Annotated in this window: 47 protein-coding genes and 3 pseudogenes; 17 read left to right on the forward strand and 33 right to left on the reverse strand. The window is 70.0% G+C overall.

What is annotated here, in order from left to right; all coding sequences use genetic code 11:
• Window positions 1-3: 3 nt before the first annotated feature.
• From AB0I59_RS22665 to AB0I59_RS22685, 5 genes are all read right to left on the reverse strand, one after another.
• Complete coding sequence (locus tag AB0I59_RS22665) at window positions 4-246, reverse strand: hypothetical protein (RefSeq protein WP_061253792.1); 243 nt, start codon at window positions 244-246, stop codon at window positions 4-6.
• A gap of 14 nt (window positions 247-260) precedes the next feature.
• Window positions 261-500, reverse strand: a complete 240-nt coding sequence (locus tag AB0I59_RS22670; RefSeq protein WP_358135735.1) for a hypothetical protein — start codon at window positions 498-500, stop codon at window positions 261-263.
• Window positions 501-509: 9 nt separating this feature from the next.
• Window positions 510-671: a hypothetical protein gene (locus AB0I59_RS22675; protein WP_358135738.1), complete on the reverse strand. Its 162-nt coding sequence runs from the start codon at window positions 669-671 to the stop codon at window positions 510-512.
• Window positions 668-2,137, reverse strand: coding sequence for a sensor histidine kinase (locus AB0I59_RS22680; RefSeq protein ID WP_358135741.1), 1,470 nt, complete (start codon window positions 2,135-2,137; stop codon window positions 668-670). Before AB0I59_RS22680 ends, AB0I59_RS22675 begins: the two co-directional genes overlap by 4 nt.
• 61 nt (window positions 2,138-2,198) lie before the next feature.
• The gene (locus AB0I59_RS22685) at window positions 2,199-2,852 is read right to left on the reverse strand and encodes a response regulator (protein ID WP_061253794.1); all 654 of its coding nucleotides are present in this window, start codon (window positions 2,850-2,852) and stop codon (window positions 2,199-2,201) included.
• Window positions 2,853-2,994: 142 nt separating this feature from the next.
• Here AB0I59_RS22685 and AB0I59_RS22690 point away from each other — a divergent pair, with 142 nt between their 5' ends.
• Complete coding sequence (locus AB0I59_RS22690; RefSeq protein WP_358135746.1) at window positions 2,995-3,210, forward strand: hypothetical protein; 216 nt, start codon at window positions 2,995-2,997, stop codon at window positions 3,208-3,210.
• Window positions 3,211-3,284: 74 nt separating this feature from the next.
• Here the strand turns inward: AB0I59_RS22690 and AB0I59_RS22695 are convergent, their stop codons facing one another.
• The gene (locus AB0I59_RS22695) at window positions 3,285-3,959 is read right to left on the reverse strand and encodes an NAD(P)-dependent oxidoreductase (RefSeq protein WP_358135749.1); all 675 of its coding nucleotides are present in this window, start codon (window positions 3,957-3,959) and stop codon (window positions 3,285-3,287) included.
• 104 nt (window positions 3,960-4,063) lie between these two features.
• On the opposite strand from AB0I59_RS22695, the gene AB0I59_RS22700 reads away from it, so the two are divergent.
• From AB0I59_RS22700 to AB0I59_RS22710, 3 genes are all read left to right on the forward strand, one after another.
• On the forward strand, window positions 4,064-4,432 hold the full coding sequence (locus AB0I59_RS22700; RefSeq protein WP_061253797.1) for a winged helix-turn-helix transcriptional regulator: 369 nt from the start codon (window positions 4,064-4,066) through the stop codon (window positions 4,430-4,432).
• A gap of 151 nt (window positions 4,433-4,583) precedes the next feature.
• Window positions 4,584-5,111 (forward strand): DUF6609 family protein, encoded by a 528-nt coding sequence (locus AB0I59_RS22705; RefSeq protein ID WP_061253798.1) that lies wholly within the window; start codon window positions 4,584-4,586, stop codon window positions 5,109-5,111.
• 244 nt (window positions 5,112-5,355) lie between these two features.
• A complete protein-coding gene (locus AB0I59_RS22710) occupies window positions 5,356-6,300 on the forward strand; it encodes a GNAT family N-acetyltransferase (protein WP_358135752.1) in 945 nt (314 codons plus the stop codon).
• A 135-nt stretch (window positions 6,301-6,435) separates the two neighbouring features.
• Here the strand turns inward: AB0I59_RS22710 and AB0I59_RS22715 are convergent, their stop codons facing one another.
• The gene (locus AB0I59_RS22715; RefSeq protein ID WP_358135754.1) at window positions 6,436-7,005 is read right to left on the reverse strand and encodes a PadR family transcriptional regulator; all 570 of its coding nucleotides are present in this window, start codon (window positions 7,003-7,005) and stop codon (window positions 6,436-6,438) included.
• A 54-nt stretch (window positions 7,006-7,059) separates the two neighbouring features.
• On the opposite strand from AB0I59_RS22715, the gene AB0I59_RS22720 reads away from it, so the two are divergent.
• Complete coding sequence (locus AB0I59_RS22720; RefSeq protein ID WP_358135756.1) at window positions 7,060-8,238, forward strand: FAD-dependent oxidoreductase; 1,179 nt, start codon at window positions 7,060-7,062, stop codon at window positions 8,236-8,238.
• A gap of 123 nt (window positions 8,239-8,361) precedes the next feature.
• Entirely contained in the window at window positions 8,362-8,892 is a 531-nt protein-coding gene (locus AB0I59_RS22725; RefSeq protein ID WP_358135759.1) for an SRPBCC family protein, read from the forward strand.
• A gap of 178 nt (window positions 8,893-9,070) precedes the next feature.
• Here the strand turns inward: AB0I59_RS22725 and AB0I59_RS22730 are convergent, their stop codons facing one another.
• From AB0I59_RS22730 to AB0I59_RS22745, 4 genes are all read right to left on the reverse strand, one after another.
• Window positions 9,071-10,363 (reverse strand): RNA polymerase sigma factor, encoded by a 1,293-nt coding sequence (locus AB0I59_RS22730; protein WP_061253801.1) that lies wholly within the window; start codon window positions 10,361-10,363, stop codon window positions 9,071-9,073.
• A gap of 303 nt (window positions 10,364-10,666) precedes the next feature.
• Window positions 10,667-11,041, reverse strand: a complete 375-nt coding sequence (locus AB0I59_RS22735) for a YciI family protein (protein WP_061253802.1) — start codon at window positions 11,039-11,041, stop codon at window positions 10,667-10,669.
• Between the two features lie 62 nt (window positions 11,042-11,103).
• Window positions 11,104-11,796: a DUF998 domain-containing protein gene (locus AB0I59_RS22740; RefSeq protein WP_061253803.1), complete on the reverse strand. Its 693-nt coding sequence runs from the start codon at window positions 11,794-11,796 to the stop codon at window positions 11,104-11,106.
• Between the two features lie 409 nt (window positions 11,797-12,205).
• Window positions 12,206-12,709: a MarR family winged helix-turn-helix transcriptional regulator gene (locus AB0I59_RS22745; protein WP_063818661.1), complete on the reverse strand. Its 504-nt coding sequence runs from the start codon at window positions 12,707-12,709 to the stop codon at window positions 12,206-12,208.
• Between the two features lie 66 nt (window positions 12,710-12,775).
• Here AB0I59_RS22745 and AB0I59_RS22750 point away from each other — a divergent pair, with 66 nt between their 5' ends.
• On the forward strand, window positions 12,776-14,005 hold the full coding sequence (locus AB0I59_RS22750) for an MFS transporter (protein ID WP_061253805.1): 1,230 nt from the start codon (window positions 12,776-12,778) through the stop codon (window positions 14,003-14,005).
• Here the strand turns inward: AB0I59_RS22750 and AB0I59_RS22755 are convergent.
• Window positions 13,965-15,389, reverse strand: a complete 1,425-nt coding sequence (locus tag AB0I59_RS22755; protein WP_358135763.1) for an alpha/beta hydrolase family protein — start codon at window positions 15,387-15,389, stop codon at window positions 13,965-13,967. The two genes, AB0I59_RS22750 and AB0I59_RS22755, sit on opposite strands and share 41 nt — an antisense overlap.
• A 79-nt stretch (window positions 15,390-15,468) precedes the next feature.
• Between AB0I59_RS22755 and AB0I59_RS22760 the strand changes: the two genes are divergently transcribed.
• Window positions 15,469-16,032: an ArsR/SmtB family transcription factor gene (locus AB0I59_RS22760; protein ID WP_061253807.1), complete on the forward strand. Its 564-nt coding sequence runs from the start codon at window positions 15,469-15,471 to the stop codon at window positions 16,030-16,032.
• A 13-nt stretch (window positions 16,033-16,045) separates the two neighbouring features.
• Window positions 16,046-16,318 carry an ATP-binding protein gene (locus AB0I59_RS22765; protein ID WP_435831041.1) on the forward strand — a complete coding sequence of 91 codons (273 nt, stop codon included), beginning with the start codon at window positions 16,046-16,048 and terminating at the stop codon, window positions 16,316-16,318.
• Between the two features lie 109 nt (window positions 16,319-16,427).
• Here the strand turns inward: AB0I59_RS22765 and AB0I59_RS22770 are convergent, their stop codons facing one another.
• From AB0I59_RS22770 to AB0I59_RS22785, 4 genes are all read right to left on the reverse strand, one after another.
• Window positions 16,428-17,585 (reverse strand): FAD-dependent monooxygenase, encoded by a 1,158-nt coding sequence (locus AB0I59_RS22770; RefSeq protein WP_358135767.1) that lies wholly within the window; start codon window positions 17,583-17,585, stop codon window positions 16,428-16,430.
• Window positions 17,586-17,637: 52 nt separating this feature from the next.
• Window positions 17,638-20,703, reverse strand: a complete 3,066-nt coding sequence (locus tag AB0I59_RS22775) for an AfsR/SARP family transcriptional regulator (protein ID WP_358135770.1) — start codon at window positions 20,701-20,703, stop codon at window positions 17,638-17,640.
• A gap of 85 nt (window positions 20,704-20,788) precedes the next feature.
• On the reverse strand, window positions 20,789-22,861 hold the full coding sequence (locus tag AB0I59_RS22780) for a WD40 repeat domain-containing protein (protein ID WP_358135773.1): 2,073 nt from the start codon (window positions 22,859-22,861) through the stop codon (window positions 20,789-20,791).
• A gap of 136 nt (window positions 22,862-22,997) precedes the next feature.
• Window positions 22,998-23,666, reverse strand: a complete 669-nt coding sequence (locus AB0I59_RS22785; RefSeq protein ID WP_358135776.1) for a CGNR zinc finger domain-containing protein — start codon at window positions 23,664-23,666, stop codon at window positions 22,998-23,000.
• Between the two features lie 38 nt (window positions 23,667-23,704).
• Here AB0I59_RS22785 and AB0I59_RS22790 point away from each other — a divergent pair, with 38 nt between their 5' ends.
• Window positions 23,705-24,583 carry an SCO6745 family protein gene (locus AB0I59_RS22790; protein ID WP_358135777.1) on the forward strand — a complete coding sequence of 293 codons (879 nt, stop codon included), beginning with the start codon at window positions 23,705-23,707 and terminating at the stop codon, window positions 24,581-24,583.
• Between the two features lie 79 nt (window positions 24,584-24,662).
• Here the strand turns inward: AB0I59_RS22790 and AB0I59_RS22795 are convergent, their stop codons facing one another.
• The 3 genes from AB0I59_RS22795 to AB0I59_RS22805 form a co-directional block, all read right to left on the reverse strand.
• Window positions 24,663-25,865 carry an MFS transporter gene (locus AB0I59_RS22795; protein ID WP_061253813.1) on the reverse strand — a complete coding sequence of 401 codons (1,203 nt, stop codon included), beginning with the start codon at window positions 25,863-25,865 and terminating at the stop codon, window positions 24,663-24,665.
• Between the two features lie 10 nt (window positions 25,866-25,875).
• Window positions 25,876-26,241 (reverse strand): hypothetical protein, encoded by a 366-nt coding sequence (locus AB0I59_RS22800; RefSeq protein WP_358135780.1) that lies wholly within the window; start codon window positions 26,239-26,241, stop codon window positions 25,876-25,878.
• A 262-nt stretch (window positions 26,242-26,503) separates the two neighbouring features.
• Complete coding sequence (locus AB0I59_RS22805; RefSeq protein ID WP_061253814.1) at window positions 26,504-27,478, reverse strand: helix-turn-helix transcriptional regulator; 975 nt, start codon at window positions 27,476-27,478, stop codon at window positions 26,504-26,506.
• 43 nt (window positions 27,479-27,521) lie between these two features.
• Between AB0I59_RS22805 and AB0I59_RS22810 the strand changes: the two genes are divergently transcribed.
• Window positions 27,522-27,995, forward strand: a complete 474-nt coding sequence (locus AB0I59_RS22810) for a hypothetical protein (RefSeq protein WP_061254132.1) — start codon at window positions 27,522-27,524, stop codon at window positions 27,993-27,995.
• Window positions 27,992-28,444, forward strand: coding sequence for a hypothetical protein (locus AB0I59_RS22815; RefSeq protein WP_358135784.1), 453 nt, complete (start codon window positions 27,992-27,994; stop codon window positions 28,442-28,444). Before AB0I59_RS22810 ends, AB0I59_RS22815 begins: the two co-directional genes overlap by 4 nt.
• Before the next feature lie 91 nt (window positions 28,445-28,535).
• Here AB0I59_RS22815 and AB0I59_RS22820 read toward each other — a convergent pair whose 3' ends face one another.
• The 7 genes from AB0I59_RS22820 to AB0I59_RS22850 form a co-directional block, all read right to left on the reverse strand.
• On the reverse strand, window positions 28,536-29,525 hold the full coding sequence (locus AB0I59_RS22820) for an endonuclease/exonuclease/phosphatase family protein (protein WP_358135787.1): 990 nt from the start codon (window positions 29,523-29,525) through the stop codon (window positions 28,536-28,538).
• 114 nt (window positions 29,526-29,639) lie between these two features.
• Entirely contained in the window at window positions 29,640-30,803 is a 1,164-nt protein-coding gene (gene hutI, locus AB0I59_RS22825; protein ID WP_358135791.1) for an imidazolonepropionase, read from the reverse strand.
• Entirely contained in the window at window positions 30,803-32,122 is a 1,320-nt protein-coding gene (locus tag AB0I59_RS22830) for a formimidoylglutamate deiminase (RefSeq protein ID WP_358135793.1), read from the reverse strand. The genes hutI and AB0I59_RS22830 overlap by 1 nt, the downstream gene beginning before the upstream one ends.
• A complete protein-coding gene (locus AB0I59_RS22835) occupies window positions 32,119-33,279 on the reverse strand; it encodes an allantoate amidohydrolase (protein WP_358135830.1) in 1,161 nt (386 codons plus the stop codon). Before AB0I59_RS22835 ends, AB0I59_RS22830 begins: the two co-directional genes overlap by 4 nt.
• A 35-nt stretch (window positions 33,280-33,314) precedes the next feature.
• A complete protein-coding gene (gene hutU, locus AB0I59_RS22840; RefSeq protein WP_358135795.1) occupies window positions 33,315-34,985 on the reverse strand; it encodes a urocanate hydratase in 1,671 nt (556 codons plus the stop codon).
• A 110-nt stretch (window positions 34,986-35,095) separates the two neighbouring features.
• A complete protein-coding gene (locus AB0I59_RS22845) occupies window positions 35,096-35,956 on the reverse strand; it encodes a MurR/RpiR family transcriptional regulator (protein ID WP_061253821.1) in 861 nt (286 codons plus the stop codon).
• A 19-nt stretch (window positions 35,957-35,975) separates the two neighbouring features.
• A complete protein-coding gene (locus AB0I59_RS22850; protein WP_358135833.1) occupies window positions 35,976-36,608 on the reverse strand; it encodes a winged helix-turn-helix transcriptional regulator in 633 nt (210 codons plus the stop codon).
• A 50-nt stretch (window positions 36,609-36,658) separates the two neighbouring features.
• Between AB0I59_RS22850 and AB0I59_RS22855 the strand changes: the two genes are divergently transcribed.
• Together AB0I59_RS22855 and AB0I59_RS22860 are read left to right on the forward strand one after the other, a co-directional pair.
• On the forward strand, window positions 36,659-37,192 hold the full coding sequence (locus tag AB0I59_RS22855) for an NUDIX hydrolase (RefSeq protein WP_358135798.1): 534 nt from the start codon (window positions 36,659-36,661) through the stop codon (window positions 37,190-37,192).
• Window positions 37,193-37,444: 252 nt separating this feature from the next.
• Window positions 37,445-38,215, forward strand: a complete 771-nt coding sequence (locus AB0I59_RS22860) for a hypothetical protein (protein ID WP_358135800.1) — start codon at window positions 37,445-37,447, stop codon at window positions 38,213-38,215.
• Window positions 38,216-38,236: 21 nt separating this feature from the next.
• Here the strand turns inward: AB0I59_RS22860 and AB0I59_RS22865 are convergent, their stop codons facing one another.
• Window positions 38,237-38,680, reverse strand: coding sequence for a winged helix-turn-helix transcriptional regulator (locus tag AB0I59_RS22865; RefSeq protein ID WP_358135803.1), 444 nt, complete (start codon window positions 38,678-38,680; stop codon window positions 38,237-38,239).
• A gap of 120 nt (window positions 38,681-38,800) precedes the next feature.
• Here AB0I59_RS22865 and AB0I59_RS22870 point away from each other — a divergent pair, with 120 nt between their 5' ends.
• Entirely contained in the window at window positions 38,801-39,718 is a 918-nt protein-coding gene (locus AB0I59_RS22870) for an NADP-dependent oxidoreductase (protein ID WP_358135806.1), read from the forward strand.
• Between the two features lie 117 nt (window positions 39,719-39,835).
• Entirely contained in the window at window positions 39,836-40,939 is a 1,104-nt protein-coding gene (locus tag AB0I59_RS22875) for a GDSL-type esterase/lipase family protein (RefSeq protein WP_358135808.1), read from the forward strand.
• Between the two features lie 78 nt (window positions 40,940-41,017).
• Here AB0I59_RS22875 and AB0I59_RS22880 read toward each other — a convergent pair.
• The 3 genes and pseudogenes from AB0I59_RS22880 to AB0I59_RS22890 all read right to left on the reverse strand — a co-directional run bounded on the left by AB0I59_RS22880 (window position 41,018) and on the right by AB0I59_RS22890 (window position 43,497).
• A pseudogene (locus AB0I59_RS22880) lies at window positions 41,018-41,934 on the reverse strand (IS3 family transposase).
• A gap of 497 nt (window positions 41,935-42,431) precedes the next feature.
• Window positions 42,432-42,758: pseudogene (locus AB0I59_RS22885) on the reverse strand (transposase); the annotation flags it as partial.
• 337 nt (window positions 42,759-43,095) lie between these two features.
• Entirely contained in the window at window positions 43,096-43,497 is a 402-nt protein-coding gene (locus AB0I59_RS22890; protein WP_358135811.1) for a DUF3592 domain-containing protein, read from the reverse strand.
• Window positions 43,498-44,068: 571 nt separating this feature from the next.
• Between AB0I59_RS22890 and lgt the strand changes: the two genes are divergently transcribed.
• Complete coding sequence (gene lgt / locus AB0I59_RS22895) at window positions 44,069-44,884, forward strand: prolipoprotein diacylglyceryl transferase (protein ID WP_435831040.1); 816 nt, start codon at window positions 44,069-44,071, stop codon at window positions 44,882-44,884.
• A 671-nt stretch (window positions 44,885-45,555) separates the two neighbouring features.
• Here the strand turns inward: lgt and AB0I59_RS22900 are convergent.
• The 3 genes and pseudogenes from AB0I59_RS22900 to AB0I59_RS22910 all read right to left on the reverse strand — a co-directional run.
• On the reverse strand, window positions 45,556-46,218 hold the full coding sequence (locus AB0I59_RS22900; protein ID WP_358135817.1) for a tetratricopeptide repeat protein: 663 nt from the start codon (window positions 46,216-46,218) through the stop codon (window positions 45,556-45,558).
• Between the two features lie 376 nt (window positions 46,219-46,594).
• Window positions 46,595-46,921: a hypothetical protein gene (locus AB0I59_RS22905; protein ID WP_061253832.1), complete on the reverse strand. Its 327-nt coding sequence runs from the start codon at window positions 46,919-46,921 to the stop codon at window positions 46,595-46,597.
• Window positions 46,918-47,016, reverse strand: a pseudogene (locus tag AB0I59_RS22910) (peptide-methionine (S)-S-oxide reductase MsrA); the annotation flags it as partial. The pseudogene AB0I59_RS22910 and the gene AB0I59_RS22905, both read right to left, overlap by 4 nt.
• Window positions 47,017-47,346 lie beyond the last annotated feature (330 nt).

Consider the following 47,346-nt stretch of genomic DNA (forward strand, 5'->3'; position numbering starts at 1 on the left):
CGGTCAGGTGCCGTCGAGGTGCGGGTCGGGATCCAGCCTGTTCAGGAGGCGGCGGAGTTCTGCAGGCTCGCCACGCGGCCAGCGTTCGGCCGACTCCCGCAACCGCCGGAGCTCGGGCAGTGCCACCTCCAGCCCATCCCATCCGATGACGGCCTCCAGCAGCCGCTCCACCTCCTGCGTCTGCGGCTCGGCGGCCAGGCGCGCGCGTACGGCGGGGTTCAGCTCGTCGGCGAACCGGTCGGCCATGGAAAGCAGCGACGTCAGAAGCGTCGTGTACGTGTGCGGATTGCGCGGCCCGTCCATCCTGTGCGCGAGGGACTCCCGGCGATCAGGAGGGTGAGCGTCGTGGGCATGTCCGGCTCGACCTCGACGCGGGCACGAAGCTCGGCGGGCAGCTCAGGATCGGAGCAGTAGGTCAGCACGAACGCGGACGCGCGCCGGATCGCCGTGCTGGGATGGTCCAGCCGGGCCGGCAGCGCCGGTGTCCCGGCCCCACCCACGGTCTGCAGTCAGTCCGCCCAGTCCTCGGACATGTGCCGTGGCACGTTCTGGGGCACGAACCGCAGGCCGAGCTCCTCGGTGAGTGCCCCGATCCCCGCGCCGGCCTTCGGCCCCGCCTCGGCCCGCATGGAGCCGAAACCCAGGATGACGTCGAACCAGGCGAAGCTCACCGGACTCCTCCTGCCGTGTGATCGCGATCGTCCAAACGCGCGTAAGGGCTCAGGCGGGTGCTGGGGTCTTCCGCGTGCGAAGGAGAGCCGGGGTGGTCAGCGGCCCCGGGAGGCCGGGCGACGATCATTGCCGTCGGGGCGTTCGGCACCGGTAGGACGGCTCCGACCCGCCACCCCTTCCCGTGGCGGCCGGCGGTGAGCGTGCCCCCCAGCGCCTCGACCCGCTCCGCCAGACCGATCAGGCCGGTGCCCCCGCCATGCCGGTCATTCCCCGTCAACGCCTTCGGGCGGGCGCGCCGATCGCCATCCGCCTCTCCCCTCCAGGCCATGAGGACGCCCGTACCGGCCGCGCCGCCGTCGTCGACGACGGACACCTCCAGCGCGGGACCGGCGGCACGGACGGTCGAGACGAGCACCCGTGTCGCCGAGGGCGCGTGCCTCCGTACGTTGGTCAGCGCCTCCAGCACCACGGCGTAGGCGGTGCTTTCGATCTCTCGCGGCAGCGTTCCTGCCGTCTCGCCGGCCGGGTCCTCCGGCCGCCCGCCGTTCGGACCGCTCCTCGGATCGCTCCTCGGATCACTCTTGGGATCACGGTCCGGCTCATCGCTCCGATCACCGGTCAGTTCTTCGGCCAGAAGGAGCTCGGCCGGGATCCCTCCCGTGGCGGAGAACCGGCCGACCAGGTCGGGCAGGTCGGCCAGGCCGTACATCCTGGTCGGGGGCGGCTCCGCCGCGGCCCGATCGTCCGGGTCGCGCAGCGCGCTCACCATGTGGTCCATCGACGCGAGCGCCCGCAGCCCGGCCTCCTCGATGCGTGCGGCGAGGGCCCGCGCCTGCTCCGGATCCTGGTCGGCGAGTTGTGCCGCCTGGGCCTCCAGCACGATGCCGGTGACCTCATGGGCGACGAAGTCGTGCAGGTCCCGGGCCACGTCGAGCCGCTGGGACCGGCGTGCCTGTGCGACCGCGCGTACCCGCCGGTCGTCCAGGGATCTGAGGTACAGCGCGACACCGGCCACGACCGCCACGGGGAAGAAGGACATGAGGCAGGCGAGGATCGACGTCTCCGCCGTCGGGTTGGGCATGCGCAGCGTGAGGCGCAGGGGCAGCTCGAACGTGACCGCGACGCCCAGCGATGCCCCGATCACCGCGGCCTGCCATCCCGGCGTCCGCCGCACCACCCTGCCGAGGAGGAGCAGCAGCGCGCCCATCTCGACGGGAAGCCAGAGCCCGACGAACTGGTGCCGTCCCTGGTAGACGAGTGCGACGGCGAAGGAGACCACCGTGACCGCGCTCGCCGCCCTGGCGAGCGTGATCCCCCGGTACGGCCAGCGCGTCAGTGCGGCGGCCATGGCCAGCGTGGCCGAGGAGGCGACGACGAGCGCGCTCGGAGGCGCGAGCACGGCCGGGACCGGCACCATCACGACGACCATGGCGCACAGGAAGGCGCGGATCCGGCTTCGGGTCATGAACGTGAGCGTACGCAGCGCCACGGACCAGCGTCGTCGTGACAGATCCGGATATTCACCGTCATCGGGCGCGGGCGTAGCCCATCTCCCAGGCGCGTACGGCGATGCCGACCCGGTTCCGCACGCCGAGTTTGCGCTGGATGCTCGCCACATGGGTCTTGACGGTGCCCGGCGAGATGAACAGCTCGGCGGCGATGTCGGCGTTGGTCTTGCCCTCGGCCACCTGGCCGGCGATCTCGATCTCTCGCTCGGTCAGCGGCTCGGGCAGCGGATCCTGCCGCGGTCCTGCTCCGGTGACGTGCTTCAGCAGTCGCACCGTCACGGACGGGCTAATCAGGCTGTCTCCGGCCACGGCGGCCCGGACCGCCTCGATCAGGAGGGCGGGACCCGACCGTTTGAGCAGGAACCCGGACGCGCCGTGGCGCAGCGCCGGATAGACGTACTCGTCGAGGTCGAAGGTCGTCACGACGACGACACGGACCGGGGCGGCCACGTCGGGACCGGCGAGCAGCCTGGTCACCTCCAGCCCGTCCATCCTGGGCATGCGGATGTCGACCAGCGCCACGTCCGGCCGGAACCTCCGGGCCATCTCGACCGCGCTCACGCCGTCGGCGGCCTCGCAGACGACCTCCATGTCCGGCTGGCTCTCCAGGATGCGGCGCAGGCCGCGCCGCACCATCTCCTGGTCGTCGGCGATCAGGACACGTATGGTCATCCGCCCATTCTCCCCGTCCGCCGCCCCCCGCAGCGCCGCCGTACGTGTTCTCCTCCTACCGGCATTCGGCGCCGGCCGGGGCGGGAGAGCCCTCCGAGATCTAGCATCGGGACATGGCGGACGATGTGCTCTCCTGCCCCCGGTGCACGCGCTCGATGGATCCCGGATTCGTCGTGGGACGCTCCCCCGGATCAAGTTCAAGAGCAGCCAGGACATGGTCGGCGATCTCGGCGGAATCCTCCTGACCAGCGGCTTCTTCAACCACAGCGCGGACGCGTTCCGGTGCTCCGAGTGCGGCACGGTCGTCATTCCCGGCACCGTTCCCGGCAGCCTGGACGCAGCCGGGGACACGCCGTGAACGGGCGTCACCCCGTACGTTTCCCGACGATCACGACGGGGATCTCCCGGTCCGCCATGTCCCCATAATCCCGATTAATCCTGATTAGTCGGGATAGCCTCGATACCCAGGTGCGTGCGGTGATGCTTCGGGGTGTCGATCTCGTCGAGCATCGCGACCGCGAAGTCGGCGTGGGAGATGCGGCTGTCCGCGTCGGCCGGGGCCGTGCGGTACTGCCCGGTGCGCCCGCCCTCGTAGTCGAAGTCACCGGCCGGACCGAGAGCCAGCCAGTCCAGGGAGGTGGTGGCGGCGCGCAGCACGTCCGTCCCCGCACCGTGTCCCATGAAGAAGGCGCGGTACTCCTGCGGGTATCCCGGCGTGTCCATGAGCGGCACGCCGGACGCGGTCTCCAGGACCGAGGCGAGCCCGACCGTCACCAGCCGCTTCACACCGGCCCGCGTCAGGCCGTCCAGCAGGCCACGCGCCGCGGCAGGGAAGAAGACGTCGGCCGGCGTGCTGAGATCGGCTGCGGTGTTGATCGCGGCGTCGTGTCCGGCGGCGAGCCTGGCGACGGCGTCCGCGTCGGTGACGTCACCGATGGCGAGGAGCACGCCGCCGCCGGCCGCCAGTTCGCCGTACTCGGCGGCGGCGGCGCTGTACTCGGCCGCGTCGAGCACGACGGCGGTGACCCGGTGACCGCGTCGGCGGGCCTCCTTGGCGGCCGCCCGCCCCACTCTTCCAGCCGCACCGAAAACAATGATGTCGCTCATCGCAACCGCCTCATCCACATGAGGCCGGACCTGATCGCCGGCCACTGCGCGGGACGCTATCCGGAGGGGTGGTTACCACCGGGATACCGGTTAGCGTGGCTGCTGTGAGAGAGCCCCTCGATCCGGACATGTTCGATCCGGTCTGCCCCTCCGATCTCGCGCCGATCCGCTTCGGCGACAAGTGGTCCGGCCTGATCATCCGCTGCCTCGAACACGGGCCGCGACGCTTCTCCGAGCTGCGGGTCCCCCTGCGCGGCATCTCCGCGAAGGTGCTCACGGGGTCACTCCGTACGCTCGAACGGGACGGCCTGGTCTCGCGCACGGCCCATCCCGGGCCGCTCCAGCGGGTGGAGTACGCGCTGACCCCGCTCGGGCGCAGCCTCCTCGGACCGATGGCCACCGCGTGCGCCTGGGCCGAGGAGCACTGGGATGAACTCCTCGACGCGCGTGAGGCCGCCGCCGGGCTGACCTGACCCATCGGGCAGACCGGCCGTTCCGTCGCACGGCCGACGGATTTCGCACATGAACGTCAGGCTCGGGAGCGCGCCCGGTCGACGGTCCAGCTCTTGATCACCATTCTGCAATAATGTCGGATCTTTACCTTTGGGGAAGGTTAGAGACGACATGCCGTCAATCGCCGTAGCCGTCGCAGATCATCCTTATCCGCTGATCCGCGGAGGTGGCCTGTTCCTCCTCTTCGTCGGCCTGGGCTTCCTGGGGAGCTGGGCGTTCAACAAGTACTGGATCCAGTTCCTCATCGGCGGGTTCATCACGGGATTCACGGCGAGCGGCCTCAGCGCGCTGCTCCCGAGCCTCGGCAGCCCGTCGTTCGCGCACATCGCCGGGCTCGTCGGCTCCTTCGTCATCGAGGCGGGCCTGATCTATCTGGTCCTCACGAAGAACAAGGACGCGGACGAGCGGACGCTGATCCTCAGCATCTTCTTCGTCGTCGGCCTGCACTTCCTGCCGATGGGTCTCGCCCACGGCCCGCTGATCACGATCCTGGGCGTCCTGACGGCGATCAACGCTCTCGTCGGGCTGCGCCTGGCGCGCACGGTGCCCACCCCCGTGTTCGGGGTCGTCGACGCGGTGCTCAAGCTCGGCTTCGGCGCCGTGATGCTCTTCGCCTACCCGGCCCTGACCTTCAGCTGACGTCGCCTGCGGGTAGGGGGATCCCGGCCGTGACGCCGAGCGCGTCCGGAAAAAAGTTTGCCCGGGCGATGGCGAGTGGGATAGAACTTGCTGCGATCTCCCGGCCGGCGACGGCCGGCCCCGCTTCAACGAGAGGAGGGATAAGCCGATGCGTGCCATGACCATCGTGCCGGTTCCTTCCCGGGGCACCGCCGAGCGCTGACCCCCGGAGCGACCAGGCACACCTTTGCCGAAGGAAAGTGCCTTGCCTCAGAACGACCTGATCATGCGTCCGATCACCGGGCGCGAGGAGCTCACCCTCTTCAACCGCCTGCCGTACGTGCTCAACGACGAGCTCGCGGAGGATTTCGACCTGGGACGGCGGCGTCCCGAGTGGATGTGGGTGGCCCTGCGCGGTGACCGCCTCGTCGCCAGGCTCGCCTGGTGGACGCGGCGTGCGGACGAACCGCCGTTCATGCTGGACATGTTCGACCTCGACGACGACCTGCCCGGCTCCGAACGCCGTGACCTCGGTGCCCGGCTGCTGGGGACCGCGATGGCCGCCGTCGTGCCCGAGGGCGCCCGGCCCGCCGAGTACAGCCGGTTCATCCCGCCCACATGGCGCGACGACGACGCGACCCGGCGGGCCGTCGAGGACCGCATGGCCGTACTCGAAGGGTTCGGCGCCCGGCTGCTCGTCGAACGGCTGCGCCTGGAGTGGCGCCCCGGGACACCGATCCCCGAGCCGAGCGGGCGGCTGCGGTTCCGGCCGGTCGCCGATCGCGAGGAGCTCGTCGAGCTGATGACCCTCGTCCTGGACGGCACCCTGGACGCACACAGCCACGCCGATCTCGCCCAGATGACCCCCGCCCAGGCGGCGCGGGCGCAGTACGACGACGAGTTGGCGCGCTACAAGAGCCCACGGGAGTGGTGGCGGATCGCGACGACGCACGACGGCGATCCCGTGGGGTTCGTCATCCCGGCCCGCAACAGCTATAACCCGATCATCGCGTACATCGGCGTCCTGCCCGCGTACCGGGGAAACGGCCACATCGGCGACCTGCTCGCCGAGGGCACGCGGATCCTCGCCGCGCAGGACGTCCCCCGGATCCGGGCGTCCACGGACGTCGGCAACGTCCCGATGGCGCGGGCGTTCCAGCGCGCCGGATACGTCAACTTCCAGCGTGAGATCAACATGACCTGGAGCTGACGCGCGTACGGGCCGGGCGGGACATCATCGTCCCGCCCGGCCCGGATGCCGGATCCCGGATCCCGGATCCCGGATCCCGCCGGAGGGCGCTGCCCGAATGCGGGCGGCGCTCCAGTCTTCAGGCCGGGGAGCAGGTCACAGGCGGTAGTCCCAGTCGAGCCGGCCCGCCCGCAGATCGTCGGCGAGGCCCCGGACATAGTTCAGCTCGGCCATGACCACGGCCCGCTCGTATTCGGACTCCACGAGGAAGATCCGGGGCAGGAACTTCGCGCTCTCGACCAGATCGGTGTCGAGTTCCGAGAGTCGTGCCTCCAGGGAGGCGACGCGTTCCTCCAGCGCGGCCGTGACCTCGCCGGGCGTCAGCACGACCAAAAAGGCGAGCGCGGCGGGGAACTCGGGGAACTCGCGAGCGGGCGTGCTCAGCATCGTCCGCATCCACTGCCGCAGCGTCTCCCTGCCCGCCTCGGTCGGCTCGTAGACCGTGCGCTCCGGGCGGTTCTCCTCGCGCGAGGTCTCGCGGACCGCGATCAGCTCGGCGCGGAGCAGCCGGTCGATCGTCTGGTAGACGCTGTTCCGCTGCGCGACGTTGACCACGTCGTCCTTGTGCCGCTCCTTGATCAGCTGCTGCATGCGGTACGCGTGCATGGGCTCCTCGCAGACAAGGGACAGCAATGCCATGGCCAGGGGAGACCGCCTCGTCGACATATCGGACATCATAGGGGCTTGCCCATCTTTAGTTATGTTATGTATATTCATTTTATGACTAGAGCACTGATCATCGGCGGCGGCATCGCGGGCCCGGTCACCGCCATGGCGCTGCAGCGGGCCGGCATCGACAGCGACGTCTTCGAGGCGTACGACCGGGGTTCCGAAGGCGTGGGCGCCTTCCTCACGCTCGCGATCAACGGGCTGGAGGCCCTGCGCATCCTCGACCTGCACGACCTCGTCTGCGATCTGGGCATGGACTCGCCACGGATGCGGATGAGCAACGGGCGCGGCAAGCAACTGGGCGACGTCCGGCAGCCCAGCCGCACATTGCGGCGCGCCGACCTCTACCAGGCGCTGCGCGACGAGGCCGTACGGCGGGGCGTGCGGATCCACTACGGCAAGCGGCTCGACGACGCGTCGATCACCCGGAAGGGCGTGCGGGCGGTCTTCGCCGACGGCGGCACGGCGGAGGGTGATCTGCTGATCGGCGCGGACGGGCTGCGCTCGCGCACCCGGACGATCATCGACCCCGGCGCACCGCGCGCCCGGCACGTCGGGCTGCTCAACACGGGCGGTTTCGCGCGGGGCGTCACAGTGCCGGGCGAGCCGGGAACGAGTTACTTCATCTTCGGGAAGAAGTGCTTCTTCGGATACCTGATCCACCCGAACGGCGAGGTGTGGTGGTTCGCCAACCCGCCGAGCCCCAAGGAGCCCACCCGGGAGGAGCTCTCGGCGATCACACCGGCGCAGTGGCGCGCCCGGCTGGTCGCGCTGTTCAAGGACGACGTCGGTCCGATGCTCGACATCATCGGCGCGACCGACGACATCATCACGGGGTGGAACACCTACGACTTCCCGACCGTGCCGAAATGGTGGAACGAGCGCATGGTGATCCTGGGCGACGCCGCGCACGCGACCTCGCCGTCGTCGGGGCAGGGCGCGTCCATGGCGATCGAGGACGCGGTGGTGCTGGCCACCTGCCTGCGTGACATCCCCGACCTTCCCGGCGCGTTCGCCGCGTTCGAGAGGCTGCGGCGGGAGCGGGTGGAGCGCATCGTGGCGCAGGGCAAGCGCAACGGCAGCGGCAAGGCACCCGGAGTCGTCGGCGCGTTCACCCGCGACCTCCTGCTGCCGACGATCATGCGGCAGGTGGCCAAGAAGAACGCGCTGGCCTGGATGCACGACTACCGGATCTCCTGGGACGACCGCGTTCCCGCGGTGTCCCGGTGACCCCACTCGTCCACCATCCAGAAAGAGCAATAGACAGATTCGAGAGCAGTGCTCTTGACATGGATCGGGCAACCGGAGAGCATTGCTCTCAAGACGAAGCATTGATCCGACAAGGAGCCGGTCATGGCGAGCAAGCTGTTCTATTCGGGCCCGACGCTGACGGTCCTGCACGACGAGTACGCCCGCCGTGGCCGTCTCGACCCGAACGCCCAGCTGGTCTCCTCTTCCAGCGTCGTCGTCGACGCTCCGGTGGAGCGCGTGTGGGAGGTGATGGCCGATCTCGCCACCTGGCCCCTCTGGGCCTCGAACTTGGAGATCGTCGAACTCTCCGACGTACGGCCGGGCGCTCCCTTCCGGTGGAAGCTCAACGGCGTCGCGCTCCGGTCGCGGTTCGCCGTCGTGGCCCCGGAACGGGAGCTCACCTGGACGGGCGTGTTCTTCGGCTACAAGGCGGTGGACCGGCACGTCCTGGAGCCGCTGGACGACGGGCGGACCCGGGTCACGGTCGAGGAGTCACTCGCCGGGCCGCTCCTGTCGCTCTTCTACAGCGAGCGCAAACTCCAGGCCAACCACGAGCGCTGGCTGGCCGAGCTCAAGGCGGCCGTCGAGGAGACCGTCGCGGCGGACGCCCGCGACGCCGCCATGAGCCGTTGACCCATGGGTGTCAGCGGCAGCGAGCGCGGAGCCACCGGGCCAGGTCCGGGATGCCGTCGAACTCACCCATCGCGACCCCGAGAACGAGTTCCTCCGCCTCGTCCACATCCCGATAGTCGAGAGTCACGCCGTTCGTTCACGCCTTCGCCGGACGTGGAACGATTCCTGAGCACCGACATCACTCGGTCGCCATCGGGCCGTCCGCTGCCTCCTTCGCCCGTACGGCGGCCACGCGGGCGAGGAAGAGCGCGCGCTCGCTTTCGTTGCGGGTGAGCGCGGCGGCGCGTTCGAACTCCTCGCGCGCCTCGTCCGGGCGGCCCAGCCTCGCGAGCAGGTCACCCCGTACGGCGGGCAGCTGCGGATAGTCCCTGAGCGCGCGCTCCGCCGCCAGCCCGTCCACGATCTCCAGACCGCGCGCCGGGCCGTACGCCATGCTCACCGCGACCGCGCGGTTCAGCTCGACGACGGGAGAGGGGGCGACATGGGCGAGCACCCGGTAGAGCGCGGCCATCCGCTCCCAGTCCGTGTCCTCCGCGGACACCGCGCGGGCGTGGCAGGCGGCGATCGCGGCCTGCAGTCCGTACGGCCCGAGCGTGCCGAGCTCCTCCGCGCGCTTGAGCGCCTCCAGCCCGCGCCGGATCAGCAGCCGGTCCCACAGGCGCCGGTCCTGGTCGAGCAGGAGGACGGCCTCGCCGTTCCGCCCGACCCTCGCGCGGGCGCGGGACGCCTGGATCTCCATCAGCGCGAGGAGGCCATGCACCTCGGGCTCCCCGGGCATGAGACCCGCGAGGATCCGGCCCAGGCGCAGCGCCTCCTCGCAGAGTGACGTGCGCATCCAGTCGGCGCCCGCGGTCGCCGAGTAGCCCTCGTTGAAGATGAGATAGACGACTTCCAGGACCGACGAGAGCCGGGCGGCCAGGTCCTCCGGCGCGGGCATCTCGATCCGTACACGCTGGTCGGAGAGGGTGCGCTTGGCCCGGTAGATCCGCTGCCCGACGGTCGGCTCTGGCACGAGGAAGGCCCGCGCGATCTCCTCCGTGGTCAGGCCGCCGAGCAGGCGGAGGGTGAGCGCCAGGCGTCCCTCGGTGGAGAGCACGGGATGGCAGGCCGTGAAGAGCAGGCGCAGCAGGTCGTCACCGATGTGGTCGTCGAGGGCGTCGTCCAACTCGGCCTCGGCCGACTCCTGGCGGATCTCCATGTCCCGGCCGACCTCTTCGAGCTTCTGCTCGTACCGGGTCCTGCGGCGCAGCAGGTCGATCGCCCGGTGCTTGGCGGTGAGCATGAGCCAGGCGCCTGGATTGTCCGGCACACCCGACTCCGGCCACCGCTCAAGGGCGAGGACCAGGGCGTCCTGCGCCAGCTCCTCGGCCAGGCCGACGTCGTTGACCAACCGGGCGAGCCCGGCGATCACCCGGGCGGACTCGATCCGCCAGACCGCCTCGATCACCTGATGAGGATCGCCAACCGCCATGAAGACCGATCCAAGCACCTCATCTCCCTGCGGCGCCCCCCTTCGCCTGACATGTGACCAAAAAGGGCCGCCCGGCCGAACCACGGCCCGGCAGGGGCGAAGGCGGGCGGAAACGCGTGCGCCCCCGGCCGGGCCCGTGAAGGGGGCCGCGACCGGGGGCGCTGTCCAGGGGATCGCGCGGGATCGCAGGGATCGCGCGGGGGCGCAAAGCTTACGCGGAGGAGCGCTGTCCAGGGGATTACACGGAGGGGCAGGGCTTACGCGGGGGCGCAGGGCTCACGCGGAGAAGCGCTGTCCAGGGGATTACGCGGAGGGGGCGAAATCCTCCGGGCCGAAGACGCGGAGGAGGTCGGCCTGGCCCTCCCAGCCCTCCCAGTGGTCGCGGTGGATCTTCAGGAAGCGGGAGGTCCACTCGATGGCCTCCTCCTTCGAGCGGACCTGGTAGAGGGCGTAGCTGATCAGCTCCTTCGCCTCGGCGAACGGACCGTCCGTGACGCTCAGCTTCCCTCCGGTGAGCTCGATCCGCGCGCCCTGGGCGCTCGGGGCCAGCCCGGCGGTGTCGAGGAGCGCCCCTGCCTTGGTGGCCTCCTCCCCCAGCTTGGCGATGGCCTCCATCAGCTCGGCGGGCGGCGGGGTGGCGGGCTGGGTGGTGACGTTGAGGATGATCATGTACCTCATCGCGATCTCTCTTTCTTATGGGTTTTCTGTGAGTGTTCCGGGTCTGGTGTGAGTGGCGAGGTTCAGGCGTCTACGGGCGCGGTGCGCCGGTAGAAGTGAAGCGACAGGGCCGAGAGCCAGGTCAGTGCGACCACGACTCCCGTGATGAAGACCAGGTTGGCCCAGGCGGCGCCGGCGCCGGTCGCGACGACGGCGAAGGATCCGAAGAACAGCACACCGGCGGCCGGGGAGTAGACGGCCCATCCCGTACGGCCCTCCGCGGCGAACCGGCGACCGATGACGAAGCAGGCCACGATCAGGCAGAGAAAGCCGACGGCGGCGCAGGTGAAGTGCAGTGTCCCGTGCCAGCTGACCGCTCCCGGGCCGTCCGGCGTCCCTACCGGGAAGCCCATCGCCGGGTCCGCCCGGAAGATCCCCGCGCCGATCATCCCCACGCCGTGCCCGCCTACCAGCCGGGGAACCCAGGTCGCCCCGCGCCCCGAGGCGAGGGCCCGGCGCAGGCCGGCCGCGCCCGCGAGGGTCGCCAGCGCGACGACCAGGAAGTTGGCGATCTGTATCCAGCCGAGGTCGCCGTTGGCGAGCATGCTCCACGGGTGGCGGGCGAGGTCGAACCCGTCCCGGGTGAGCGCCTGGGCGAGGGACACCGTGATGTACACCGGTCCGGCGATGACGCCGTAGCCCAGGAGCGACCTGGTGACGCTGGTCCGCGGGTCACAGGTCGCCGGCGTGGCGGTCCTCGTCATCTGCTGGGTCATGGCCTTCTCCTCGCGAGTCCGGGGCTGATTCTCGGGTTCCTCTCGGCCCTTTGACTACGCTTCGAACGAGCCCACGCCGTTTCGACAGACCGGCCGGATCTTTTTCAAGATTTTTTCGAGCTCCTGTTTCCGCAGCGTATGCGGGTGGCCCATGCCGGAAAGGCAGCTTCGGTGAGATCGACCTCGTCATCGACGAACACCGCGCTGCCGAACGGGACCCGTCCGTCGGAGAACCCCGTGACCCGCTCGATGCCCAGCCCGTCCGACTTGGGCCGGGCACCCCGGCCCGGGGAACGATGGATAGCGACCTCTGGCGTCGGGGCTCGTAAGCGGGTCAGACCGCGACGACCTTGACGGCCCTGTCGCAGAGCCTGCTCATGTCGCGCGCCCGGGCGCCGAGGTAAGCGGCCTACTTCTGCGGGTGGTCCTGATTCTCCACGTGGAGCAGCAACCGCTTGAGCAGCGCGGCGAGAGTTTCCTGGTCTTCCTGGCCGAGCACACCGACCATGTCGGCCTCGACCTCGCCGCGCAGGCCCATGGCCTTCAGCCAGGACGCACGTCCCTGTTCGGTGAGCTCCACGTCCACCCGCCGCCGGTCCTCCGCGTCGCGGGCGCGCCGGACCAGACCCGCCTTCTCCAGGGTGTCGAGCCGCCCGGTCATGCCGGCAGGCGACAGCTTGAGCTCGGCGGCGAGTTCCGACGGGGTCATCCGGCCCCCCTCGCCCCGCGAACTGAGGCGGTGCAGGGTCTCGAACTCGAAGTCCTGCAGACCGACGGCGGCCAGAGCGGCGTCCTTCGCCTGCGAGACGTGCTTCACCAGGAACTGCATCCGCGTGACGACCGCCTCGACCCGATCGTCGAACGGAGCCTTTCCCCGCCAGCGGGCGATGTGCCGGTCCACCGAATCATCCACACGTTCATCATACGCCAGCAAATAATTTGTTGACGAATTTTTCGCTGGCGAAATAGTCTCACGGGCATGATTACCCGGCTCGTCATCGGCCGAGCGGTCGCCGCCCTCGCCACCGCGCTCATCCCCACCGGGCTGACCCTGGCGGTCATCAGGAGCACCGGCTCGGCCGTCGATCTCGGCGTCGTCCTCGCCGCCGAGATGCTGCCCATGCTCCTGCTGCTCCCGATCGGCGGCGTACTGGCCGACCGGCTGTCGCCCAGGCGTGTGATCCTGGCCGCCGACCTGGCACGATGTGCCGCCCAGCTCGCGATCGGGATCAGGCTCCTGCTCGGCGACCCGTCCGTCAGCGAACTCGCCGGACTGGCCGGGCTGACCGGCGTCGCCGTGGCCTTCGGCGTACCCGCCGTGTCGCCTCTGGTCACGAGCGTGGTCCCCGCGGAGGACCGGCTCCGGATCAACGCCAGGATCGGAGTCGTCAACGGGCTCATGCAGATGGCGGGTCCCGCGCTCGCCGGAGGGCTGACCCTGTGGGCCGGAGCCGGGTGGTCCTTCCTGATCACCGGCATTCTCTTCGCGGGCTCCGCCGTGACCCTGGGCGGGCTGGTCACGGCTCCCCGCGTCGTCACGCGCAGACACTTCCTCGCCGATCTCCGCGAAGGCTGGGCGGAGGCCAGGCGGCATCGGTGGTTCCTGACCAGCCTGGCCGGCCACGGCGTCTGGCATCTCGGCGCGGGCTTCCTCCTCACGCTCGGACCGATCATCGCGGTCCGATCACTGGGAGGCGAGTCGGCCTGGGTGATCATCGTCCAGGCCGGGACGGTGGCGATGGTGCTCGGTATCCCTCTCGCCCCGAGGCTGCCCATCCGGCGACCACTGGTCGTCACAGCGATCGGAGGTTCCCTGTACGCGTGCCCGCTCGCAGCCTTCGCGATCTCGGCTCCGACGGCGGTCGTCGCGGCGGCCTACTTCGTCGCCATGCTCGGGCTCGGCCTGCTGATCCCGCTCTGGGAGACCGCGATGCAGCGCCGGATCCCGCAACAGGCGCTGGGCCGGGTGGGATCGTTCGACGCGTTGATCTCGTTCGCCGCCCGGCCGCTCGGCCTGGCGCTGGCCGCCCCCATCGCCGCCTGGGCCGGAACCACGATCCCCCTCCTGACGGCGGCGGTGCTCGTCGCGGCCGTCAACCTGACCGTTCTGGCCCTGCCCGAGGTACGCGCCCCGGGCATGAGCGGCGCCGCGGAGATCCGACCGGTTGTCACGGGAGCAGCAGGCCCCAGTAGAGGGCCCACGGGATGAACACCAGCCCGCCGGTGAGCAGGAGGCCGAGCCGTACCCTCTCGCCTCGCGCCACGGAGCCGCGGTCGCGGCGCCAGGCCAGCGCGGTGAGAACGGTGGCCACCACGGAAGCCACCGCCAGAGCCTGCAACGCGAGCCAGATCAGCGGGCGCCCGGCCAGTACGGGCCCGGGAGCGGCGAGCTTGCCGCCGGTCATCACCAGATAGAACAGGTAGGAGAACGACCCGAGCACCGTCGCGAGCCCTCCGGCGCTGAGGAGTCGTGCGGCCCTGCTCACCGGCACCCGCGAGCCGCCGCGCAGGCGACGCACCAGCGCGATCAGGGGATAGGCGGCGAACGCGACGACGAGCAGCACCAGAGCCGCGAGCTGCACCGGCGCGGACTCCCACCGTGCCGGCGGATCCACCGGCACGGTCAGGGACTCCTGTACGGGCGCGGGTCCGGACGTCTGCGCGACGGGCGGCCGGCCCGCCGTCACGTCCCGGACCCAGGAACCGACCAGTTCGGCGTAGCCGGGGGCGAGCTCGGGCAGCCGGGTGACGCCGCCGTCAGGGGTCAGGTGCGCGGCGTGGTCGGCATCGGGGAAGAAGCGGAACGTGTAGTGCCGGTTCCCGCCCTTCTCCAGAGCCTTGGCGAAACCCGGCGGGCTCTCCCGGGGCGGAGTCAGCAGATCGTGGACGCCCCAGATGCCGAGCAGCGGCTGGTGCACAGCGGCAATGGTCGGCTCCGGGTCGTAGTACGGCTCGGGGAACATGCCACCGTCGGCGAGGGTCCGGTACAGGTTGAGCTCGGTCCGGTCGACGAGCGGGCCCGAAACACCGGCTTTGCGCAGCCCGGCCGCCACGGCCCAGGTCTGCTGGCGCAGCGGTCGCAGGCTGTTCGCGCCCACGAGCACGACGAAGGCGATGTCCTTCGAACGGGAGGCCGCGATCGGCGCCACCCAGCCGCCTTCGCTGAGCCCCCAGATCCCGACCTTCGCCGGGTCGACGCCCGGCTGGGACCGCAGCGCGGCCACGCCGCCGAGCGCGTCGTCGGCGAGCTGCGAGTACGACCGCTGGAAGAGCGAATAGCCCTCGGACCGCTTGTCGTAGATCAGAACGGACAGCCCCTGGCGGGCGAACCCGACGGCCTCGTTGAGCAGCTTCGTACGGGGCGTGGCCGTACCCGCGCCGTGGACGAGGACGATGCCGGGCCGGGCGGGCTTCGCCGAGGCGGGCGAGAGGACCGTGCCGTGCAGGGTGAGACCTCCCTCGCCGCGGAAGCTCACCTCCGTCGCTTTCAGGTCGGGCGGTACGGCGGGCGGAGGCTCGGTGGCCGCCACCGCTGCCGCGGGAGTGGCGAGCAGGAAGAGGGCGGCGACCACCGCCAGGAGGCTTCGTCTCATGCTGCCGACAATATTCTGCAGAGAAGTTTCGGCAAACAGTTATCTGCAGATATCGTTCTGCGGTACTAGGCTGCTCGTCATGAAGGATGAGGAGTCGTTCCTGCTCGACGACCCCGCGCGTCTCAAGGCGCTGGCCCACCCCATGCGGCGGCTCATGCTGCGCCACCTCAACGTGCACGGTCCCGCCACGTCGACGACGCTCGGCGAGCTGCTCGGCGCCAAGACGGGCACGACCAGCTATCACCTGCGCCAACTCGAGAAGTACGGCTTCATCGAGGAGATCCCTGAGCGCTCGACCGGCAGGGAGCGCTGGTGGCGCAAGGCCGATGGTCCGCGTGACATGCGGCTGCCCACGCCCGACCAGCTCGCCCCCGAGGACCGCCCCGTGCTCGCCGAGTTCCACCGGATCGGCATGGACGAGGACCGTGTGCTGTTCGAGCGCTTTCCGGAGGCGTACCGGCGTGATCCCGACTGGGCCAAGGGGTCGCGCGGGCTCGGCCGGATGACGAAGGCCGAGTTCCAGGAGTTCTTCGACGCCTACATCGCGCTGTTGATGAAGTACAGCCATCGGGCGGAGGACGCCCCGCCGGACGCACGCCCCCTCCATATCCGGCTCTTCGCCCTGCCCGCCGACGAGGACTGACAGCCCACGAGGGCTGACAGCCGCCCATCGCAGCGCGGAGGTCGTCGACGACGGCCCCGGCATCCCCGTCGAGCATCGCGAGTCGGTGTTCGGCCGGTTCACCAGGCTCGACGAGGCACGCGCGCGGGACGAGGGCGGCTCCGGCCTGGGGCTGGCCATCGCCAGGGACATCGCCCGCGCCCACGGCGGCACCCTGGTCGTGACCGAGCCGGACCGAAGGGCGAAGGGCGCACGCCTGCGCGCCGACCTGCGCCCCGGACGCCTCGGAACCGACCATTCGCCGTAACCCGCGCGGGCCGGGTGCCGCTTGGTCGATCGTCCGGATCCGCGCACGCCAGGGGCGGCACCCCCGCGGCGCGGCCCGCGACGCCGAACCCGGCCGCTCGTGATCGGGATCAGCGGCGCACCAGGGACGGGTAGTCCTTGAGCGTGATGTCGGTGGCGAACTTGTCCGTCATCCTCATCATGATCTTGAACAGGAAGCCGGCCTTGAAGATCCAGTTACGCATCCAGATCCCGCGCCGCGTACGGGGAGCCAGGAAAGGACCCGCGTTGCCGTTCTTGGCGATCTTGGCGTAGCCGCGGAACTCCTCCTCGTAACGCCGGAAGGCGACGCGGTGATCGCCATCGGCCGCCGCGAGCTCGCCCGCCAGCACGTACGCGGCCACCATGGCCAGCCCGGTGCCGAACCCGCCCAGCGTGTTGCCGTACGCGGAGTCGCCGAGCAGCACCACGCGGCCCTTGGCGTAGTGATCGATCCTGACCTGGCTGATCGAGTCGAGATAGAAGTCGCCCGCGTGCCGCACCGCCTCGATGACGTCGGGAGTTCGCCAGCCCATCCCGGCATAGGCGTCGATCACGATCCGCTTCATCTCTTCGGTGTCGTACCGGTCGTAGTCGAGCCGCGGCGAGGCGAAGGCGAAGAACGCCGCGGCCGCGGGCCCCCCGGTGGAGACCAGCCTGCCAGGCTCGTTGTACATCATGGCGACCTTCCCGAAATCCTGCGAGATGTCGGCCAACGCGTAGTAATAGCCCAGGTAGCGGACATAGTCGGATTCGGGGCCGAAGGCCAGGCGGCGGACGTTGGAGTGGATCCCGTCCGCGCCCACGACCAGATCGAAGGTGCGCGGAGCACCGCGCTCGAACGTGACGTGGACGCCGCCCTCGGTCTCGGTGAGCGAGGTGATGGAGTCGCCGAACACGTACGCGCATCCGGCGGCGAGGGTCCTCTCGTACAGCAGGCGGGACAGGGCGCCGCGCTGGATCTCGAGCTCGCCGCCGGTGAACTCGCCGGGCATCACCGTCAGCCTGCGGCCGTCCGCGTCGACGATCTCCTGGTCGGTCCCGCCGGTCTGCAGCCGCCGTACGTCCTCCAGGATTCCCATGCGTTCCAGCACCGTGAGGTGCGTCTCGCCCTTGAAGTCGACGGCCTGGCCCCCAAGACGCAGGGCCGGGGCCTTCTCGACCACGGTCACGTCGAACCCGTAGCGGTTGAGCCAGTAGGCCAGGGCGGGGCCGCCGATGCTGGCGCCGGAGATCAGTACGTTCTTCATGTCCCAGAGCCTCGCCAGGAGCGCTGACAGCCCGGCGACAACCGGCTGACACTCAGGAGAGGGCTGTCAGCGCCCGGTCCCGGTCCAACGCGGCGCCCCTGGCGAACGCCGCCGCGAACCTCTCGGCGCCGATGGCCTCCGTCGCGCCCGCGGCGACCCCGGCGACGTCACGATCGCCGACCACGGCCATGCCGCGCAGCGCCACCCCCACCCCGAGCAGGAACGCGGCTCGCTCCGCCCTGCCGTCGAGCAGGGCCAGCCCCGCCTGCCCCTCGGCGACGTCGGCGAGGTCCGCCGCCGGCACCGCGTGCGCGAGTGCGAGCGCCTCGCCGTGGCGGAGCCCGGCCTCCGCGAGGTCTCCCTCGGCCTCGGCCAGCCGTCCCAGCGCGGAGAGCACCTGCAGCCTGACACTCTCGCCGACATAGGTGCCGGGGCTGACGATGCTCAGCGCCTCCGTGTAGTGGGCGCGGGCTTCGCTGTGATCACCTTGGACGCGGGCCAGCTCGCCCCTGCCCAGCGCGATCAGGGCCGGCCGGTGCGATCTGCCCGTCCTGCGCTCCAGTTCGGCGGCACGCCGCAGGTCGGCATCGGCCGCGGGGAAGTCGCCCTCGCGCAGCAACCCACTCGCCCTGCGGCAGAGCACGTCCACCATCTCGTCCAGGGCGCCGAGCTGCTCCTGCAGATCCAGGGCCTGCCCCCACAACCACCTGGCACGCGCCCAGTCACCCCGCCAACTGGCGATCGTCCCCAGCCACTCGAACCCCTGCGCCGTTCCCCAGCGTTCACCTACCACACGGAAGCTCTCCAGCGTATCCGTCAGCTCCCGCTCGGCGTCGGCCACCCTGCCGTCGAGCAGGTTCAGCATCCCCCGCCCCAGCGACACCATCGCCCGGCTCCACGGGTCGGAGCCGAACTGCCGCGTCCTGGCCGAGTCGCGTGCCGGAGGCCCCGCGACCATTCCCCACATGACCGCCGCGAACGGGTGCCGCAGCTCCCGGTCCAGCGATCGCATGATCTCCTCGGCCCGCGCCCATTGCGCAGGAGACGCATCCGGTACTGCCTGCAGCACGCAGAGGACGTACTCCTCCTCCATCCGCGCGGGTGCCTCGGTTCCCAGCGACCCGAGCAGGCTGAGAGCGGACGAGGCCGCCTGGCCGCGGCGGCCGCTCAGCCACCAGTACGCGGACAGGGCGGCGATCAGCCGCAGGGCCGTCTCCGGATCCGTCTGTACGGCATGGCGCAACGCGGCCCCGAAATTGCTGTGCTCCACGGCGAGCCGGGCCAGCCAGTCGAGTTGCTCGGCCCGCCGCAACCACGGGTCGGCGCGCTGCGCCAGGTCGAGGAAGTACGCGGCGTGCGCGTCGCGCAGCCGCTCCTCCTCCCCGGCCTCCGCCAGCCGTTCCGCGCAGAACAGGCGGATCGTGTCGAACATCCGGTAGCGTCCGCCGCTCGCCTCGACGAGAGACTTGTCCACCAGATCGGCCAGCACCTCGCCGGGTCCGCAGACCCGCTCCACCGCCTCGATCGACGCCCCGCCCGAGAACACCGAGAAACGCCTGGCCATCTCCCGCTCGTCAGGGCTGAGCAGGCTCCAGCTCCACTCCACCACCGCGTACAGGGTCTGGTGGCGGACCGCCGCGGTGCGGTCGCCGCGCGACAGCAGCGCGAACCTGCCGTGCTCTTTCAGGCGCGAGGCGATCTCCGGAGCCGTGAACGACCGCACTCTCGCCGCGGCCAGTTCGATGGCCAGCGGCAGGCCCTCCAGCGTCGCGCAGATCTCGACGACCTCGGGCCGCATCGCGAAGCCCGGCCGTACGGCGGCGGCACGGTCCGCGAACAGCTGTACGGCGGGGTAGCCGGCCGCCTCGTCGAGGTCCGTGCCCGGCGGCGGCACGGCCAGCGGCACCAGCGGAACGAGCCTCTCGCCGGTGAGCCCGAGCGGCTCGCGGCTGGTCGCCAGTACGGCCAGCCCGGGACAGGCGTCGAGCAGCCGGCGGACGAGGACGGCGGCCGGAGCGATCACATGTTCGCAGTTGTCCAGGATGAGCAGGAGCTCATGATCCGCCAGGGCGGCCGCGATCCGGTCGGTCGGATCACTCCGGCCGAGGTCCAACGACCGCAGGCCCGTCTCGCGCAGGCCGAGCGCACCCAGTACGGCCTGCGGGACCTGGCCGCCGTCGTCGAGCGGTGACAGGTCCACGAAACAGGTGTCCCGCCCCCGGCGGCGGGCCGCCTCGATCGCCAGCCTGGTCTTGCCCGTTCCGCCGGGACCGGTCAGGGTGATCAGCCGGGAGTCCCTGAGCGAGTCGATCCTGTCCAGCTCCGCCGCCCGCCCGACGAAGCTGGTGAGCTGCGCGGGGAGTCGGCGGCCCGTCGCCCGTCCCCGTGGCTCGTCGCCACGCAGGATCGCGAGGTGGAGCGCCGCCAGCTCGGGCGAGGGATCGGCGCCGAGCTCGTCCGCGAGCAGCCGTCTGGCCTCGTCGAACACGGCCAGCGCCGCCGCTTGCTGTCCGGAGGCGTGCAGTGCCCGCATGAGCTGGCCGCGCAGCCGTTCGCGCAACGGGTTGGCCGCCACGAGTTGCCGGAGTTCGGCCGTCGAGGTGCCCTCGGGGAGTGCGAGCTCGGCCTCGACGAGGTCTTCCCGCGCCGCCAGCCGTACCTCCTCCAGGCGGGTCACCTGCGGCGGCGCGAAGGGCGCGTCGGCCACGTCCGCCAGCGCGGGACCTCGCCACAACCCCAGCGCGTCCCTGAGCGATCTCGCGGCTCGCTCGTGGTGTCCCGCGGCCAGGAGCCGGTGCCCCTCGCGGGAGAGCCGTTCGAACCGGTGGACGTCCACGTCGTCGGGGTCGACCGCGAGCCGGTATCCGGCGCCGTTGAACTCGATCAGATCCGCGGGCAGGCTGCGGCGGAGCCGGGACACATGGGCCTGGATCGCGCCCGCCGCCCCCGCCGGAGGGTCGTCGCCGTACTGACCGTCGATCAGCCGCTCCACGCCGACCGGCCGACCCGCGTCGAGCAGGAGCAACGCGAGGAGCGCGCGCGGCCGCAATCCGCCGACGGAGATCGATTCCCCCTCGGCGGTCCGGATCGCCAGCGGTCCCAGGATGCCGAACTGCACGAGAGCGATTCTGGCCCATGTGTGGTGCTTTACGGCGAGCGGCGCCCTTCGACGCCCGGCGACGGGATGACACCGTCACGACCGGCTACGCGGCCGGGCCCAGATCCCAGGTCCACAGCGCCTCGTCGCCCCCGCCGACGAGTACGGCACGACCACCGAGATATTCGATCGAAAGGGAGCCGAGGAGTCCGGGCGGACGCTCAAGCGTGCCGACCTGCCGACTGGTCGTGAGATCCCAGACCCTCATGCTCTTGTCCTGCAGTGAATAGGTGACCGCGATCGGGACGCCGCCGACCCGCCCTGAGGCGATGTTGCCGACCTGCTTGGAGTGGCCGAGCAACGGCCGCTCGATCTGCTCGCCCGTGGTGAGGTCGTAGAGCTCCACGGTCCTGCCCGTGGCCACGAGAGCCACCGTCGTGCAGTCGAACCGGGCGATCTCCACGGGGGCCGAGTGCTCGCTCTTCGCGATGCGGAACGACGCCATCCGTTTTCCCGTGCCGACGTCCCAGAGCCGGGCGCGATCGGCGCTGAAGGTCACCGCGACCGGCCGGCCCGCGAGGCGGATGAGGGCCAACTGCCCTGCCGGGCCCTTCCTGACGGTGAGGTCATGCAGCAGTGTTCCCGAAGCGAAGTCCCAGACGCGTACCGCCCCCGGAGGAACGACGACCGGACCGGCGAACCCGTCACCCGCTCCGACGACGAGGACTCGGCGGTCCACCTCGGTGATCGCGACCCCGCTGGCGAAGTGGTCGTAGCCGACGAGAGGTTCCCCGATCGGCGTGCGAGCGGCGATGTCGAACATCCGGATCGACGGATCTCCGATGCCGATCCCCGCGACCAGGACCACCCGCCCGCGATAGGTGCCGACCGTGAACGAGGTGATGCGGCCGGGCAGCTTCGCCGGAGCGCCCAGCGGTTTGCCGCCGCCGAGGTCCCACACGCCGAGGGTCCCGTCGTCGTCGGTCCCCCAGGCCACCAGGACCCGCCTGCCGTACAGGTCGGCGCCCAGCGCGTAGACGAAGCCGTTGGGCCCTCCGGCGGCCGGCGGCGCGAGTTCCCGGCCGGTGGCGAGATCGTACGCGCGTACGGCGTTGTCGCGGCCGCCGGTCACGATCACGGGGCGACCACCGAGATCACCGGCCGTCAGCGATGTGACGTGTCCCGGGATCTCGAAGGACGACAGCCTCTCACCGGTGGCCGGATCGATGACCGCGATCGCGCTTTTGAGCCTCGACCCGCGAGTGTCGGTGGCCGCGCCCTCGATGCGCTCGGCCGAGACGAATACGGTCCGGCCGTTCAGCCGGGCGAGTGAGGGGGCGTCGAACGTCCCCTTCATCGAATGGGGAGTCGCCTGACGCGTGATCAGGTCCCAGCTGATCACCCCGAGGTCGGGCGTGGGGATCAGGGCTACCGGACGACCGCCGATCACGGTCGTCTTGATCGTTCTGATCGTCTGGACGAACTCGTCCTCAAGGACGAGTGGTTTCCCGACGGGTTTCCCCGAGACCGGATTCCAGACGGTCACATTGTCGGTCGTTCCGGTCAGCACCACCAGGACACCCCCGACGCGGGTCAGCGCGACGGCGCTGAAGCCGGAGCCACCGATGATGGGCGGCCCGAATTCACGGCCGGTCGCCAGGTCGAACACGTGGGCGCCGTCAATGCCCGCCGTGGCGGCGATCGGCCTGCCGTCGAACTCCCCGAACGCGATGGAGACGATCCGCCCGGTGGGGAGTGGTCCGCCGATGAGCCGGTGGGTGGTCGCGTCCCACATGCGGAGCGACCTGTGGCCCTGGCCGAGGATGACCGATCTGCCGTTCACGCTGCCGTACGCCACCGGGCCGTTCCCGGGGATCGGGTCTCCGATCGGTTTCAGGGTGGCCCGGTCCCAGACGCGGATGGTGCGCTCGACGCCCGCGCTGACCGCCACGGGCCGGCCGTCGAGCTCACCCACGGCCACCGAGGTCACGTTGGCGTGGCCGCCCATGTCCATCGCGACGGGCGATCCGAACGAGGCGGGAACACCGCCGCGTGACGTCTCCTGGCACGCGGTGGGCACCCGAGGCCAGCGCACTGTGGTCGGCCCGGCCGAGGCCAGTGGCACCGACCCGATCAGCAGCAGCGCGGCGAGAACGGACGACAGTCGTCGAACAGACACCCGACCCCCTGTCCCTGAAATCGCTCGTCGAGCATAAGCCGCATCCGGCCGACGATCGAACTTCGTGATCAGAGGGCCGGATCGTTACCGGCGGACGCCAGGGAGCCTGTGGCGACATCCGCGTAGGGTCAGGGCGTCAAGCGGGGTCGGGACGCACTTCCTCGCCCTGCGCTGATCGGCGGGCGGTCTGCTGCCTGGCTCTGGCACGGTAGGCGCTGGCCTTGGCCCGGTTCTGGCAGGACAGGTCGCAGAACCGGCGCGAGGCGTTGCGTGTGGTGTCGAGGAAGACCAGGTCGCAGCCGTCCGCCTGGCAGACGCCGAGCCGGGCGGCCTGACCGACGCCGATGACCATGGCCAGCGCCGTGCCCATGTCGGCCGCCCACGCGTCCACCCGCGTCGCGTCGGCCCGGTGGAAGGCCAGCCTGTAGGGGTGGTCCGGATCGCCGTGCAGGTTGGGCACGGCGCCGTGCCGTACCAGCATGTCGTTGAGCGTGCCCACGACGGAGGCGAGCGCGGCGTCGCCCATGCCGAACGCCGGACACAACTCGGCGGCGATCGCGGCCAGCCGATCGGCGTCCTCGGTGGTGAGAGCGCTCGGGAGCGCGCGCGGAACCCCGCCGGTCGCGACCGCCTCCGCGTTGATCGCGGCCAGCCGATCAGCCCCCGAGGTCGGCGGCCTCACCTCGCGACCATGAGCCGAGGTGATGACCAGTCGGTTCACCAGCAGCGCGGCCAGCTCGATCCTGCCCCCGACATAACTGTCTACTTGGGGTTGACCAGTGATGCGCCAAAGATCTAGAGTCACCATCAAATCCTATCTAGACAGTGATGACGGAGACAGCGATGTCCGAATACTCCAGGCTGGCCCGGCAGATGTGGCACCAGATCGAGCCGGTACACGCGACGCTCTACTTCTCTCCCGCGGCGTTCGACGAGGCCGCGCAGCTCGGCTACGACGTCGAGTCGCGCTGGCCGAGCTACTTCGCCTGGCGTACGGCACCGCTCGGCGCCGCGGGGCCGAAGCTGGTCGCCGCCATCTACTACAGCTTCAGCCCGACGATGATCGCTGAGCACGTACCGGGCATCTGGGACACGGCATCGCCCGAACAGGTGCTCCCGGCCCGGCTGCGCGCGATGGACCGCACCTTCCATGACCTCCTCGGCGACAGGATCTCCATCCCCGAGATCGCCGAAGCCGCGGAACTCGCCGTCGCGGCCGCCGAGAGCGCCGCGGTCGCCCACCGGCCCCTCGCCGCCGCCAACCTCGACCTGCCCTGGCCCGAGGAACCGCACCTCGCGCTCTGGCAGGCGTACACCGTGCTGCGCGAGCACAGAGGCGACGGGCACCTGGCCGCTCTGGCGGCCGCCGGCCTGGACGCGTGCGAGGCGCTGGTCTCGTTCGCGGCGATCGGCGCCGCACCTGCGGCCAACTTCGAGGGACGCGGCTGGAGCGCCGAGGAATGGGCGGCCGCCCACGACCGGCTGGCCACCCGCGGCCTGGTCGACGCGGACGGCGTCGCCACCCCGGCGGGCCGAGCGCTGCGCGACCAGGTCGAGCGGACCACCGACGAGCTGGCCGCCGGGCCGTGGCGCTCCCTCGGAGTCGAGGCGGCGGAACGGCTCGCCCGGCTCAACCTGCCCGTCCTCGGCGCGGTGTTCGAGTCGGGGATGTTGCCGTCGGTCACCACGCTGGGCATCGGCAGCGTACGGGCACCCGAATGAGACCGTGACGGCTGTCCGGCGAGCAGACGCGCTCCCCTGCCGCCGAGATGCGCGAATGCGTGCGGCGGAGGGCTCTGGATCACGCGGGGGCGCTCGTCGGCGCCTCCGCACGCCCGATGCTCTCCGCGGAGAGGCGTCGTTGTCCGATCAGCAGCGCGAGGACGCTCACGGAAGCTCCCACGACCCCGCAGGAGGCCGCCCAGGACTCTGAGGCGCGTTCGAGGACGGTGCCCACGGCGGTCGATCCCAACGCCATTCCGGCGGTCATCAGAGTGACCAGCCAGGCGAAGGCCTCGGTGACGGTTCCGGCCGGCGCGAGCTCTCCCACCAGGACGAAGGTCGCCGTCAGCACGGGTGCCAGGAAGAGTCCGGTGACGATCATCACGCCGGCCATGTACGGCGGGGACGGCACGAGACACAGCAGCGCGTACGCGCCCGCCAGGCCCACGGTCAGCAGCAGCGTCCGCCGGGGAAGCGAGGACGACCAGCGCACGGCTCCGTAGCCCAGACCTCCGATCAGGGCTCCCCCGGCGTTCAGAGCCAGCAGGGTGGGCGCCCCGCCCGGCACCGGGTGCTGTTCCGCGTAGGAGACCACGAGGACGTTGAGTGTGCCGATGGCCACGCCGACCCCGGTGAGGCTCCCCAGCAGGAGGACCAGACCCCGGCTGCGCAGCGGGCCGAGCCAGTCGGCGGACCGGGCCGGCGCTCTCCACCTCCGGGTGGGTGGCGCGGTGACCACCACGAGCACTCCCAAGGCGCCCAACAACGCTCCGACCCACAGGGCGCCGATGGGCGACCCGGCGGCCACGCAGCCGGCCACGATCAGCGGACCGCCGACAAACACCAGTTCCTGCGAGGCCGAGTCCAGGGCATAGGCCGACTCCAGCCGACCAGGGGCGACGATATGCGGCCACAGCGCTCGTAGGCAGGGTTCCAGCGGCGGGGTCGCCGCGCCCGCGAGGACCGCGCCCGCGAAGACGATCGCCGGTTCGGAGGGCGCGACCGCGATGGCGATCAGGCCGGCACCGGCCACGGCGGCGGACGGCACGAGGACGGGAACCTGGCCCGCCCTGTCCACCAGACGGCCGAGCAGTGGGCCTCCCACTGCCGCGGCGATGGCGAAGGCGCCGACCACCAGACCGATGAGTCCGTAGGTCGCGCCTGACTGTCTGAGCACCAACGGGATCGCCAGGGCCGCCATGGCGCTGGGTAGGCGCCCGACCAGTGTTCCCACCAGCAACCGGGTCACGTAGGGACCGCGCAGCAGACTCAGGTAGCTCATCACGCGATCCTCACCGCCGTCGGTCGCCTTCTGCCGCGGGCCAGACTTTTTTGATCTCATCGACCGGATACAAGGTCGTTCGGCTTTCCGTCTGCAGCTTTCGATAAAACCTGTTCATGACGACGGCGATCGGCGCGTGACGTCTGATGATCGCCGAGGCCGGCTCCGGAAGGTTTTCGGGATTCCCACCCTCGGCGAATTCCCGCACGAGCGCATTGCGGTCCGAATCCCCACACAGTGCGGTCACCAGCCAGTGGGTCAGATGAGTCACCGCATAACATCGGTCGTAACTCAGATGTTTCGCGAAGAAATCCGACTCGGCTTCCGAGAGATCGAATCGAGAGCTCATGTCCGGGCTACCCGTGGACAGCTTCACGGCGTACCGACCTCGGCCCTTCGGGTGATCTTCGCGGAGAGGTGATCGCAGCCGAGCCTACCGTCACAGATCATGCGTTATGCCGGGAGTGGACACGGCACGGGGAGCATTTCCGCGCGAATGCCCCCATATCGTCTCCGCCACTCGCTGGATCAGTCGGGAGTGGAAGCGGCAGCGTGTGCACGATGCTTGACGAGAGCGCCGGGCAGCGGGAGATGAACCGGTCGTCGGGGAGCCACGCGTCCGCGGCGGGGACGGCATGTCAGGGCGCGTAGAGAGCGGCCAGGGCTTTCGCGGTTTCGGCCAGCTTCCGCCGGAGCTCGGCGGGCTCCAGGACCTCGACCTCGGCCCCGAGCTTGAGGAACTCCGTCTGCGCGTGCGTCAGCGACTCGATCGGCACCGTGGCCGTGCTCCAGCCCCGATCGTCGAGCACGCCGGCCGTCTCATCCACGGCACTGATCACGGCCGAGCTCATCAGGTCGCGGAGCCGTTCCCGCCCTTCCGGTGACAGGCGGATCACCGCGTGGCCCTGGAACAGCCGCGACCGGAAGTCCACCAGATGCTCGCGCCAGTATCCGACCAGGTCGAAGCCGTCCGGACGCTCGAACGTCTCGTCCGTCACCCGCAGGTCGAGGATCTGGTTGACCCGGTAGGTCCGCATCGCGCCCTCGCATCGGGCCACGAGGTACCACTTCCCACCCTTCAGGACCAGCCCGTACGGCTCCAGCGTTCTCTCGACCTCGGACGGCGCGGCCCACCGTCGATAGAGCACGTGAAGGACGCGCTTGTTCCAGACGGCCTCGGCCACCTCGGGGAGGTGGGGTGCCCGATCGCCGTCGTGATACCAGCCGGGCGCGTCGAGGTGGAAGTGCTCCCGTACGCGCCGGGCCCCCTCACGCAGAGCGGGCGGGAGGGCGGCCTCGATCTTGAGCTCGGCGGCCGCCGCCAGCGCGCCGAGGCCGAGTTCGGCGGCCGGTCCCGGCAGTCCGGCCAGGAACAGCGCCTCGGCCTCCTGAGCCGTCAGTCCGGTCAGTTTGGTGCGGAACCCGTCGAGAAGCCGGTAGCCACCCTGGTGTCCGGCATCGCCGTACAAGGGGATGCCGGCGGTGTGCAGCGACTCGACGTCGCGATAGATCGTACGGACGCTGACCTCAAGGTCGTCCGCGAGTTGCCGGGCCGTCAGGCGGCCGCGCGACTGGAGCAGCAGGAGGATCGACAGCAGCCGAGAAGCTCGCATCCGCTGACAATACGTGTCAGTGGACGCGCCATACGGTCCGTTCATGGCATTCATCGAGAAGAACATGCGGCCGCTCGACCCCGTGGTCGTCGGCGGCCGCCCCTACAAGCGTTACCACGTCGACCTGCCCGGCCACGAGATCGAGCCCGAGGTCGAGAAGGCCGCCTACGAGTTCCTGCCGCGCCTCGTGCCCATGCCCGCCGACGACTCCCCGGCCGGCTGGATCGTCCTCCACAGGGGTGCGGACACCGGCGCCTACCTGCTCGCGTACACCTGGGCCTGGGACAACGTGGTCGAGGTGCACACGGCCGCCGCCGGTCAACCCGCCGTCGGCTGCCCCGACGAGGACCCCTCGCACTTCGTGCCCGAGACGCGGCGGTGGGCCGGATGTGTGTGGGAGTTGCCCGCGCTGGAGTACGAGCGAGCCGCCTGGGTTCGCCACATGTTCGTCCCGAACACCCCTGACCTCGACGGATATCTCGCTGACTCGCGCTCGGAAGGACCGGTTGGCCTGTGAACGACTTCGACTTCTACATCGGCACCTGGGACGTGGCCAACCGCAGGCTCCTGAAGCGAGGTGTCGGCTGCACCGAATGGGAGGAGTTTCCCGGAAAGTCCGTCTCGCACAGCGTGTTCGGCGGCGCGGGCAACTTCGACGAGATCGCCTTCCCGACCAAGGACTTCGACGGCGCGACGATTCGCCTGTACAACGCCGAGCGGGACGAGTGGTCCCTCCACTGGATCAACAGCATGCGCGGCCTCGACCCCGTTCCGGTCGTCGGCCGGTTCGTCGACGGGGTCGGCACGTTCTACGCCGACGACACCGACGACGGCCGCCCGATCCGGGTACGGTTCACCTGGTCCGAGATCACGGGGGATTCATGCCGGTGGGAGCAGGCGTTCTCCTACGACGGCGAGCAGTCCTGGGAGACCAACTGGATCATGGAATCCACCCGCGTCTCCTGACCGCACCACAGGCCGGGAGCCGTGACGTGATCAGCGAGAACGTCGGCGGCGACAGCGCGCGGACACTCGCGGCGGCCTCCGATTCCGCCGGTCAGAGCCTGATGCGGGCCGCGACCGGCAGATGGTCGCTGCCGGTGGCCGGCAGGGTCCAGGTGGAGGTGGGCGTCGCCGCGCGCGCCATGACATGGTCGATCCGAGCGAGGGGGAAGGCCGCGGGCCAGCTGAACCCGAAGCCTTCTTCCGCCGGGATCATGCGCGAGGTGACCGGGGCCAGGCCGCGGTCATCGAGGGTGCTGTTGAGATCGCCCAGCAGGATGACCGTGTCCAGCTTCTCCGCCGCGATGGCCCGCCCCAACGCGACGGCGCTCGCGTCCCTCCGGCCGGAGCTGAAACCGTCCAGTCGAACGCGGACCGAGGGCAGGTGGGCGACGTACACGGCCAGGTCACCGGACGGCGCGCGTACGGTGGACCGCAACCCGCGGCTCCAGTCGCCTTCGATGCCATCCGGCCTGATGTCCACCGGCCGGGCGTCGACAAGGGGATACCTCGACCAGAGCCCGACGGTCCCCACGACGGCACGGTAGGGATGGTCGGCCGCGAGAGCGGCCTCGTAGACGGGCAGGGCGGCGGGCGTCAGTTCCTCGAGAGCGACGAGGTCGGCTCCGGCCTGGGTCAGGGCGCGCGCGGTACCCGCGGGATCGGGATTCTCGTCACTGACGTTGTGCTGGAGCACGGTCAGATCATGTGACGTTCCCCGGTCCGCGGACGGCACAAGCCCACCGAGGAGGGCGATCCAGGCCGCTGCGGGCAGCACCGCGGCCGCCGCCGCGATGGCCGAGCGGCGCAGCATCGCCAGGCAGAGCAGCACGGGAACGGCCAGGCCGAGCCAGGGAAGGAACGTCTCCACAAGGCTCCCGAGATTGCCCACGGTGTTCGGCACGGCGGCGTGGAAGACCAGAAGTCCGGCGACCAGGACGGAACCCGACGTGAGGACCCGCCCACGGGTCCATGGCGTGCCGCCTTGCCCGTCCGCGCCCACGCGCCGTCGGCCGATGCGACGACGTCGCCCCTCAGCGGTCACGGTCCTCCCCTGCCTCGCGACTCCCTCCATCGTGATCGATTCCCGTCGCGGCACGCTCCTGCCGTACGCCCACGCCGCCCATCTCTCGCAGGCCACCGCCGTTCGGCAGGCCGCTCAGACCACCTGCCTGCCGCGCCGCCAGACCGCGGAGACCAGAGGGACACCGGGGCGGTAGGCGAGGTGGACGTGTGAAGGCGCGTCCAGAAGGACCAGGTCGGCCCGCGCACCCTCCGTGATCCGCCCCACGTCGGTGCGGCGCAGGGCTCGCGCGCCGCCGAGTGTGGCGGACCACACCGCCTCATCGGGTGTCATCCCCATCTCCCGCACCGCCACCGCGACGCAGAACGGCATGCTTGTGGTGAAGCTCGAACCCGGGTTGCAGTCAGTGGACAACGCCACCGTCACCCCCGCGTCGAGCAGCCGTCGAGCATCCGGGTAGGGCGCCCTGGTGGAGAACTCGGCCCCCGGCAGCAGCGTGGCGACGGTGGTCCCGGAGGCGAGGGCGGCCACGTCGGCGTCCGTCAGATGCGTGCAGTGGTCCGCGGAGGCGGCGCCCAGCTCGACGGCGAGCCGCACCCCCGGCCCGTGGCCGAGCTGGTTCGCGTGGATCCGGGGAACCAGGCCGCGCTTGACACCGCTCTCCAGCACGGCCCGCGCCTGGTCGCCGTCGAACGCCCCCCGCTCGCAGAAGACGTCCACCCAGCGGGCGTACGGCGCGCAGGCGTCGAGCATCGCCCCGGTCACCAGCTCCACGTACGCGTCGGCCGTGTACTCGGCTGGGACGACGTGCGCGCCCAGGTAGGTCACCTCGTCGGTGTGCGCGGCGGCGATCCTGAGGGAACGCGCCTCGTCCTCGACGGTGAGCCCGTAGCCGGACTTGCACTCCATGACGGTGGTGCCCTGGCGCAGCGCCTCGGCCATCAGACGGGCCACGCCCGCCGACAGCTCCGCGTCGCTCGCCGCCCGGGTGGCCGCCACCGTCGTGCGGATCCCGCCCGCCGTGTACGGCAGGCCGGACATGCGCGCGTCGAACTCGGCGGTCCGGTCGCCCGCGAAGACGAGGTGGGCGTGCGAGTCGACGAAGCCGGGGATCACGGCCCGGCCGCCGGCGTCGTACGCGTCGTCGGCGGCCGGAGCACGCGACGCCGGTCCGACCCAGACCACCTCCTCGCCCGAGACCACGACGGCGGCGTCCGTGACGATGCCGAGGGGGCCGTTCCCGAGCGAGGGGTCGTTGGTGACCAGGCTCCCGATTCCGGTGATCAGCAGGGAGCCCATCACGCCACCGCCCCGGCGACGGCCGCGCGAAGCTCGCCCGGCACGTCCGGCACGAGCCTGTGCACGCCGTGCCGTACGATCACGCGGCCTCCGGCGACGACGTCGGTGACATCGGCGGCGGTGGCGGCGAAGACCGCGGTCTCCAGACCGTGCGAAGGACCGGCGGTGCGGACGGAGTCGAGGGAGACGGTGACGAGATCCGCGAACGCGCCGACCTCTATCCGGCCGGCGTCCGGCCAGCCGAGCGACGCGTGGCCGTCGGCGGTGGCCGCCCGCAGCAGGGCGGCGGCCGTCCAGTGCCCCCGGCGGCGGGTGCGCAGCCGTTCGTTCAGCTCCATCGCGCGGGCCTCCTCGAACAGGTCGATGACGGCCTGGCTGTCACTGCCGAGCGACAGCGGCGACCCCGCCTCCTGGACGTCGCGTGCGGGCCCGATCCCGTCGGCGAGATCCCGCTCGGTGGTGGGGCACATGCACACCGTGGTCGCCGAGCCGCCGAGCAGCGCGATGTCCTCGGGCGTGAGGTGGGTGGCGTGCACGGCCGTGGCACGCGGGCCCAGCACCCCGTGGTCGGCGAGGAGGCGGGTCGGCGTCACACCGTACGCCTCAAGGCACGCCTCGTTCTCGGCGGGCTGCTCCGACACGTGCGCGTGGATCGGCGCCCGCCTCTCCTCGGCCCACCGGGCGACGACGCCGAGGCCGGCGGCGGGCACCGCGCGGACGGAGTGCACCGCCGCGCCGACGCGGGCGTGGTCCCGGTCCTTGAGTGCGGAGACCCGCTCGGCCCAGGCGTCCGCGGAGCCGTCGCTGAACCTGAGCTGGGTCTCGTCGGGCGGGAGGCCGAAGCCGGACGACAGGTAGCACGCGTCGAGCAGGGTGATCCTGATGCCGGCCTGCTCCGCCGCCTCGATCAGCGCCTCACCCATCGCGTTGGGGTCGCCGTAGGCCACGCCCCCGGGAGCGTGATGGAGGTAGTGGAACTCGCCGACGCAGGTGATCCCCGCCAGCGCCATCTCGGCGTAGACGGCTCGCGCGAGCTGGAGGTACCGGTCCGGCGTGAGGGCGGCCGCCACGCGGTACATCGTCTCCCGCCAGGTCCAGAACGTGCCGCTGCCGGCCTGGGTGGCCCCGCGCAACGCCCGGTGGAACGCGTGGGAGTGGCCGTTGGCGAGCCCGGGAAGGACCAGGCCGTCCAGGACGACCGCGTCGCCGGGGGCGGCGGACGGCCGGAGCGCGGTGATCCGCCCGCCGGTGACCTCGATGAGGACGTCGTGTTCCAGCGCGCCCGTCCAGGCGTGCCTGGCCCAGAAACGGCCGTTCACGCGGCCTCCCGCAGCAGGTCTTCGAGGACGTGCGCCAGCGCGGCGACCCCGGCGAGGCAGTCGGCCTCCTCGGCGTGCTCGTCCGGGCAGTGCGACGCCCCGGTCGGGTTGCGCACGAAAAGCATGGCCGTGGGGAGGGCGGAGGCGAGGATGCCCGCGTCGTGCCCGGCACCGGTGGGAAGAACCGGCACTCCCCCGAGCAGCCCGACCAGGTGGTCCCTGAGCCGCCCATCGAACTCGACGAGCGGTGTGTAGGACTCTCGGGTCACCGTCGCCCGCGACTCGTGAGTGATCTCTTTCACCAGCATGTCGAGCGTGGCGGCGTCCGGGGCGCGGGAGTCGAGCCACGCGGTGACCCGGGAGGGGATGGCGTTGGTGCCGTTGGGCTCGACGGAGACCTTGCCGAACGTGGCGAGGGCCCCGGCGCGCTCCGCCTGCCCGCGCGCCTTGAGAACCGCGGCCGCGAAGGCGAGCATCGGGTCGTGGCGATCCTCCAGGCGGGTGGTCCCCGCGTGGTTGGCCTGGCCCTGGAAGTCGAACCGCCAGCGGCCGTGCGGCCAGATCGACGACGCCACCCCGACCTGGGCGTCGCCCAGGTTCCTGCCCTGCTCGACGTGGAGCTCGACGAAGGCGGCGACCCTGGCCAGCCGATCGTCGTCGCGGCCGATCGCGTCGGGGTCGTGTCCCGCGCGCTCCATGGCGGTGCCGAGGGTGACGCCGTGGTCATCCTTGAGTTCCCGCGCCTGGCCGGGGTCGAGGACACCGGTCATGAGCCGCGACCCGACGCAGGCCACGCCGAACCTGGCGCCCTCCTCGTCGCTGAAGTTGCCGATCGCGAGCGGCCGTCCGCCCGTCACCCCGCGCGCCCTCAGCGCGTCCAGCGCCGCGAAGGCCGAGATGACACCGAGCGGCCCGTCGTACGCCCCGCCGTCGGGCACCGAGTCCAGGTGGGAGCCGGTGACGACGGCGCCACCCGCCGCCGGGTCACCCCACCAGGCCCACTGGTTGCCGTTCCGGTCGACCTCGTAGGTCAGGCCGCGCCGCCGCGCCTGCTCCTCGAACCATGCGCGGCAGTCGGCGTCGGCGGCCGTCCACGCGTGACGGCGGTAGCCGCCCGTCGTGCCGTGACGGCCCACCGGCAGGAGCTCACGCCACATCAGGCGGAAGTCGTCCTCCACCTGTCCGGGATCGATCACGCCTCCTCGCCCTCGCGCATCGGGATCCGCACGCCGCGCTCCTCGGCGACCTCGGTCGCGTGGTCGTAGCCCGCGTCGACGTGCCGGATGACGCCCATACCCGGATCGTTGGTGAGCACGCGCCGGATCTTCTCGCCCGCGAGAGCCGTGCCGTCCGCGACCGTGACCTGGCCCGCGTGGATGGAGCGGCCGATGCCGACGCCGCCGCCGTGGTGGATGGAGACCCACGACGCGCCGGACGCGACGTTCACCATGGCGTTGAGCAGCGGCCAGTCGGCGATGGCGTCGGAGCCGTCGAGCATCGCCTCGGTCTCCCGGTACGGCGAGGCCACGCTGCCGCAGTCGAGGTGGTCGCGGCCGATGACGATCGGCGCCTGGATCTCGCCCGAGGCCACCATGTCGTTGAACCGCTCGCCGGCCTTGTCGCGCTCGCCGTACCCGAGCCAGCAGATCCGCGCGGGCAGGCCCTGGAAGTGGACGCGCTCGCCGGCCATCCGGATCCAGCGGGCCAGCGGCTCGTTGTCCGGGAAGAGCTCCAGGATCGCGCGGTCGGTGGCGGCGATGTCGGCGGGGTCGCCGCTCAGGGCGGCCCAGCGGAACGGGCCCTTGCCCTCGCAGAACAGCGGCCGGATGTAGGCCGGGACGAAGCCGGGGAAATCGAACGCCCTGCCGTACCCGGCGAGCTGGGCCTCACCGCGGATCGAGTTGCCGTAGTCGAACACCTCGGCCCCGGCGTCCTGGAAGCCGACCATGGCCTCGACGTGCCTGGCCATCGACTCGCGCGCCCTGGTCGTGAAGCCCTCGGGGTCCTTGGCCGCCTCGGCGGCCATGTCCTCGAACGCCACCCCGATCGGCAGGTAGGCCAGCGGGTCGTGCGCCGACGTCTGGTCGGTGACGATGTCGATCTCCGCACCGCGGGCGAGCAGGTCCGGTACGGCTTCCGCCGCGTTGGCCTCGACCCCGATCGACAGCGGCCTGCGCTGGTCGCGGGCCTCGTAGGCGAGACGGAGGGCCTCGTCGAGGTCGGCAGCCCTGACATCGAGGTAGCGGTGCTCGATGCGCCGGTCGATCGACCGCGGGTCGCAGTCGACGCAGATCGCCACGCCGCCGTTCATGGTGACGGCGAGCGGCTGGGCACCGCCCATGCCGCCCAGGCCCGCCGTGAGAGTGATCGTCCCCGCCAGCGAGCCGCCGAACCTCTTGGCCGCCACGGCGGCGAAGGTCTCGTAGGTGCCCTGGAGGATGCCCTGCGTGCCGATGTAGATCCACGAGCCCGCGGTCATCTGCCCGTACATCGTGAGGCCGAGTCGCTCCAGCCGCCGGAACTCCGGCCAGGTGGCCCAGTCGCCCACGAGATTGGAGTTGGCGAGGAGGACGCGGGGTGCCCACTCGTGCGTGGTCATCACGCCCACCGGGCGGCCCGACTGCACCAGCAGCGTCTCATCGGCCTTCAGTGTGCCGAGCGTGCGGGTGATCGCGTCGAAAGAGGGCCAGTCACGGGCGGCCTTGCCGGTGCCGCCGTAGACGACCAGCTTGTCGGGATGCTCGGCCACCTCGGGATCGAGGTTGTTCATCAGCATGCGCAGGGCGGCCTCCTGCTGCCAACCTCGCGTGTTCAGCGTCGTACCGCGCGGCGCCCGGACTGGACGCGGACCACTGCTCTGCATGATGAACCTCCCCGCCGGCCGGTGCCGGACCCGTCGCACTACGACTGTTCCACAGTGCCCTGCAAGTAATTCATTCACATCTAATGAGAATGAATAGATTCAGTCAATACCTAGTCGGCGAAGACTCCCCGCTCCGTCGCCGAGTGCTCGAACGCCTCCAGCCGGGCCTCGGCCCCCGGGATCTCGTCGACCATCGACTCCAGCAGCACCCGGCCGAGCATCATGGGCGCGCAGGCGGTGTCGAAGACGAGCTGGGTGCCCACCGCCGCAGGCAGCAAGATGTCCGACACGGCCGCGGCCGGCGCGAAGGCGCTGTCGGCGATGGTCACCACGCTGAGCCCGGCCTCCCGCGCGATGGACAGGGCCTCCATCAGCTCGGCGGGGTAGCGCGGCAGCGCGAAGCACAGCAGGGCCGTCGCTCCGGCGCCCGCGGCCTGCTCGATGCGGTCGGCGAGCATGGACCCTCCCTCGTCGAGCAGGCGCACCTCGGGGTGCACCTTGCTCGCGAAGTACGCGAACCCCGCCGCCTGGGCCGCCGCGGCGCGCAGGCCGAGCACGAGCAGCGGCCGGGAGGGGGCCAGCAGGCGGGCCGCCCGCGCGACCGGCCCCATGTCGGCCAGCAGCCCCGCCAGGTGCTGGAGGTTGGCGATCTCCGCAAGCACCGCCCGCTGGGGCTCGCTCAGCGACGTGTCCTCGCGCTTCTCACCGGAAGCCTGGGCGTCGGACAGCCCGAGCCCCCGGATCTCCTTGCGCAGCGCCGGATAGCCGTCGAACCCGAGCGTCATCGCGAACCGCGTCACAGACGGCTGGCTGACCCCCGCCAGCTCGGCGATCTCCACGCTGGACAGGAAGGGCGCCTGCGCGGCGTGCTGCACAAGGCAGTGCGCGATGCGCCGCTGAGCCGGTGTCAGTCGATGTCCTTCGAACAGGCGCAGCAGGCGCGCCTCCGGCGCGGCGTCGTCCGGGTTCATGGCTCTCCAAGGGTACGCGTCACAGCTCGGCCAGGATGTCGAGAAGACCGGCCGCCGCCGCGACGTCCGCCGTGAGGGGGGCGGTCCTCCATCGACGGAACAAGTGTGGCCTCCGCCGGCGTGTACGCCCGCCCTGCCGGGAAAGACAGATCGCACCACACCGCAACCGCGCGGCCGACAACCGGGCGGTCGAAAGCGCGGTCAGGGAGAGCCGGTCGAGGGCCGGCCCCAGGTGCTCCGAGAAGAAGCCGCCGTGGTGGTAGGCCGCCGCCCCGTCGGGACCGTACGCGCTGATCAGCGGGTTCCGCGGGAAACCCGGAAGTCCACACAGGGCGTCAGAGCGCGGCGGCGTATGCCTTGGCCAGGCGGCCTCGGTCAGGCTGTAGGCAGCCCGCCGTCCCGGCCCCGCGTCCTCGCGGGTCAACAGGCCGGCGTTCACCAGCCGCTTCAGCCGGTCGGCCAGGATGTTGGAGGCGATCCCCTCCTCGGAGCCGGCGAGCAGCTGCCTGAAGTAGCGCCGATTCCCGAACATCACGTCCCGCAGCACGAGCAGGCTCCAGCTGTCACCGAACGCCCCGACCGCGGCATTGATCGGACAACCCGAACGCGCCGGCGGATATCCCGCATGACCTTCCGCTTCCAGGCGGAGCAGTCGCCCTGATGGGCTCGCATCGCTCGTGGCCAGAGGGAAGGATGATCGTCATGCCCGTCCCCCGACAGATCCTGCGCAAATCGGCCCGCGTCCTGCTCGTCGACGACCGTGACCGGATCCTCCTGTACCGCGCCTTGAGGTCCATCAAAGACCCTCACTACGCCTGGTACACCCCCGGAGGCGGCATCCAGCCCGGGGAGACACCGTGCGTGGCGGCCGCACGAGAACTCCGTGAGGAGATCGGCCACGAGGTCGCCCCCGACGCCCTGGGACAGATCGTGGCCACCAGCGCGGGCGACTGGATCCGCAACGACGGCACGCCGATGCGCTCTGAGCACTCCTTCTTTTTCCTACGCGTGCCCGCCGTGCACGTGGACGTCTCGGGCATGGAGAAGCACGAACGCTCCCTGCTGGACGTCTTCCGCTGGTGGACATCGGCCGAACTGCGCGCCACCGGCGACTGCGTGCTTCCCACCGACCTGGCCGACCTGCTGGAATTCCTGCTGAGCGGCGAGGTTTCGCCCGAGCCGGTGGTCATGTCCTGGGATCGACAGGTTATGCGACCGCGCACATCCCTGCTCTGATCACCTCGTACACCGTCGACCCACCGCGCAGCGGCAGCGGGCCGGCGACGGAGGGTCCTCCCAGCCCTTCACCGCATCGCTCGTACCGAAACGGACGTCCCATTCGTCGTCAGGAGGCGGGACTGTGACCCGGTCTCCCCGCTTCGGACTCATACCGAAACCTCAACCGGTCCGAAGTCTCCGCTCGTCGCCTCACACGCATGGGCGACGAACCCGATCTGGAATGACGGGCCCGGCCTATATGGTCCCGGCATGAACTCTGCTCCTGCGAACATCTCGGGCCCGTGGCTAGAACAGCTGACCGGCGCCTTTGAGATCCTGCTCGGCCGTCCGCTGGCGAGTTTCGACGCCGACGCCGTCTATGCGACGTTCTTCGGCGGCAACCTCATCAACGAGCTCGGCTTCGCGCAGGACACCGCCTGGGTGAATCCGGCCGCCCTCCGCGGCGCCGAGCCGGTCGTCTGGGACTGCCCGATCTTCGACCTGGACGAGCCGCTGCTGGAGTTCGACGCGAGCCGGTCGGTCTTCGAGTTCGACAAGGCCGGGCTGCCACCGGAGTTCGAGGCGGATCTCGCGGCGGCGTGCTTCGCGGGCCGGCGCGTCCTGGGCGGCGACCTGGCTCCCCTGCTGGCGCGGTACGACCTCGCCGCGTCCGATCTGCGTGGCACCTGGACCGTCTGCCACCCGCGGCTGGTCTCGGACGGCACGCTCTTCGACGCGATGCGGGTCGCCACCGCGCTCGGCACGGGCCCCGAAAGCCTCCTTCCCCTCGAGGCGGAGGCAGCCGAGGAGTGGCAGGAGGCGCTGGCCGACCTCACGCCGCCCGAGCTGTTCGCCCACCTGAGTTTCTTCTGCACCGAAGGCGATGCGGGGCTCATGTACCTGCGGACCGAGCGGTCGAGCGGCGACCTGCCCGCCGACGAGAACTGCACGCTGATCGCCAACTGGGAGGAGGGCCAGGGCCAGGTCGAGTTCGCGGTCGTCCAGGTCGGCGAGCTCTTGGCAGGGCCGCGCCCGTCCTGAAGAACAGCTGATGGTGAGCGTTCAGGCGATGTGGGTGTCGTAATCCTCGCGATTGGCGAGCACCTCGTCCATGTGCGCCTCGGCCCACACCTTAATGCCGCGAATCACGTGGTGGAGCGAGAGACCGAGGTCGGTCAGCTCGTACGTGACCGTGACCGGCACCGTCGGCGTCACGGTACGGCTGACCAGCCCGTCGCGCTCAAGGGAGCGCAGCGTCTGGGTGAGCATCTTCTGGCTGACCCCGGCCAGCCTGCGGGACAGCTCGGAGTAGCGCATCGACCGTGGCTCGCCGGCGCAGTCGCCTCCGGGTTGGTGCGGGCCGTCGCTGCCGAGCGCGGCCAGGATCAGCGCGACCCACTTGTTGGAGATCTGGTCGAGCAACTGGCGACTCGGGCACCTCGCCAGGAACGCGTCGTAGTCACCCTTCGCTTGTGCTCGCTTCTGGGCCGCCGTCCTCGTTGGCATCGACCGCTCCTTCGTACCGGGCGGTGACTTACGCACTTCCAGGTGCGTACTTCCCGCTGGAGAGCTACCCGCCCATAGTGATGCAGGTCAATCGTCGAACACAAACCACGGGGCGAAGCCATGAGCAGCTCTACTTTTCGCACGGCCTCCGTCCGCACCCCGGGCGGACCCGACTCGATTGAGATCATTGACGTTCCCGTCGTCGAGCCTGGGCCCGGCGAGGTCCGGGTTCGGATCGCCGCCGCGCCGGTCAACCCCGTCGACCTCGGGGTCGCAGGTGGCCTCTTTCACGCCATGGGGCTGATCAACCAGCCCGAGCGTACCGGCCTGGGCTGGGACTTCGCTGGGACCGTCGTCGCCACCGGCCCCGGTGTGAACCTGGCGGCCGGCACCCGGGTCGCCGGCCTGGTGGACGGCTTCGACCGAGACTTCGGCACCTACGCCGAACAGCTCGTCGTGCGGGCCTCCGACATCGCCGTCGTTCCCGACGGGCTGGACCTGATCGCGGCGTCGACGGTGCCGCTCAACGGGCTGGCCGCCGCCCAGATCGTCGATCTACTCGGTGACGCACCTGGCAACGGCGACCAGCTACTGGTGACCGGCGCAGCCGGCGCGGTCGGGGGGTACGTCGCCTCGCTCGCACCCGACCGCGGCTGGCAGGTGACCGGTCTGGCCAGAGCCGAGGACGAGGAGTTCGTCCGCGGCCTCGGCGCCGAGTTCACCACCCGCGCGGAGCCGGGCTGGGACGCGGTCGCCGACGGTGCGGTGCTGCAGGAGCGGGGCCTCGCCTTGGTCCGCGATGACGGGGTCTTCGTCGGCGTCCAGCCGAGCGCCAAACCGGCCGCGGAGCGCGGGATCACCGTACACGCCGTAGTTGCGCATCCCGACGGCGCTCGACTGAGCGACCTGCTCGCCCGCACCGCGTTCGGCGAGCTGCCGACCCGAGTGCACGCGGTCGTGCCGCTGGACGAGGTCGCCCACGCCCACCGGGCCGTGGCCAAGGGCGGGGTGCGCGGTCGCTACGTGCTCGAACCCTGACCAACTCGCCCAGCCCGGCGCGCGCCCTTCACCCGCGCCGGAACCTGGGCCCATGTCAATCGCCTCGCCGACGTCAGAATTCGCCGACAAATCCCCATAGCAACGAATGGAGCGAGCATGATCTGGACAGCGGGCTTCCGCACCGCAGTGATCAATCCCTACGAGCAGATCCAGCTCACCGAACCGCGCGGCTTCGCCGACCAGACGGTGCGTCAGGTGCTCCACATGGCCGGCGGCGGAGAACGCCTCCGCGTAGGCCTGACGAACCGTTACGGCCGCGCCCCCTTGACCATCGCCGCCGCGAGGGTCGCCACCGAGCACGGGCAGGCCGCCCTCACCTTCGACGGCGCCGAGGGACTCACCATCCCGCTGGGAGAAGAGGCCGCCAGTGACCCGACCGATCTGCCCGTCGCTCCCGGCACCGACCTCATCCTCAGCCTCTATCTCCCTGAGAAGACGGGCCTGGCCACCTATTCCCACAGGCCCATGGAGACCGCTCACATCGTCGGCGGTAACCACGTCACGTCTCCCTCACTCCCTGACGCCGAGCAGGTAGAAGCCAGGTTTTACGTCTCGGGCGTCGACGTGCTCGCCCCGGACGACGCCGCGATCGCCGTGGCGTTCGGCGACTCCTGGTTCGAAGGGGTCGGCTCCACGACCGGCGCGAACAGCCGCTTTGTGGACTTCCTCAACCGGCGCCTCAAGCGGGGATGGGTCGTCAACCAGGGCATCGCCGGAAACCGCCTCCTGCGCGACGAGGTCGGCGAGCACGCGCTGGCGCGCTTCGACCACGACGTTCTCTCGATTCCCGGCCTGACCCACGTCCTGGTGCACTTCGGCATCAACGACCTCGGTCTCCCCGGCATGTCCGGCGAGCCTCCCATCACCTCCGACGCCCTCATCGAGGGTTTCAAGGCACTGGCCGACCGAGCCCATAAGGCCGACCTGAAGATCCTCGCTGCCACCATCGGCCCCTTCGCGGGCGCCGTCTATCCCGGGATCAGCACCCCCGATGGCCTCGCCGCCCGACGCGAGGTGAACGACTGGATCCGTGCCACCGACACTTTCGACGCCGTCTTCGACGTGGCTCGAGCTGTTGAGAACCCCGAAGCCCCCGACTACATCCACCCCGCCCTGGACTGCGGCGACGGCATGCACCTCAACGACAAAGGCGCGCAAGCCATGGCCAACGCCGTAGACCTGGAAACCCTCGCCCTCTAGAAACCTCGTCCTTGCCCGCCCTTGTGACGGGCCCGAACTGGAGTTGCCCCGGTTCAGTAGACACGTCAGGGCTTTCAGCTACGCGGCAGCATAGCCGTCTTCTTGAATGCTCTTGATTACGTGTCGACGTTCGTACTCGGCGGGGCTGAGCTGGCCGTTCGCGGAGTGGCGGCGGCGTGGATTGTAGAAGCCCTCGATGTAGGCGAACACGGCCCGTTCGGCTTCTGACCTGGTACGGAAGGTCCGCCGGTCGATCAGCTCACACTCCAACGAGGCGAAGAAACTCTCCGTGATCGCATTGTCGAAGCACGTCCCGGTCCTGCCCGTCGAGGGGCGAACTCCTGCCTGCTCGCACCGCTGGCCGAAGGCGATCGAGGTGTACTGCCCTTGTCGCTGTGATGGATCACCCCTGCGCTGGGGCGGCGCTGGTGGATCGCCATCGCCAGCGCATCGGTCACCAACTCAGTCCGCATGTGGTCGGCCATCGCCCAGCCGACGATCCGCCTGGAGAACACGTCCAAGACCACAGCGAGATAGACGAACCCCTGCCAGGTCGGCACGTACGTGATCCATCGGAGGCCGTATGGTGCCGGCGGATCTTCTCAGTCAGCTCGGCATCACGACGGGCGCGAGCGGACGGGCCGCGCTGGCCCAGGCGTAGTAGCCCTGGCGCGACACACCCAGCACCCGGGCCAGCAGGGAGACATCGTGGTGGTCTTTCTCCGCATCGATCAGCCGGTACTTCATCTCGGCCGATCCGTCTCCCGCGCGAAGAAAACCGCGGCCTTACGCAAGATCTCCTTCTCCTCGCGGAGGATCTTGTTCTCACGGCGCAGCCGGGCCAGCTCGTCCTTCTCAGCGCTGGTCAGGCCGTCTTGGCGGCGGCCGTCATCGAGGTCGGCCTGGCGCACCCAGGTACGGATCGACTGCGCGGAGGGCTCGAACTCCTTGGCGAGATCCTCCGGCGACCGTCCCGCGCGCACCAGTTCCACCATCTGCCGGCGGAACTCCGGCGGATAGTTATTCGGCACAGTGGACTCCTTCCGGGAACCAGGGTTCCCCAGAGGTCAGGTGTCCACCAAACCGGGCCAACTCCAGATTGCTCCCATGATTTTGTTCGGCTGGGTTGATATAAATGTACCGAACAAAATCAACCCTGGTTGGTTCGCTTCGGCCAAACAAAGCGAACCGAACAACTCGTCCGACGACCCGACGCCGCAGCCAAGGAGAGAAAGACATCGGAGCCCTCGAGCGCGCTGGTCGACGTCGTCACTCCCGGCATGGACCCCTTGCCCGGCAAACGAGCAAGATCTCCAAGCAGGCCAGCCATCGTCCGGAGGCCTCAGCGCTCCCGGCCACTCCGTAAAAGAGATCCTCAGCCCCGTCAGACACCGAGCCGAGGGGGCATCTGCACCGACGCCTAGTAGGACTTTGTTAGGTCGTCATGGTGGTCGTCGATGGCAAGTGGGGCATCGGCCTGCCCATATCGCCAACAAGGCCTGGAGCAGATGGAGGATCTTGTAGAAGGCCAGACCGCCCCAGCTGCTTTTGGGCTGGTCAAGCGCAGTTCGGTGAGGAACAGATGAGCGGCCGAGACCAGGGTGACGTGACGTTGCCAGCCGGTGAAGGAGCGGCCTTCGAAGTGGGTGAGGCCGAGTCCGATCTTCAACTCGCGGTAGTCATGCTCGATCCGCCAGCGGATCTTGGCCAGCCGTACCATGTCCCGCAACCGGATGTCGGCCGGCAGAGTGGACAGCCAGTAGTCGGTGGGCTCGCTCTCGCCGGGCGGCCATTCGGCCAGCAACCAGCACTCGGGCAGCTGGGCGTGAACCCGGACAAGCAAAGTTCGGCGTTACTCCTCAGTCGGGAGCAGGCCCGTCTGGCAGGCGCCCCGCCGAGACGGGTCACCCAGCTTGACGTTGGTGCCACCGATGCCGCAGTAGCCGTTGAGGACTTTGAAGCTGATTCTCCGCCGCCGCGTCGGCCCGGATCGTGTACCGCACTACATGCGTCTCGCCCATCTGAACGACACCTCCAGATCTCCGTGGATGCGACCTGCACAGTCCGCGTCGTTCCAGGCCGTCTACAGATATGGAGGCGCCATGCCGCGAAAACTCATCGGCCCGAACGGATGCCGACGATGCCCGCTCCCGTCCTCACAGCCAGGAGCTGACCGCGAAGACCAGGGAGACCACCAGCGCGACCGCCCCGACGACCAGGAACAGCACGCCGTGAATTACACCTGTGCCGCCCGCCCCGTCCAGACGGACGTGCTGGGGTCTCTCGGGGGCGTAGACCACCATGACTTGCTGGCCCGGACGGACCGGCGACGGTTTGAGGCCCAGATCCGACTCGGTCTTCACCACGGAACCCTGCACCGTCTGGAACTGCAGTGTGGGGTAGTACACGCCGTTGCGGCCGGCCCGGCGCAGGCCCACGACGACGCCCGGCACCCGTATCCCGTGCCGCCGCAGCCGCTGCCCGACGATGATGTCATGGATGCTGGCCCCGATGGACACCACTCCAAACACGATTCCAAACAATGGCACGATGCTCATGTCCACTGCCCCCTTCTCATCTCATTCAAGGGCCACCGTCGCAATCCCGTTCGAGGGCCTGTACCGCCGAAGCCCGACCCGGTCGATCACCTGCCGGTGATCGCATCATCAGAAGTCATCAGAAGGAGCAATGGGAGCGCGGCAGCTTGCCGGACGCCTTGCGGTCCTTGCGATTCCCCGACACGAACCGCACCGGCGCTCTCCTGTCTGCGCGCATCACGCCTCTCCGTGACAGCCCGGTGTAATTCACGGCAGTAGGATTCCGGGTCGCGATTGCAAACGGCTTGGATCTTGCTGCAGGATGCACGACCGTTTCACACCGGAGGGAGTTGGACATCTACCGGCTTCAGTTCTGGCCGCCTGAGCGATAAAGGACCGCATCAAGGCCGCGGTCGAATGCTGCACCGGTTCGGCTACGTCACGTCGCAGAAGGTTCGCGATCAGGTCACGAAGGCGGCCAAGTGGCCTTGCGTTGGCTGGCCTCACCGGCATGCCTCTCGCCTCGATTCCCAGCCCTCCCGAAGGGGTCTGGCATCTCGGATTCATCCCGATCCGGGGCTACGCATTGTGCATGATCATCGCGATTGGCTTCGGCATCTGGCTGAGCGAGCGCCGCTGGCGCGCCCGCGGCGGCGAGAAGGGCACGATCAGCGACATCGCGGTCCCCGCAGTGATCTTCGGCCTGATCGGCGCTCGCCTCTACCACGTCATCACCGACTGGCAGACCTACTTCGGCCCGCACGCGATCAAGGAGCCCTACCAGGCGCTGTTCATCTGGGAAGGCGGGCTCAGCATCTGGGGCGCGGTCGCTCTGGGAGGCGTGGGCGTGTGGCTGGCCTGCCGCCGCCGAGGGCTGTCCCTGGGCACCGTGGCCGACGCGATCGCGCCCAGCATCGCGTTCGGGCAGGCGATCGCCCGCTGGGGCAACTGGTTCAACCAGGAGCTGTACGGCAGTCCAACCACATTGCCGTGGGGCCTGGAGATCGACCAAGCGCACGGCGGCGAGCCAGGCGTGCTTTACCACCCGACCTTCCTGTACGAGTCGCTGTGGGACGCGGCGCTCGGTTTCGGACTGATCCTGGCTGGCAGGCGGTTCACGCTGCGCCACGGCCGCCTGTTCGCCCTCTACGTCGCCGGCTACACGTTCGGGCGGTTCTGGATCGAAGGGCTGCGGATCGACCCGGTCGGCGGAGTGGACCACGCGGTGACACTCCTCGGGATGCGGATCAACCAGTGGACTTCGATCGCGCTGTTCATCGGCGCGCTGATCTATCTCTGGGTGACTCGTAACAAGGGCACCGAACAGATCATGGTGCCGGACTCACAACACAAGGCGTCGCACGAGGAGAACGGCGAGCCGGCCTCCGATCCGATCGAGAGCACCTGACGCGACCCAAGCGCGTGTAGATCTACGAGGTCGTACGCGCACGCATCGAGTCGGGCAAGTACCCGCCTCAATACCTCATCTCCGAGGTCCAGATGGAAGGCGAGTTCGGCGTCGCCCGCGTGACCATCCGCAAGGTGACCGCCAAGCTCCGCGAGACGGCCTCATCGTCACCGCCCTGGGCATGGGTTCCTTCGTCGCCCAGGACAAGAACGAGACCTCCGAGCAGACCTAACCGCCGTCCGTCGCACGAACCTTGCACCGCAGAAGGTGGCACGCGGGTTGTCCAACGTCCGCTGCGGTAGGGATCTTGATGAGCTGGCCCGACACCTGGCCGAGGAGAACCGGGGCGAAGAGAAGGATTCGCCACACCCTCAGTTGCGGCCGGTGTCCTGAGTTTCCAGGCCAGCGCGACGGTACGGGCCGTCCTGACGCCCCCGTTCAGGGCCCCCCTCGCTGAGCACCGGTTTGGGCACGCAGTTGGTCACGCATCCGAGCTAAGCGGAGCGCGGTGATGCGGACCAGTCGGTCTGTAGGCCGGGCTCACATTCCGCACGCTCTCACCTGCGCGAAGTCGCCCTACACCACAAGCGACCTGCGATAACGCTTCCGTTCGTTGTCATCGCTTGCCGACGCTTTCCCACGTGATGTGCCCCCGAATGAGGCGGACCTAGCTAGATCTCCGTTCTCGCCTGCTCGATTTGCCGCACGATGGCATGGGCACCATGCGCCTGTGCGATGGCGTGCGCCTCGTCGAGTGTCGCGAGCGCGTCCGCCCGGCGGTCCTGGGCGGCGGCGATGTAGGCCAGCCCGACCATGTTGGCGGCCACACCCGGCAGGGCTCCGACCTCCCGGCGCAGCCGCGACGACTCCTCCAGCCGCTCGCGCGCTTCATCCAGCCGACCGGCCATGTGTGCCGCGATGCCCAAGTGCCGCAGAGCCTCGGACTGGGTCGACTTGTCACCGACCTGCGCCGCCAGCTGGCAAGACTGCTCCAGTTCCGGCACCGCAGTCTCGTTGTCACGCCGGATGACCTGATGTAGGCAGCCGATCCAGAACAACGCCTCGGCCTCGCCGCGCGCGTCGCCCAGCGCCCGGTACAGCTCAATCGCGCGCTCAAACAACGGCAGCTCAGCCGGATCCTCGACGGGTGACGAGCCAGCGCTAGCGCGCTCGTTGAGAAACCGCGCATGCAGGATCCGCCCACGGGCCAACGCGGCATCGGCCTCCACCGCGTCCAGGCCCCGTTCGGCTTCGGTCAGCACGCTGGCGTCGCCGCTGAACACTGCCCGTTCATAGAGCGTCTTGGCCCGTTTAATCCGGTCTTCGGCGCTCATCGCCGCCCCCGCCCTGAAATCGCCACTACGTGCTAAATCAGCAGCAGAGTACTCCGGCCCAGGATCGTCATGTGGACGGTCAGCGATGAGTGGGTTGGCCGGCTCTTCGCCCAACTGACCCGGCCGGCCCCGAGCGAGTGTCACATCAGCAACTGGTCCCGACGGCGACGGCGACATCAAGCCCAAGCCCGTCGATCCCACTACCAGCGACAACGACTCAAAGATCGATAAGTGCTACTGGAGTACTGGGTGCCAGCCGCGCCGTCCTCGTAGTGCTCGTGCTCCCATCGGCCGACGGCGCGGCAGTGCCTGGCCGAGAAGCTCACCGGTTCCCGCCGAAGGCGGCTTGACCGTGTAATGAAACTTCTCGCCGCAGCTACTGTTGGTGACGGGCGTTCAAGGTGGCTCTGCCGAGGATCAGATCAGCGATCCGCACTGATCGGGCGACAAAGGCACGCGCCTCCCGTCCGCGCACACGCCGAAGCACCCACCGCAGATCACGCGCACAATTGGCGAGGATGCGGCGCTGCTCAGTGTTCAGGCTACCGCGCCGCGAGCCGACATACGCTGTGACGATGCCCGCCATATAGGCATCCGCGAGCACGAAGTCGGCGAATACATCGTCATCTCCCATGCCCGGGAACGGCTGACCGAGATGCTGGGCCCAAAGGACCGAGACCTCGTCGAAGACCGCCTTGTTCACTCGCCAGCGGGCGCGATGCCCACCGGGCAGGCGACCCCGGTTCCCCCTATCCCGCAGTAGCCGTTCGGGTTCCGGTAAAGGTACTGCTGGTGGTAGCGATCTACTTGAGGCAATAAATCCCTCCGCCTGTTCAGAAAGGCCGCATCTGGTCGATCACCTTGACTGCGATCTCTACGATCGTTTCGACCTTCGGTATGTCTTTACGCACGTCTTCCGCGGTGAAGCGCTCCGACTCACGCCGTGGGTACTCAGCCTCGTTGCGTCGCCGTCGCATCCGGTCGAAGGGCCGCAGGCTCTGCCCGAGTGGTGGATCTAGTGCCGCATCAGCCTGGGTTTGCCCTGTTTCGTGGTGACACGCCGATCAAGGTCCCACCACGGTCGGCGTGATCGCTTCACACTCTGCGTGTGGCTGAACGGGTTCGCGT

It is taken from the genome of Microtetraspora glauca, from assembly GCF_040656155.1.
GTDB lineage: Bacteria > Actinomycetota > Actinomycetes > Streptosporangiales > Streptosporangiaceae > Microtetraspora > Microtetraspora glauca.

What these genes read in the sequence shown, in the direction of transcription:
- AB0I59_RS22665 (WP_061253792.1), bottom strand. Translation starts at nt 246, where the DNA reads ATGGCCGACCGGTTCGCCGACGAGCTGAACCCCGCCGTACGCGCGCGC.
- AB0I59_RS22680 (WP_358135741.1), bottom strand. Translation starts at nt 2,137, where the DNA reads ATGACCCGAAGCCGGATCCGCGCCTTCCTGTGCGCCATGGTCGTCGTG.
- AB0I59_RS22685 (WP_061253794.1), bottom strand. Translation starts at nt 2,852, where the DNA reads ATGACCATACGTGTCCTGATCGCCGACGACCAGGAGATGGTGCGGCGC.
- AB0I59_RS22695 (WP_358135749.1), bottom strand. Translation starts at nt 3,959, where the DNA reads ATGAGCGACATCATTGTTTTCGGTGCGGCTGGAAGAGTGGGGCGGGCG.
- AB0I59_RS22705 (WP_061253798.1), top strand. Translation starts at nt 4,584, where the DNA reads ATGCCGTCAATCGCCGTAGCCGTCGCAGATCATCCTTATCCGCTGATC.
- AB0I59_RS22715 (WP_358135754.1), bottom strand. Translation starts at nt 7,005, where the DNA reads ATGTCGACGAGGCGGTCTCCCCTGGCCATGGCATTGCTGTCCCTTGTC.
- AB0I59_RS22720 (WP_358135756.1), top strand. Translation starts at nt 7,060, where the DNA reads ATGACTAGAGCACTGATCATCGGCGGCGGCATCGCGGGCCCGGTCACC.
- AB0I59_RS22725 (WP_358135759.1), top strand. Translation starts at nt 8,362, where the DNA reads ATGGCGAGCAAGCTGTTCTATTCGGGCCCGACGCTGACGGTCCTGCAC.
- AB0I59_RS22730 (WP_061253801.1), bottom strand. Translation starts at nt 10,363, where the DNA reads ATGGCGGTTGGCGATCCTCATCAGGTGATCGAGGCGGTCTGGCGGATC.
- AB0I59_RS22735 (WP_061253802.1), bottom strand. Translation starts at nt 11,041, where the DNA reads ATGAGGTACATGATCATCCTCAACGTCACCACCCAGCCCGCCACCCCG.
- AB0I59_RS22740 (WP_061253803.1), bottom strand. Translation starts at nt 11,796, where the DNA reads ATGACCCAGCAGATGACGAGGACCGCCACGCCGGCGACCTGTGACCCG.
- AB0I59_RS22750 (WP_061253805.1), top strand. Translation starts at nt 12,776, where the DNA reads ATGATTACCCGGCTCGTCATCGGCCGAGCGGTCGCCGCCCTCGCCACC.
- AB0I59_RS22755 (WP_358135763.1), bottom strand. Translation starts at nt 15,389, where the DNA reads ATGAGACGAAGCCTCCTGGCGGTGGTCGCCGCCCTCTTCCTGCTCGCC.
- AB0I59_RS22760 (WP_061253807.1), top strand. Translation starts at nt 15,469, where the DNA reads ATGAAGGATGAGGAGTCGTTCCTGCTCGACGACCCCGCGCGTCTCAAG.
- AB0I59_RS22770 (WP_358135767.1), bottom strand. Translation starts at nt 17,585, where the DNA reads ATGAAGAACGTACTGATCTCCGGCGCCAGCATCGGCGGCCCCGCCCTG.
- AB0I59_RS22790 (WP_358135777.1), top strand. Translation starts at nt 23,705, where the DNA reads ATGTCCGAATACTCCAGGCTGGCCCGGCAGATGTGGCACCAGATCGAG.
- AB0I59_RS22795 (WP_061253813.1), bottom strand. Translation starts at nt 25,865, where the DNA reads ATGAGCTACCTGAGTCTGCTGCGCGGTCCCTACGTGACCCGGTTGCTG.
- AB0I59_RS22805 (WP_061253814.1), bottom strand. Translation starts at nt 27,478, where the DNA reads ATGCGAGCTTCTCGGCTGCTGTCGATCCTCCTGCTGCTCCAGTCGCGC.
- AB0I59_RS22810 (WP_061254132.1), top strand. Translation starts at nt 27,522, where the DNA reads ATGGCATTCATCGAGAAGAACATGCGGCCGCTCGACCCCGTGGTCGTC.
- hutI (WP_358135791.1), bottom strand. Translation starts at nt 30,803, where the DNA reads ATGGGCTCCCTGCTGATCACCGGAATCGGGAGCCTGGTCACCAACGAC.
- AB0I59_RS22835 (WP_358135830.1), bottom strand. Translation starts at nt 33,279, where the DNA reads ATGTGGCGTGAGCTCCTGCCGGTGGGCCGTCACGGCACGACGGGCGGC.
- hutU (WP_358135795.1), bottom strand. Translation starts at nt 34,985, where the DNA reads ATGCAGAGCAGTGGTCCGCGTCCAGTCCGGGCGCCGCGCGGTACGACG.
- AB0I59_RS22845 (WP_061253821.1), bottom strand. Translation starts at nt 35,956, where the DNA reads ATGAACCCGGACGACGCCGCGCCGGAGGCGCGCCTGCTGCGCCTGTTC.
- AB0I59_RS22855 (WP_358135798.1), top strand. Translation starts at nt 36,659, where the DNA reads ATGCCCGTCCCCCGACAGATCCTGCGCAAATCGGCCCGCGTCCTGCTC.
- AB0I59_RS22860 (WP_358135800.1), top strand. Translation starts at nt 37,445, where the DNA reads ATGAACTCTGCTCCTGCGAACATCTCGGGCCCGTGGCTAGAACAGCTG.
- AB0I59_RS22865 (WP_358135803.1), bottom strand. Translation starts at nt 38,680, where the DNA reads ATGCCAACGAGGACGGCGGCCCAGAAGCGAGCACAAGCGAAGGGTGAC.
- AB0I59_RS22870 (WP_358135806.1), top strand. Translation starts at nt 38,801, where the DNA reads ATGAGCAGCTCTACTTTTCGCACGGCCTCCGTCCGCACCCCGGGCGGA.
- AB0I59_RS22875 (WP_358135808.1), top strand. Translation starts at nt 39,836, where the DNA reads ATGATCTGGACAGCGGGCTTCCGCACCGCAGTGATCAATCCCTACGAG.
- AB0I59_RS22890 (WP_358135811.1), bottom strand. Translation starts at nt 43,497, where the DNA reads ATGAGCATCGTGCCATTGTTTGGAATCGTGTTTGGAGTGGTGTCCATC.
- lgt (WP_435831040.1), top strand. Translation starts at nt 44,069, where the DNA reads ATGATCATCGCGATTGGCTTCGGCATCTGGCTGAGCGAGCGCCGCTGG.
- AB0I59_RS22900 (WP_358135817.1), bottom strand. Translation starts at nt 46,218, where the DNA reads ATGAGCGCCGAAGACCGGATTAAACGGGCCAAGACGCTCTATGAACGG.